Origin of the sequence: Aurantibacter sp. (genome assembly GCF_039941195.1) — a bacterium.
GTDB lineage: Bacteria > Bacteroidota > Bacteroidia > Flavobacteriales > Flavobacteriaceae > Aurantibacter_A.
The window spans coordinates 1-57671 of the sequence record NZ_JBDVFA010000025.1; the positions used below are offsets into that span (position 1 = coordinate 1).

A 57671-nucleotide genomic window follows, 5' to 3' on the forward strand; every position below is an offset into this window, starting at 1 on the left:
TTTTTATAATCATTCTTAATTTCATATGAGCTCATTAAATAAGTGTACATTTCGTATCTTGTACAGATAAGAAAGTATAACAAAAAATATAAATTGATTTTATGGCTTTTGACATAGATATGATAAAGAAGGTTTACGCTTCCATGGCGGAACGTGTAGACAAAGCAAGAGAGATTGTAGGTAAGCCGCTTACACTATCAGAAAAGATTTTGTATTCTCATTTATGGGATGGTAACCCAACCGAAGCATTTACTAGAGGAAAGGATTATGTTGATTTTGCTCCGGATCGTATTGCTTGTCAAGATGCTACGGCTCAAATGGCTTTATTACAGTTTATGCAAGCAGGTAAGCCGAAAGTAGCGGTTCCAACTACGGTACACTGTGATCACTTAATTCAAGCCAAAAGTGGCGCTAAAGCCGATTTAAAAATGGCAAATAACACCAGTGCTGAGGTTTTTGACTTTTTAGAATCCGTGTCTAATAAATATGGAATAGGGTTTTGGAAACCGGGTGCAGGCATTATTCACCAAGTAGTTTTAGAGAATTATGCTTTTCCTGGTGGAATGATGATTGGTACCGATTCACATACCGTGAATGCAGGTGGATTAGGAATGGTAGCTATTGGAGTTGGTGGTGCAGATGCTGTTGATGTAATGGCGGGAATGGCTTGGGAATTGAAATTTCCGAAATTAATTGGTGTTCGTTTAACCGGAACGATTTCAGGTTGGACTGCTCCCAAAGATGTTATATTAAAAGTTGCCGAAATTCTTACTGCTAAAGGTGGTACAGGGGCAATTGTTGAATATTTTGGCTCTGGAGCTAAATCGCTATCATGCACAGGTAAAGGTACCATTTGTAACATGGGTGCAGAAATAGGAGCGACAACTTCTACATTTGGCTACGATGATTCTATGGGCCGCTATTTAAGAGCTACGGATAGAGCAGATGTTGCGGATGCTGCTGATCAGGTTAAAGAATATTTAACAGCAGATACAGAAGTTTATGCTAATCCAGAAGATTATTTTGATCAAGTTATTGATATTGATTTGTCAAAGCTAAGCCCATTATTAAATGGACCGTTTACACCAGATTTATCAACACCTGCAGGTGCAGAGATGACTACGAAGGCTACGGAAAATGAATGGCCATTGCAGGTGGAGTGGGGTTTAATAGGTTCGTGTACAAATTCATCATATGAAGATTTGTCTCGTGCTTCTTCAATCGCCCAACAAGCACTTGATAAGGGAATTAAAATGAAATCAGAATTAGGAATTAATCCTGGTTCAGAACAAGTTCGTTTTACTGCTGAACGTGATGGTATTTTAGGTGTTTTTGAAAAATTAGACGCTAAAATATTTACCAATGCATGTGGCCCTTGTATTGGCCAATGGGCTCGCTACAATGATCCAAAAAATGCACCTAAGAATAGTATTGTTCATTCATTTAACAGAAACTTTGCGAAAAGAGCTGATGGAAATCCGAATACGCATGCCTTTGTAGCTTCGCCTGAATTAACTGCTGCTATTGCAGTGGCTGGACGTTTAGATTTTAACCCAGTTACGGATACATTGATTAATGAGAATGGAGAAGAGGTTAAGTTTGATGAACCAACAGGATGGGAATTGCCACCTAAAGGTTTTGAAGTAGAGGATGCAGGATTCTTAGCACCAGATGAAGATGGTTCAGATGTAGAAGTAATAGTTTCTGAAAGTTCAGAACGTTTACAATTATTAGAGCCTTTTACGCCTATTGCGGATTCCGAGTTAAAAGGTGTTAAGTTGCTCATTAAAGCATTTGGTAAATGTACTACGGATCACATTTCTATGGCTGGACCATGGTTACGTTTTAGAGGACATTTAGATAACATTTCGAACAACTGTTTGATTGGTGCTGTAAATGCATACAACCACAAAACCAATTTTGTAAAAAATCAAATTGATGGTGAGTATGGTGGTGTTCCGGATACGCAACGTGCGTACAAGGCAGCGGGAATTAAAACAATAGTCGTTGGTGATCATAACTATGGTGAAGGTTCATCTCGTGAACATGCAGCCATGGAACCAAGGCATCTAGGAGTTGCAGCAGTATTAGTTAAATCTTTTGCTCGTATTCATGAAACAAACTTAAAAAAGCAAGGTATGCTAGGTTTGACCTTTGAAAATGAATCGGATTATGATTTAATTCAAGAAGATGATACTTTCGATTTTATTGATATCGCAGATTTTGCCCCAGGTAAACCTTTAACAATTGAGGTAACACATGCCGACGGTAACACGGATACAATTATTGCGAATCATACGTATAACGAAGCGCAAATAGCATGGTACCGAGAAGGTTCTGCTTTAAATGTTATAAAACGTGAAAATGCAGCTTAATGCTCATAAATAATAAAAAAACTCCTGATTTTAATCAGGAGTTTTTTAGTTTTGAGGAAATCCTCCAAATTTAATGATAAAGAAAAAGACTGTATTAAACGTTCTATTGATTGGGCTTATATTGTCCTTTTTTGTTACTCCATTAGGAGATTTTAGCAAAGAACTTTTAAACAAATGGTTTGCCACTTCCCCAACTATAATAAGTGTAGAAAATCGAGGAAAAATTAGCTCCTACAATTGGAAGTTAAAAGATGCCAATTGGAATATATTTGATTTCAATAAATCTGCTGGTAAAGTAGTATTTATTAATTTTTGGACTACGTGGCATTTACCCTCAAGGGCTCAATTGGATGATATTCAAATGCTCTATAATCGCTATAAGAGTCAAGTTGATTTTTATATTATCACTGATGAAGAGCAATCTGTACCAGCTGAATTTATAGCTAAAGAGGGATATACGTTCCCAATTACGCATCAAATAATAGGTGAACCTAGTCCTATTAAATTATTAAAGCCTTCAGGCAGTTATTTACTCGACAGAGAAGGCAATATAGTTATTCATCAAACCGCCATCGCAGACTGGGACAATAGTAAAGTCTTCGATTTAATTAATTCCCTTTTAGCAAAGTAGTGTTCTGTTCTAAGTGGTACGAACAAGCTTTTAGCTCTAGTGCCGTTTATATTTTTGCGCACGAGAACCCCGAAGCGTCGGGGGAACTCTAGGGCCTACATAATTGTTTTGTTTAATATTAACGGATAAAAAAAGACCACCTTTTCAAGTGATCTTTTGTGCGCACGAGAAGACTCGAACTTCCACGGCCTAGTGGCCACCAGCCCCTCAAGCTGGCGCGTCTACCAATTCCGCCACGTGCGCTTTGTTTGATAGTGACGGCAAATATAATATCCTTTTTGATTTATACTTTAGAAATTGAAATATTCTTTGGCATTATTATAGCAGATGTCTTGTACAATTTTACCAATCCATTCCATGTCATTCGGCAATTCACCACTTTCTATTTCCTTGCCGAAGAGGTTGCATAAAATTCTTCTAAAATATTCATGTCTCGGAAATGATAAAAAGCTTCTAGAATCTGTAAGCATACCAACAAAAGTGCTCAATATTCCCATATTAGAAAGTACATTCATTTGGTCAATCATACCGTCCTTCTGATCAAGAAACCACCAGCCAGAACCCCATTGAACTTTACCTTTTACACTACCATCATTATAATTACCTATCATGGTAGCCATAACTTCATTATCAGTAGGGTTTAGGTTGTAAATGATTGTTTTTGTCAATTTGTCTTTAGAATCCAAACGGTCGAAGAAAGAAGAAAGTCCTTCTGCTTGTTTAAAATCTCCCATAGAATCCCATCCAGTATCAGGGCCTAGAATTTTATGCATGCGACTATTGTTATTCCGTAATGCACCTAAATGAAATTGTTGCACCCAACCATGTTCATGATATAGTTCAGAAAGAAATTGTAACAATGCCATTTGAAATTTCTTAGCTTCTTCAAAACTAACAGCCTTTCCTTCTCTTTTCTTTTTGAAAATAGTAGCTACTTCAGTTTCGGTATAATCTACTTTAAACAATTGATTTAATCCATGATCACATAAACGACATCCATTTTTGTGAAAGTATTCGATACGGTTCTTCAAAGCACTACATAAATCGGTATATGTTGAAATAGTAATGTTTGCAACCTGCCCAAGGCTATCTAAATATGCATTATATCCATCATTCTGAATTATAATAGATTTATCAGGTCTAAATGCAGTCGTTACTTTTGTTTTAAAATCACTGTTTAATAAACTTTGATGGTATTCTAAATTATCAGTAGGATCTTCAGTAGTACAAAGCAATTCTACATTCATCATAGAAATAAGTCCTCGAGCTGAAAAGTTGGGAGAATTTAGTTTTGTATGTGTTTCTTCAAAAATTTCTTTTGAATTTTTTGGAGTCAATAAATCATTAATTCCAAAATAACGCGAAAGTTCTAGATGTGTCCAATGATATAATGGATTTCGCATTGTGTATGGAACAGCATAAGCCCATTTTTCAAATTTTTCTACATCCCTAGCGTTGCCGGTTATATATTTTTCATTTATACCTAAGGTTCGCATTGCTCTCCATTTGTAATGATCCCCATCAATCCATGCTTTTGTAATATTTTCAAAAGTGTGATTGTTAGCCAATAATTCTGGCGATAGATGATTGTGATAATCAATTATGGGCATTTTTTTTGCGAAATCGTGGTAAAGTTCTTCTGAGTATTTGTTGTCTAAAATAAAATTGGAATGTATCAAATTGGTTGTGTTTAAAGGTTTTTTTAAAAGTAACTCTAAATGCAAATGAATATTACAATTGAGCTATCAATTGTAATCGAAAGTGTCTAGCTTTGGTCTTGTCTTTATTAGTGGTATTTAAATAAACTAAAATAATGTGGGTACAAGTTAAAAATATTTTTTACATTCGTTAACGTTAACGAAGATTTTTTTTGATTAACTTATTATACACTTTAACTTAATAAAATATCAATTAACTCATTAAAATAGAAGTACTTATGATTAAAAATGCAGCAATAAAGTTGATTTTTGCACTGCTAATAGGATTTTCCAGTTCTGCTCAAGACAATTGGGAAATGTTATTCAATGGAAAAGACTTGAAAAACTTTGAACAACTCAATGGTAATGCGCCATATAAAATAGAGAATAAAGAACTAATTGGAACCTCAAAAATGGGTACTCCAAATAGTTTCATGGCGACCAAAAAAAAATATTCAGACTTTATTTTAGAGTTTGAAGTATTTGTAGAGAATGGCCTTAATTCAGGTGTTCAATTTAGAAGTATTAGTTCACCAGATATTAAGAAGGGTCGTGTACACGGATATCAATGTGAAATTGAAACAAGTTCAAGAAAATGGGCAGGTGGAATTTATGATGAAGCTAGAAATGGATGGCTATATCCGCTTTCTAGAAATCCAAAAGGACAGCAAGCATTTGTTCCGGGGCAATGGAATCATTATCGCATAGAGGCTATTGGCAATGAAATACGCACATGGGTAAATGATGTACAGTGTGCTAATTTGGTGGACGACACAACTGCAGAAGGGATTATTGCTTTTCAAGTACATGGTATTGGTGACCACAAGGAACTAGAAGGTAAAATTGTAAAATGGAAGAACATTAAAATTAAAACTACTGATCTTGAAAAATCAAGAAAAAGTGTTGATTCTGATGTGCCTGAATTTAGTTACATAGACAACCAGTTAACCGAAAATGAAAAAAGAAAAGGATGGCGTTTTCTTTGGGATGGAAAAACAACAAATGGTTGGAGAGGTGCTAAACTAGATAAGTTTCCAGAAAAGGGCTGGGTAATGAAAGATGGTATTCTTACAGTGCTTTCTTCAGGAGGAGCCGAGTCTAGAAATGGCGGTGATATTGTTACTACAGATTCGTATAGCGATTTTGAATTGAGTGTAGATTTTAAAATGACAACAGGAGCAAACAGTGGTATTAAGTATTTTGTCGATTCTGAATTGAATAAAGGAGAAGGTTCTGCAATAGGATTAGAATTTCAAGTACTTGATGATAAAGTGCATCCTGATGCAAAAAAAGGACACAATGGTAATAGAACTGTAGGTTCTCTTTATGATCTAATCAGAGCGGAGAACAATGATAGTTCTAGAGGTAAGAATTTTAAAGGTATTGGTAATTGGAACAACGCGAGAGTTGTTGTAAAAGGTGGACATGTAGAACATTGGTTAAATCAAACTAAAGTGGTAGAATTTGATCGTTTTAGTCAAATGTTTAAAGCTTTGGTAGAAAAAAGTAAATACGAAAAATGGGAGAATTTTGGTCGTATTCCAGAAGGCTTGATATTAATTCAAGATCACGGGGACGAGGTTTCTTTCAAGAATATAAAAATTAGAGAATTTTAATAAGATACATTGAAAATGGACAAGGCAAGAAGAAATTTTATTAAAAAAACTACATTGGCATCAGGTGGTATTATACTTGGTGCTAATGCAATGAGCGCTAAAAGTTATAATAAGATTATTGGCGCAAATGATCGTGTGAGAGTGGGGGTAGCTGGATTCTCAAATAGAGCAAAAGGGGCTCTAATTCCCGCGTTTAATGGTCATAGTAAAGCACAAAATTTTGAAATTATTGGGGTGTCTGATATTTGGAATAGAAGGCGTGATGAAGGAGCTGCGTTTATTAAAGAATTAACGGGCGACAAAATTAAGCAATGGAAGAATAATGAGGAAATGTATGATAAGGACAAGATAGATGCTGTTCTTATTTCAACTGCAGATTTTCAACATGCTTTGCATACAGTACAAGCAGCTAATGCAAAAAAAGATGTTTATTGTGAAAAACCTTTTGCAGAAACTATGGATGATGCTAGGGTAGGAATGAAAGCTGTGAAAGATTCAGGTATAGTTTTCCAAATTGGATCACAGCGTAGAAGTGGAGCCAATTATCATCGTGCAAACGATTATATAAAATCGGGTGACTTTGGTGATATTGTAATGGTTGAAATGACATGGAATGTAAATCAGCCAGGTAGATGGCGTTTGCCACAATTGACCAAGGAAATTAGAGAATCGGATGTGGATTGGAAACGTTATCAAATGAACCGTCCTGAAGCTGCATGGGATCCACGAAAATATTTAGAATACCGTTTGTTTTGGCCATATTCTTCTGGAATACCTGGTCAATGGATGTCGCATCAAATTGATACAGTACACTGGTTTTCTGGTTTTAACCATCCAAGAAGTGTTGCGGCTAATGGAGGTATATATTTATGGAAAGATGGAAGAAAGAACTTTGATACCATGTCAGCTGTTTTCGATTATGGTCCTGATGATGATATGAGTTCAGGTTTCCAGGTCACATATTCCTCGCGTTTTACAAATTCTGCTGGAGGTACTAAAGAAATTTACTATTCTAATGCAGGTGAGTTGAATTTAGATACAAATAAGGTAAGTGATAATGGTGGGCTTTCAGAGCGACATGCTAAGGCCATGAATATGGAACCTAATAAACTGAAAGGATTTAATCTTGCCGATGATGCTCCAAAAGTAGTTACTTCTGCTAATACTGGTGCCGATAATATGACATCATTACACATGTTAAACTGGATGGAATGTGTTCGTAGTAGAAAAACTACGAATGGACCAATAGAAGCAGGTTATAATCATTCGATTGCTAATATTATGACAACAGCGGCATTGCGTACAGGCTTAAAGGCAACTTTTGATGAGGCTACGCAAAATGTTTTAGCAGGAGGAAAAGTATTTAAATATTAAAATAGAGAGAATGTTGAGATTATTAAAGAGTAATTTATTGAGTTGTGCAATGGTGTCTGTGTTGCTAGTTTCCTCTTGTAAAGAGAAAAAAGAAAGTGAAAATACAGCAACAGAAGAATCTGAGACTATGCAAGAATCATCAAAAGTGAGTTTTATTAAAGATGATGCTAAGAAAAAGGTAGATGTAAAAATAGATGGCGATTTGTTTACGAGTTATGTATACGACGGACAAACACCAAAACCTATATTGTATCCAGTTATTACAAAAAGTGGTAAAACGGTAACTAGAGGGTTTCCGTATGCTCCAAGACCTAATGAGCGTGTAGATCACCCGCATCATGCAGGATTATGGTTTAATTATGGCGATGTTAATGGCTTGGATTTTTGGAATAATTCTTATGCAATTCCAGAAGAAGAAAAAGGGAAATATGGAAGTATTATACATCAAGAAATTTTGGATAGTAATGATGATTCTGGTGTTTTAAAAATTAGAGCTATATGGCGTTCACCTAAAAATGTAGATTTATTGGAAGAAATTACTGAATTTAAATTTTCGGAGGATGGAGATACCAGAATTATAGATCGTTCATCTACGTTAAAGGCGCTTGAAGATGTTTCTTTTGATGATAATAAAGAAGGTATGATTGCAATTCGTGTTACGCGCGAATTAGAATTGCCAACAGATAAACCTGCGGTTTACACTGATGCAGAAGGCAATTTAACTGAAGTTAAAGCCTTAAACAATGAAGGTGTAAACGGAAATTATTTTGCTAGTGAAGGACTCACCGGTAATGATGTATGGGGCACTCGAAATAAATGGGTGAAGCTAGAAAGCAATATTGAAGGCGATAATGTGTCGGTAACTATCATTGATAACAAGAAAAATGTTGGATATCCAACCTATTGGCATGCGCGTGATTATGGCCTTTTTGCAGCTAATCCATTAGGACAAGAGGTTTTCTCTGAAGGTAAAGAAGTATTAAAATTCAAATTAGCAAAAGGCGAGTCAACCACGTTTAATTATCGTATTTTAGTACATAGTGGTGCTGTGCTTTCAAAGGAAAGTATTGATAGTTCATTTGCAGATTTTAACAATTAAAAAAATCAAATAATATCTTATGAAGTCTATATTAACGATAGTTTGTGCATTGGTTTTAACAGGTGCAATTTACGCTCAAGAAAGTGAACCTAAAGAAGATGAACTTTATGATGGTACCGATTTAAGTCAGTGGGTAATACCGGATAATAATGTTTTTTGGTCTAGTAAAGATGGAAGTCTTTGGGCTAAAAGTGATGCAAAGAAAACAGGTTCTATATTGTGGTCTAAAAACAGTTATAAAGATTTTATAATTCAGTTAGATTTTAAATTCGGTGAAGGAACTGTTGATTCTGGCATTTTTATGCGTGGTGATGATCAAAAAAATGCTCAGATTCAAATAGGGGAGTCGGGGTCTTTAAAAAGGGATATGACGGGTTCTCCTTATGTTCCAAAACTAAGTTATCCTGTAGAGGCAGAAGGCGTAAAGGAATTGTTGAAAATGGATGATTGGAATACTATGAAAGCAATGGCCGTGGGTAACACGTATACTGCGTGGTTAAATGGAGTTAAAGTAATGACGTATACTTTAAAAGATGCAAATTTAGAAGGTCCAATTGGCTTACAATTACATCCGAATAGAGATATGAGTATTCAATTTAAAAATATTACTGCAGTAACTATTAAATAAACTTTTAAAGCAAAATAGTACACTTAAGTGTAAAGTGTACTATTTTTGCATTAACTGATAGAAAATTAACCCTATAAGGGTATGGGAATAAAAGGAATAGCCAAACTTGCAAATGTTTCAATAGGTACTGTTGATAGAGTTTTGCATAACAGACCTGGTGTATCTAAAGAAACCGAAGAGAAAGTTCTTAAGATAATCAAGGAGACTGGCTATACCAGAAACACCTACGCTAGTAGATTAAAACTAGCCTCCTTACGGAAGCTTAAGATTGCTGTGCTTATTCCTGAAGCCAAGCATAATTGGAATTATTGGAAACTCCCCAAAAAAGGTATTACAAAGGCTATAAATGAATTGAGTGAATTAGGTGTTGTAGTCGATAATTTCTTATTTATTGACTCAACAACTTTTAAGAATTTGGCAGATAAGATTCTGCTTGATGATTATGATGCAATAGTTACAGTACCTTTTTTTAAAAAGGAAAGTAATGAATTATTGCAAAAAGCCAATGTAAAGGAAATTCCCTTAGTTTTTATCGATACCAAATTGGAATTAGAAGGCCCTGCTAATTTTATTCGTCAAGATTCTCATAAAGCAGGAATGGTGGCTGGGCGATTATTACATGGTCTAGTAGGTGATGATGGGCAGTATTTTGTAGTGAATATGCTTAATGATCGCGGAATTCATGCCAATAACAAGCAGAGAGAATCAGGTTTTCGTGATTACTTTAAAAAACGTAAAATTGAGGTGCCAATAAAAACCATTAATTATTCGGTGAATGATGAGTTTACGGTAACTTCGGAGATGAGGGAATGGTTTAATTATGATGGTAGTAAAGGAGTATTCGTTACGAATTCTAAATCGCATTTACTACCTGAAATCTTCGATAAATATAATGTTACCAAAACTTCAATAGTCGGATTCGATGTAAACAAGTCGAATTTAAAGTTTTTGAAAAAGGAGAAGATTAATTTCTTAATTCATCAGCAACCCAGATATCAGGGTTATGCAGCCATAAAAGGATTATTTAACTTTTTAGCAAAGGGAGAAACCGCCGAATTAAATATAGATATTCCTATAGAGATAGTGGTGAAGGAGAATGTTCCAGAAAACTAGATTATAAGATTGGTATTGCCCTCCTAATTAAAATTGCTATAAATTTCCATTTTGGTACTAGTTCGTATCCTCTGTTTTATTCATTACCTAACGATGTACATAAAACAAATTCATCTTTCTTACTTCACCATAGTATCACTTTTCGTGCATAGTATTTATTACTTAAGAAAAACCCTCTAAAGAATAAATTCTCTAGAGGGTTTAAAAAAACTAACTCAAACAAATGATTGTTTATTGAGGGTAACCAGGGTTTTGTGGGTAACCACCAATAGTTCTGTCAATTTGGTCTAAAGGTATAGGCCTAAGTACATGGTAATCTTGAATGTTTCCAGCGGCATCAGGATTATGAAGTCTTACACGTTCTACCAATTTTCCAGTTCGGGTAAGATCCCACCAACGGGCATGCTCCCCGTACACTTCCCGAGCACGTTCATCTAATAAAAAGTCCAAAGTAACATCAGCGCCTGTTATTTGCATGGCAGCTTCCTGCCCTGGCACCGCTGCTCTGGTACGAACTACATTTATATCATCAGCTGCACCACCGGGGTTCGACTGCTTTAATTTGGCTTCGGCACGCAATAAATAAGCATCAGCCAAACGCATTAATACCACATCACGTTGCCCTTCTTCATGTTGTACGCCTGGTCTTGTCGGATCTATCCATTTGTTTACCGAAGGGTATAATCGTTCAGTATAATCTTCCGTGGTATAAACCATATATGGTGCCGCTGCTTTTGCGGCCTCTGTCCACGGCGCTTCACGAAAAGGTCCAGGTATATACAATGCTGTATCTCCAATAGCCAAATTTCCACGTTCATCGCTCACCTCATTATTTGCATACCATACATGTTTAAAGCCTTTATCATATCTCGTGTCTATATCGCGATCCCAAAGGCTTAACATAAATGGTGTAGGTCGGAATCGTTTCCAAGGTCTCCCGTTCTCAGTATCACGGGACATTCCCCTTAGCTTGTCATATTCCATTAAAAAGTACAAATGCCCACGGTGACCTTCTGTATCGATTTCGGTGTCTGCTAATTCTTTATTTACCACACGATTCCATACAATTTCACTATTCTGTTGGTTGTTGATATCCCACAAGTCTCCCCAATCGGCTAACAATTCAAATCCGTAATTGTTAATGACATTGGTGAATAAGGTCTCAGCTCTTGAAGCATCATCAGCTCCCGCGTAGGAAGTATAACTTCTTCTCAATAGAGCTTTACCTAATAAAAATTCGGCTGCTGCTTTTGTAGCTCTACCATAATCATCTTGTTCATTGGGTAAATTAGCAATTGCAAATTCCAAATCAGGAATAATCGCCTGAATATATACTTCAGAGGCTGCTGTTCTATTTGCTTCTACTTCTACACCTTCTGTCTCCTCTAGCGTAAGGTGGCAATCACCAAAAGTTCTTACAATGTCGAAGTAATAAAAAGCTCTTAACCAACGTACTTCTGCTATCCATCTTGTTTTTGTAGCTTCATCCATTTCTACATCTCCAGAACGGTTAATTACTGCATTGGCCTGATTAATTCCTTTGTACCAGTCTCTCCATGAATCTCTTAAATAGGATGCTTCGGCATTTAGGCCTCCGTCGTACCAATTAAAAATTTTATGACTTCCGTCAGATCCATTTGTGAAGATATCTGTGCCAAAGGTTGTCATTGTAAATCCTCGCTCCGGTCCATAAAAGAAACGAAGGTAAGAATAGGTTGCTTCAACTCCGTCTTGCAGTCCTGATTCAGTAAGATAATATGTGCCCGCAACATTGCTAACCAATTCTTCTTCTAAATAATCATCGCAGGATTCAAAGAATAATGCAAATCCTGAAACCAGCATTAAGAGAACCCCTTTTTTTATAGTTATATTAAATTTCATAGTTGTATTTTTTTAAAAGGTAACATTTAATCCTACAGAAAACATTTTATTGCTAGGTACTGTAGAACTTGAAACTCCATTTCCATCGAAATTACCATCCCCATTAGTATTGTCTGCTTCAGAGACTTCTGGGTCAAAAGTGTCATAATCCGAAATAAACCATAGGTTCTGACCAGCAAGATAAAGGCGAAGATTAGATAATTTTAGTTTTTCGCATAACTTAGAAGGAAAATCATAACCAAGAGTAACGTTTCTAAGTTTTAAATAGCTTCCGTCAAAATAAGAAAGAGTTGAACTGTTTCTAGGGCTTTCCTGATTTTGATTCGGTCTTGGAGAAGCATTCGTAGGATTGTCAACTGTCCAATAATCAACATCAAGATTGTTATAACGACCAAAGAGGCTATTATTACTATCATGAAAACGAGAACGAATGGTTTGCCCTTGTTTAAAATAGAAGAAGAAACTCAAATCAATTCCTTTATAAGAGAAGCTGTTTGTTATACCACCAAAATAATCGGCAATATCAGATCCAATAATAACTCTATCATCTGGAGTTATTACACCATCACCATTTACATCAGCTAATTTAATCTCACCTGGTACTTTATCTTCCATCGCTAGGGCTTCGGCTGCCTCATCTGCCTGCCAAATTCCTATTTTCTTATAGTCGTAAAAGGTTCCCAACGGTTGACCGATAAACCAATTGTTTCCTACGTCATCGGCAATATTACCATTTTCATCTCTTTGGTCAACATCAATGATTTGCTCAGTAGGGAGGGTGAAATTCACGCTCATATCCCAGTTAAAACCTTCTGGGTTTTGCAATATACTGGTGTTTAATGCAAGTTCAAATCCTGTAGTTTCGGTTTCACCAACATTTATCAAAGCATCTTCATAACCAGAGGTATACGGAACACCACGATTTAACAATAAATCTTCAGTCTTAGTTTTATAATAGTCCAATGAACCATTAATACGATTGTTAAAAAGTGCATAATCGACACCAAAGTTTATAGTCTTAGAAATCTCCCAACCTAGGGCTGGGTTTGGGATGTCACTTAAGCTAAAGCCTAGAGCACTACTATCGCCCCATCCGTAAACAGAATTACCAAGTGTACCTTGTACAGAGTAAGGATCAATCGCAGTATTACCTACTTCACCATAAGAAGCTCTTAATTTAAGGTCATTTACTACAGAGCTTTCTACTAAGAAATCTTCTTGAGACATTCTCCATCCAATTGAAGCTCCTGGGAAATATGTCCATTTGGATCCAGGTGCTAAACGAGAAGAACCATCTGCACGAAGTGAAGCCTGTAATAGGTATTTACCATCGATATCGTAGTTTACTCTACCCATAAAGGATGCTAATTTCCATTCTTCTAAAGAAGAACGTGTTAAGGAGTTGGTTTCTGCCGTTTCTAAGTTGTAAAACAGTTGTTCTTCATATGGAAGGTTCTGTACATCGGCACGAAATTTCTCCTCTCTTGATCCCTGAATACTTTGAAGTAAAGTAACCCCTAAGTTATGTCTGTCATTGAATAGGCTCTTATTGAAATTAAGGATATTCTCTAATGTATATCCAAAGCTCTGGTCATTGTATACTTGTGCATCAGGTGGTCCATTACGGTGAGTGTTGGTTTCGCTACCTCTAAATAAACCACGTCTATAATAACGAATATCTGGGCCAAAGTTAGTTGTCCATTTTAAGCCATCCGCAATATTAATATTTAAATAAAAAGGTGCAAATATCCGCGTTACCTTGCGTTCATCAATGTATGCATTTTCTACCAATTCACTTAAAGGGTTGGTGCGAATACCATCATTGGTAGGTTGTAGTTTTAATTCACCATTTTCATCATAAGGTTGGCCTAATGGCACTGCGGCAAGAGCCTCACTCATTACCGCATTCGAACCCCAGTTTTGTACACTGTGCGATGTGGTAAAAGACATACCCACTTTAAAAGTCTCGCTTATTTTATGGTCAAGATTGATTCTAGCAGTCACTCTTTCAAAATCTTGACTACTGATAATACCCTGTTCATTAAAATAACCTAATGAAGTATTGAAATTAGTTTTTTCAGAACCACCACTTACACTTACTTGGTGGTCTGTTTGCCAACCAGCATCGAGAACAAGATCTAGGTAGTCCACAGAGCGCCCTAGAGCTATTGATTCGAGTTCAACTGGGTCTTCAAAAACTACATCATCGGCAGGTATAGTGCCGTTCCAAGCCGATCTATTTGCTTCTCTTTTCATGTTAGCATATTCTACGCCATTCATCATGTCAACCGTTCTGGTAACAGATGTCACGCCATATCGGCTACTATATCTTACTTTTGTATCTCCGCCAACACGTCCTCTTTTGGTAGTAATCAATACTACACCGTTTGCACCTCTTGATCCATAAATTGCAGTGGCTGCCGCATCTTTAAGGATATTCATTGATTCAATATCTTGCGGGTTTATGTCAGCAATTGTTTCATTACCACTAATCTGTGGAATACCATCAATTACATATAAAGGGTCATTTGTGGCAGTAATTGATCGTCTACCACGAATTCTTATCGTTGAGTTTTGACCTGGACGACCACCATCGGACTGAATATCAACACCTGCTATTTGCCCTTTGACAGCATCAACACTACTAGGGGTAGCAATTTTTTCAATTGTTTCAGCACCTACTGTTGAAATTGCGGCAGTTACTTCTCCTTTACGCTGAGTTCCATAACCAACAACTACAACTTCGTCCAGTTGACTTGCATCAACTTCTAAGCCTACATTTACTACTGACTTTCCATTAACTGAAACTTGGGCAGTTTGATAACCAACATAACTAATTAGTAAGACTGCATCAGCATCTGCACTAATCGAATAGTTTCCGTCAAAATCGGTTACTGCACCGGTAGTTGTACCCTTTACTACAACACTTGCACCAGGTAATGGAGCGTTATTTTCATCCGTTACAATACCTGTAATTGTCGATTGTAATTCTTCCATTAAAGAACTACTTTTTGTTATTCCTACATCTGCATTGGCTGAGTTAATACCTATTATACAGCATATGAATAAAAGTGAAAAACATCTTGCCATAAGCAATTGCTTTTTCAGAAATAATTTTTTCATATTTAATAATTGTTAAGTGAGTTGTTTTAAAAAATGTTAGTTGATTTCATCAGTTGACAACGAAAGCAACTTCTTTAAAATAAATAGATACTTCTGACCTAATTTATTTTTTCATTAAGGATCTTTTTCTGCGCTTTTCATTTTAGTTGTTTGAGGGTTAATAAATATTTTTAAATAATGTTATGATCTCATTTTCAGTTAAATCGATGTTTTTTATCTAAAAAAATGAAAATTTAATCACTCGTTAACGTACACGAAAGCGTCGTTAACGTTACCGAATATAGCAAATCGTATAGTCATAAAAAAATGTTAATGTGAAAAAAAGCAAAAAAATAACAGAAAGTGATAAAAAAGTGAAGGAAAAAATTACTGATTTATAATTTCAATCGCATTATTTAAAATATTAATAAAAGCTAAATATTTCTAATTTTTATTTAAGACATACTAAAAGGTAGAAATTTTCTTAATTAATGTTTAATAGTTAAAGCCATTAAAATTGTCCTTATTAAATTTTTCTACCATCTAAAAGATTGATAATTCGTTCACCATATTGCGCGTTTTTCTCAGAGTGGGTAACTTGAATTATGGTAACGCCCTCATCATTTAATTCTTTAAAGAGTTCCATTATTTCTACCCCTTGTTGGGAATTTAAATTTCCAGTTGGCTCATCTGCCAATATTAGTTTTGGTTTTGAGATTAATGCTCGCGCTACACCAACCAACTGTTGTTGTCCACCACTTAACTGACTCGGAAATAAATCTTTTTTGCCTACGATATTAAAACGGTCAAGCATATCGGCAACCATCGCCTTGCGCTCCGATCCAGAATGCTTTTTATAGAGTAGGGGCATTTCTAAATTTTCATACACGGTTAATTCATCTATTAAGTGATAGGCTTGAAAAACAAACCCTATATATTGCTTGTATAAATTTGCACGGTGCTTTTCTTTTAATTTGTGAACCGGTTCATCTAAAAAATTATATTCACCTTCATCAAATCCATCTAACATACCTATTACATTAAGCAAAGTTGATTTTCCAGAGCCTGAAGGGCCCATTATTGAAATAAATTCACCTTCTTCAACTTGTAGATTTATATCCTTTAAAAGAAATACACGTTGACCACCTTGTTGTACCCATTTAAAAATGTTATTTAATTGTAAAAGCATAGTTTTTTATTTATTAATTTTTTGTTGACAGTTGACAGTTGACAGTTGACAGTTGTTTGTTCTTGGTTTATAATTTTTCCTAAATCCTAAATACCATCATTCATTCGTAAACTTTTAGATGGATTTTTATGTGCCACTTTAAAAGTTTGAAAACTAACCGTGATTAATGCTATACCCATTAAAAGTAAACTTGCTATTCCGAACATCCACCATTTAATAGTAATATGAAAAGCAAAAGTCTGAATCCAATTATTCATTACAAACCATGAAACCGGAATTGCAATTAGTAATGCAAGCCCGACTAACTTTATAAAGTCTTTTGATAGTAATTTAAATAAACTAGGAACATTCGCTCCTAATATTTTACGAACTGCAATTTCTTTAATACGTTGATTAGCCGTAAACAAGGCAAGTCCGAAAAGACCTAGGCAAGAAATAACTATGGCTAAAAAAGCAAAAATGGAAGATAGTAATTGTATCTTTTGTTCTTCTTGATATCCATTTTCTATAGCCTCATCCAAAAAATGATAGGAGAATGGTAGTTCGCTAAATTGTTCATGCACTTCCTGCATTTTTGCAATAGTGCTTTGTGTATTACCGGGAATGGTTTTAGCATAGAGTAGCCATGTTTCTGAAGGTCTACAACGTATTATCATAGGGGAAATAGGATTATGTAATGAGTTGAAATGAAAATCTTTTACAACACCCACAATTTTTCCTCCTTCATCACCCCAAAAACTCATGAATTTTCCAATGGGATTTTTAACTCCCATTAATTTTGCTGCCGATTCGTTAACGATATAATTTAAGGTGTCATTTGCGAATTGTTTCGAGAAACTCCTTCCTGCTACAACATCAAGTTTTAGCATTTCTAAAAGTCCAAAATCAAAATTAATAATCGAAAAAGATTTTACTCCATCATTAGCTGCGCGACCTTCCCAAGTGGGATCTTGCGTGCTTCCGCCCATATCGATGAAATTACTCCCAGCAAGACTTACACTTTCAATTCCCGAAAAATTTTCAAGTTCAGACTTTACGGCTTTTAACTGTTGTATGGTTTTACCATCCAAGGACATATATATAATGTTCTCCTTATCTAATCCTAAATTTTTGTTCTGTATGTAGTCCAACTGAAAATAAACTACAATTGTTCCCGTAATCATCGCCATGCATAAAAAGAACTGAAAAATTACCAAGCCTTTTCGTAATACTGTTTCATTAGTATTCCCTTTAATTTTTTGATGAAGGGCAGTTTTACCGTTAAGGTTGGCCATGGAGTAGGCTGGATAAATTCCAGATAAAAGTACAGTTGCTGTAGCAATGCCAATTACGATGGCATAAAACTGTAGATTGAAAAAACCGATGGCGAGTGATTTTTCAGTTATCGAATTAAATAATGGCATTGATAAATAAGCAAGCGCAACAGAAATGAGCACAGCAACAAAAACTAAAACTATGGACTCTACAAAAAATTGGCTGAGCAATGAAAGTCTACCGGCACCTAAAACTTTTTTGATACCCACTTCTTTAGAACGTTTTATTGCCCAAGCGGTGGTCAAGTTTATAAAGTTGAAACAGGCGATAAGCAATGTGAAAATTGCAATGATTCCAAACAAGATTACATTATCTATTCGGCCACCGACTACAACGCCATTTTCAAATTTGGAATATAAATAGCGGTCTTTTAATGCTTGTAAAGATAAAATTCGGTTTGCATCTCCACCAACTTCTTTAGGTATGTTTTTTAACTTCTGACTTAGCCCTTTTATATTCGAATTTTCTCGACTTAAAATATAGGTATTTACCCATGTATTGCCCCAGCTTTTGTTGTTCATGGGTAAGAAATTAGCAAGTGGTACAACGGCATCATATTGTAAAGTAGATTGTTCGGGTAGCTTCTTAAATATACCTGATACCATATATGGTTCCATAGTTTCATCTAACATCAGATTAACCGTTTTACCAATTGCACTTTCGTTTGGAAAAAAGAGCTTTGCCTTTTCTTCTGATAGCACTACATTCTTACTATTTTTTAAACAATCTTCTGGGTTTCCTTCAAGTAGTGGAAAAGAGAATAATTCAAAAAAATAAGCATCAGCAGCAAGTACTTTTGTGCTAATTGTGTTTTCGTCAACAGTTGATACAGCTTCACGTGGACCTGAAGTTCGAACGACATTTTCTATATCAGGAAAATTTTCTGCTAGTGCTTCTCCGACAGGGTAGCCAGTGCCACCCCAGGTGTCACCAATACCGTCATCGGAAACAAAAGTGCTCATTACAAGGCTAATTCTATCTCCATTTGTATGGAAAGAATCTTTGTTAAATTCATCTACAATCCACAAACCAATTAATAAAGTACACCAAAGACCAAGTGAAAGTCCCACAATATTTATTATTGCATAACTCTTTCGGTTTAGCAGGTTTCTAAATGCAATTTTAATATGGTTTTTCAGCATAACACTATTTCTTAATATTTTATTTTCATATTACTCATCTTTAAGGGCATCAACGGGATTGGCTATTGCGGCATTTAAACTTTGCCAACTAACTGTAATCATTGCAATTGTTAATGCAATTATGCCTGCTAATACAAATATCCACCAACTTATTGTAGTTTTATAAGCAAACCCTTCAAGCCATTTGCCCATTGCAAACCAAGATATTGGTACGGCCATAATAAACGCTATACCTACCCATTTAATAAAATCTTTATTTAGAAGGGATAAAATTTGACCAATGGTAGCTCCATTTACTTTTCGAATTCCAATTTCTTTTTTTCGTTGGATACATGTATAAGAAGTTAATCCGAAGAGCCCCATTGCTGCAATGAGTATTGCAAGAATTGTAAATATTTGAAAAGCTTTACCAAAAGTTTTGTCCTCTTTATACTGTTGTTCAAATTTCTTATCAAGGAAGGTATAATTAAAGGTGCTTTTAGGAAAAATACCATTCCACTTTACTTGAATCTGATTAATTGCACTTGTAAAACCTGTTTCTGAAACGGCGGAGGCATCCAGTTTTACTAAAAGGTTATTTACTTGTTTTTGATGTCGTATTAAAATAGGTAGCACTTTATCTTTTAACCCAAAATGGTGATAGTCTTTTATGACTCCTGTGATTGTCCATTCGTTATTACCCCAAAATTCTAATGTTTTACCGGTTATTTCCTCAGCTGATGCTAAATTCATTTCCTTAATAAAAGTTTCATTGACCACAACTTGGCGACTACTGCCATTAGTTGATGGTAAAAAAGTTTGTCCGGCTACAAAAGAAATATCCACCAAATCAAAATAATCAGGTTGTACATGGTAGGTGTAAAATATTTTATTTTCGTTTGTAATTCCATTCGGAAGAACAATTCCTCTAGTAGAAGAAAGGTTATCAAAACTATCACCAGGATACGTTTGTGCTATCGACATTTTTTCTACGAAAGGCAATTCTTTTAACTCTGACGATAACACTTTGAAATCGTTGATTAAAAGCGAATCAGATTTATCAGTTACTACCTCGCCTTTTAAAGCGATAATTTGATTTAAATCAGCCCCAATAGGTTGGTCTTTTAAGAAATTAATCTGCTTGGTAACTATGAAAGTGCCGATAAGCAGAATTATGGTTGCTAAAAATTGAGTGATAATCAAGCCTTTTCTAATTGCAACACCATTTGTAGAAGTCTTTACTTCACCTTTAAGCGCTTTGGATGGGGAATACCCACTTAATAGTAATGCTGGATAAAGCCCAGCGAGCAGCATTCCTAAAAGAATAAAGCCTAAAATAGGTGCAATTTCCGATAAATTTACAAGGCTTAGTACAAGTGCTTTCTCAGTAATAGTATTGTAAATTGGCAGGAGTATCAAAGTGAAGATGATAGCAATAATTATGGCAATACCATTGAGTAAAATTGATTCTATTAATGATTGAACTATCAGTTGTGAACGATGTGCCCCAACGACTTTCCTAATTCCAGTTTCTTTTGCTCTTTCTAAAGATTTTGTGGTCGATAAGTTAATATAGTTTAGCCATGAAAGAATTAAAATAATGAAAGCGATAGCCGATAAAAATTTTATTCGGGTTACACTTCCGTTTGCCGTTACTTCGTAAGGCTTATCGGAATACAAATGTATATCTTCTAATGCCTCAATATTATGCCTTTCTTCCTCATCCCCATCAGCATTGTTGTTTACTACTTTTTCTCTCAAAAGTTCTATATCAGTATTCTTATCGACCTTAATATAGGTGTAGTAATTGTTCATATTGAAGTTGAGGGCTATTTGGTTTTCTCCAAAAACACCCCATGTCTTCTCGGTTTCATAAGAAATAAGATAGTTGTTTCTAAAATGCGTATTCTGAGGAATATCTTCCATTACGCCGGTAACGGTCAACACAGCTTCTTGACCATCCCAAAAAACGGATAGTGTTTTTTGCATCGGGTTTTCATTCCCAAATAACTTTTTAGCTAGACTTTCTGAGAGGACAATTTTATCTGGACCTACTAATGCAGTTTTTTTATTACCATCTAGTAAGGGATAATTAAAGATTTCGAAATAAGAAGCATCAGCCATAGAACCTGTGGGCTGTTCGAAAATCTTGTCTCCCAATACGAAGGTTGCCTTTTCAAGATAAAAAAGGCGAACATACTCCAGTATCTCAGGAAATTCTCTTTTTAGTGTAGGACCAGAAAGGTTATAAGTTTGTGCATCTCCGGCAATAAAAGTGTCACCCTCCAAATAATCCATATAAACACGATGTACATTTTCAGAACCTTCGAATTTGTCGTAGCTATTTTCGTAGTTTACATACAGCATTATTAATATGAACGAAGCGACACCAATCGCGAGTCCAAAAATATTGATAAACGAATACAGCTTATTCTTGAGTAAATACCGAGTCGCAATTTTTAAGAATAGGCTATACATATTGTATTTTTAATAGAGTTCTGACACTAAAATGTGCCTGATAAATTTTAGTAAGTAAGCATTTCAATTTATTTGAAACGATATTCATGCCAAGAATGTAAGAATATGAAAATCATTGTGTTAGTCTAATTTCTTGTAGAGTAAACACTTAGGGATGTAAAAAATATTGACAGATAGTGTACAATAATTTTACATAATTTTTAATTATTTCTAAGTCTTAAATCATTCATTTCGTAATGCTTCAGCAGGATTTATTAATGCTGATTTTAAAGATTGTGAAATAATTGAAATTGCCGCAACAAATAAAACAATGAGTAAGGGCACAAGAAACATCCAAATATTTAGATCAATCTTAAAAGCATAGTTGTCTAGCCAATTAATGGTAATTAAGTAAATAATGGGGAGTGCAATAAGGCCAGATATAAGTACTAAGCTGAGTAATTTTTGAGGGATTATTGAAAGTGCTTGTATCACCGATGCACCCATAACTTTTCGCACACTTATCTCCTTTGTTTTTTGCATTGCCATATGTGACCCTAGACCGAATAGACCTAAAGCAGCAATAAATATTGCAAGAATTGAGAATATTAAACAGATTGCACCGAATTTGGAATCCGCTTGGTATTGTCGATTAAAATAATCGTCGATAAAAAATGAATTGTAAATATCATCTGGGAAAAATTCTTTGAACGTACTTTCAATTTGATTTGAAGTTTCTCGAATGTTATCACCAGCAAGATTTACTGTAATATACGATGCACCGAAGCCTTTAAAATTCATAAAAACAATGGGGTCGTATGCTTTTTGTAAAGATTGTTGATGATGGTCTTCAACTACACCTATTATTTCGGCTGTACGATCTATTGGCCCAAATTTATAAATCATCTTTTGGTCTATTGCATGTTCAGGATTCGCAAAACCTAATGATTTAGCTGCGGAACGATTGATAAGTACGCGGTGTCCATTGGCTATGGGACCTGTACGAGAATACATTGTTGTCGCATCTTCTTTAACAAAATCTCTACCCGCCAAAAGATTAATAGCATAAGTTTTAATGAAATCTTGATCTATGGTAACAAAATTGGCATTTACACCTTGTTCTATTTGTTCATGCGCTTGTCGTATAGTATTCCCCTGAATAATGGCACTGCCAGGAACTTCATCAGATAATGTAGCATTGTTAACTTTAGGATTTTGAATTAGCTCGCGTTTAAAAGTTTCGATTTTATATTGAGTTGTAGAATCTTTATATGTTGGCGCAGCAAGTACTAAGTTTTGACTGGAATTGAATCCGAGGTCTTGATTTTGCATAAAAGAAAATTGATTGTACACAATGTACGTGCCTGAGATAAGTGCAATTGATATAGCAAATTGCGCAATTACCAACCCTTTTTGTAAAGCATTTCCTTTTGTGGTTTTGTGAAATTTTCCTCTTAAGACTTCAATAGGTTCAAAACCTGATAAAACAAAAGCGGGGTAGAGGCCAGCTAAAATTCCACCGATAAGAAAAATTCCAAACAAGGCCAACCAGACTTGCCATTTAGCCCACATTCCAAAATTTAAAACTTCAATTCCGATTAAAGAATTAAAAGAAGAGATTAAAACGTTTATTAAAACAAATGATACAATTATTGCGAAGAAATTAATTATCAACGACTCATATAGAAACTGATTTATAAGAGTTGATCTATCGGCACCAACCACTTTTTTAAGTCCTACTTCTTTAGCACGCTCCATTGATTTCGCCGTCGATAAATTAATGAAATTTATCATTGCTATGGCGATGATAAATCCCGCAACAAGTAATAAAAAGTATAAGGTGCCGTTACTTCCGTTTGGTGATATTTCTTTTGATAAATTTGATTTTAAATGAATGTCTTTTACGGGTTGTAATGCCATTCTAGCTTCAAAACCATGTTCATTCATTATATCACCCAAATATTTTTTTACGAAGGATGGGAATTTCGCATTAACCGTATTCGGATCCATGCCCGGTTTTAATTTTACATAATTGTAAAATTCAGGCCATACCCAACTATTTGCAAAATCACCTTCTTGGCCGAAAATATTGAAAGAAATAATCATTCCCATTGGTAAATGAGTGTTTTCGGGTCTTTCTTCAAAAACACCCGAAACTTGTAGTGCATAATTGTCGTTAATTTCTAAAAGCTTACCAATTGGATCTTCATTACCGAAAAAACGCTGAGCTATTTTCTTGGTCAGAATTATTGAATTAGGTTCATTAAGTGCAGTTAAAGCATCACCTTGTATTAATGAAATATCAAAAAGGTCGATAATTTCATTATTAGCAAAATAGATATAATCATCTTCTGCTGAAGTTTTTATTTCTTCGCCTAATGGGTTGGTATATGAAAAATTCACAGTTCCACCTAACGGAATAGGTTTATCCATTAGGCGCGCATAACTATCGACCTCTGGAAAATCTGCAACCATGGCAGCACCCACTGTAGGATGGTTTGTAGCGGAGGTTATAAAACCATTATCTCCTAAATTTGTAGTTAAGGTTACTCGGTATAAATCATCTACATCAGTAATAAAATCATCATAACTTTTTTCAAAGGCAATGTATTGAATCAACAAAATAAAAGCTGTTATACCTATTGAAAGTCCAAATACATTAATTGCCGTAAAAAGCTTGTTCTTTAAAAAGAAACGTAAGGCGATTTTTAAGTGGTTTCTGAACATATCTTTTGGTTTTTGTTGTTCTTATCTATTAAAATACATTTGCATTTTTGCTTCTCTATTCTCTTCTTAAACTTTTAACGGGGTTTTGTATAGCTGCCCTATAACTTTGCCAGCTTACGGTTAATAGTGTTATTAAAATGACTAATCCACCAGAAAAAAGAAACATCCAAGGGCTTATAGTAATCTTATAAGCAAAACCTTCTAACCATTCATTAACGGCAAAATATGCAAGTGGTACAGCTACAATAAATGATACTACTAACCATTTAATAAAGTCGCGATTAAGCAATGTTAAAATTTCGGTTCTACTAGCCCCATTAACTTTACGGATTCCTATCTCTTTATACCTACTCTGAGTAATCATAAGGGCTAGGCCTAATACACCCATGGTACAAACAAAAATGGATATAAAGGCAAATAATAAAATTAATCTTTTCTGAAGGAGCTCTGTTTTATAGACATTTTTATAAATTGAATTCACTTCAACATAATCTATCGGGTACTCCGGAAATAGATCACTCCAAATAGTATTCAAACTTAAAAGCGCTTCGCTTTTAGAGGTAGCGCTATAAGAAATGACAATACTGTTCAACCAACTATTTTCTCTTTTAAAAAGCACAAGCGGTTCTACTTTATTTTGTAATCCTGACAAATGAAAATCTTTTACTACTCCAATGATTTTACCTTCAGGAAGCGCTACGCCTGGCACAGGAGAGAGCAAAGAAAATTGCTTGTTAATAATTGCTTGCGGATTCTGAAAACCCAATTGATGTAAAGCACTTTCATTGATAAGGTATTCTCCATTACCCGGTTCATCAATATTCGAGTGCGTAAAATTATTACCTCCTAGAAAGGAAAGTCCAAATACTTCTGCAAAAGAGTAGTCTGCAGCAAAGACTCCAATAGCATTGGTGCCAGGTTCAGTTTCAGGTGCATCTTGAAGTACATATGAAAACATGTCATGGGTTTCACTCCCAGGTGTATCCATCATAGCGGAGACAGATGAGATGCTACTTTCTTTTAAGAGCTCTGATTTAAAAAGGCTAAAATCTTTTTGAATTTCGGAATGCACCAATGGCAAGCAAACAATATTTTCTTTTGCCCCCATAGCTTCATCCATGGCAAAATTCGTCTGTTCAGAAATAACAACAACCATAACAAGTAAAACAATAACGAGACTAAATTGGGTAATTAGTAAGGCCTTTTGCACTTGGGTTTTACTTTCTTTTTGTAATCTTTTTTGGAGTGATGCTTTCTCAAAACGGTTTTTAAGTACTGGTTGCAAACCCGCAACAATCATTAATACGGCTACGGTTACAATAGTCACAACAATAAAAAACTCATTATTTTCAAAAAGGTTAAGTTGATAAATTTCATAAATCAACGTATTTACAGGATACATTAACAATAATGTTACAGTTATAGAAAACAATACAATTAAGGTGCTTTCTATTAAAAAATAAGAACTAATAAAACGTTTGGATGAACCCAGAATTTGGTTTAGCGCTAAAAATGTAGATAGATACCCTGCCATTCCTAAATTTAAACTTGCAAAATTGCTTAATGCTATTAATAAAAGTATGAGTGCAGCAATTACTAAAACCCAAATATTGGTCATAGTACTATTTGGTTCTATTTCACGAAACAAGTCAGACTGCAAATGAATATCTTCTATATTCATCAAGTACGCTTTCACCTCAGATTTACTTGTTGCATTTTTAGCTGTAAATGTATCGGTCAGGGCAAGAGATAATTTACTTTCAACTAATTCAGGATTGGCATTTTCTTTTAGAAGTAAGTACTGGTACGCCCAACCTTTAATTCTATCTTTTCCTGACATAAATAGAATATCAGGATGAAGGTGACTTTCCTGTTTAGAATCTTGCATTACACCTGTTATCTGAAAATCTTCTTTGGTGCTGTTAAAATGCCCTTGGGGCAATGAGATTATTTTCCCAATGGGATCGGTATTGCCGAAAATATTATTTGCTAGCGATTTGGAAACAACAACAGAATTTGCATTTTGAAAAACAGTTTTTGCATTCCCTTGTAGCAACGGTATATCAAAAAGTTTAAAAAAAGTAGCATCAACCCAAAAGCCTTGATGTATGTTATAAAATAGCTCTTCATGTTTTATCAATTCTCCTCGAATGGGTGCCAAACGTACAAAATTTTCAATCTCAGGAATTGACGCTGTAAGTACTGGTAAATCTTGTGCAGCAAAAAAACGTGCAAAATGATTGTTCTCTAAAAATGCTAGACTAGTAGCCGTTAAGCGATAACTATTTTCTGCTTTTGAAAAATGTTTATCATAACTCAATTCATTTTTTATAAATAGCGAGATAAATAAAATACCACATAAGCCCAGCGATAGCCCAACTATTTTTATACCGTTTAAAACGGGTCTTTTTTTGATGTTTCTTAAAGCGTATTTTAAGAGCATAGTATTGTTATTCTGTTCTCAAACTATTTACCGGATTCGCATTTGCTGCTTTAATTGCTTGGAAACTTACAGTAAGTATTGTTATGGCCATTGCTCCAATTACTGCTAAGGCAAAAATCCACCATTCGAGTAATACGTGATAAGGGTAGTCTTGTAACCAACCATTCATTACATAATATGAAATTGGTATTGCTATAAAACAAGATATAATTACCAGTTTTAAAAAGTCTTTTGATAGCATATTCCAAACATTAAAAACCGAGGCGCCTAATACTTTTCGAACACCAATTTCTTTAGTACGTTGTTCTGCTACAAAAGAGGTTAAACCGAATAATCCTAAACAGCTAATAAGAATAGCTAAGGCTGTAAAAACACCCGATAAAGTTCCTATTCGTTCTTCGGCTGCAAACTTGTCCCCATACTCATCATCAATAAAATCGTACTCAAATGGTAAGTCTGGAAAATGTTGTTTAAATACGTTTTCAATAGTTGAAATATTTTGGGTTGCGCTTTGCTTGGGGTTTAAACGAAGGTTGTAATAACTAGATCCGTTTTTTGCATAAACGTATACGCCTTGTTTTACAGGTTGGTAAGGCGACTGCGTTATCATATCCTGCACAACGCCAATTATTTTTAAAGGTGGATTTGGATCTTCTTCGTCATCATCTCTTAAAAATTTACCAACCGGATTTTTTATACCCATGTATTTTACTGCAGTTTCATTGAGTAATACGGCATTCGAATCTGATGCAAATTCTCTGGAGAAATCTCTTCCTTGTACAATTGTCATATTCAATGATTTCGCATATTCATGCGTGACTTCTGTCCACGCAAGATCTTCTTGAAATCCTTCTGGTTTTCCATCCCAAATAAAGCCACTTCTGTTCGACCAAATTTGTGTGGTTGGACTGCTGGAGGCAGACATTTCTATGATAGCATTTGACTTTAAAAATTCATCACGCATTAAATCATACTTTCCAGCAAAATCGTTACTTAAGGTAGGTATCTGGACTAAACCTTCTTTATCATAACCAACAGGTCTATTCTTAGCATGATTAATTTGCTGCATTACAATTACCGTACCGATGATAAAAGCTACTGAAACCGTGAATTGAACAACCACTAAAATTTTACGTGGCAAGCCTGCATATTTTCCAGCTTTAAAAGTTCCCTTTAAAACATCAACAGGTTTAAACGAGGATAGATAAAGTGCAGGGTAGCTACCAGCAGCTAATGCGGTTAAAAGAATAAATACAAATGAAATCAACCAAAAAAGACTATTATCCCATGGAAAACTTATTACTTTCTTAGATAAATCATTGAAGCCATCCATGGAAATTAAAACGATGATAACGGCAATAAAAAAAGCAAAGAATACCACTAAAAAAGATTCAATTAAAAACTGGTAGATTAATTGATTTCTTTGTGACCCAATGGATTTACGAATACCAACTTCTTTAGAACGTTTTTCGGAACGCGCAGTACTCAAGTTCATAAAATTTATGCAGGCCAACAGCAAAACAAAAGCGCCAATAATTCCGAAAAGCCATACATATTTTATTCGACCACCAGTCTGCTTGCCGTTTTCAAAGTTGTTGCGTAAATACCAATCATTCATTGGTAATAGAAAAATTTGAGGGTTGAATTCTGCATTATCTGCATCAGCCTCTTTTTTTACATTTAAAATTGTTTGTGTAATGCCTTCCATGGTAGTATTGTCTTCGATTTGGACTAACATCTGAAACGAATTATTTCCCCATTGGTCAACAGCATTTTTCATCCATTCTTGGGTAGCCAATAATTTATCCCAAGGCATTATAAATTCTAAATCGTGAAAAGAATTATTGGCAGGAATATCTTCATAAACTGCAGTTACGGCAACATCATATTGATTATTTACTTCTACTGATTTGCCAATTGGATCTTCATTTCCAAAGAGAGCATTTGCAACAGATTGTGAAAGCATTACGGAATTGATATCTCGTAAACCATCTTTTTCACCTTTTATAATTTTAAGATCCAGCATTTCTGGTGCTGGGCGTTGCATATAATTACCAACTTTAGAAATGCTTTTTTCTTTATACCCCAAATACCTAGAAATGTTCCAAGAAGACATTACCAAATGTTTGAAATTATCTTGATAACCTTCTCGGAGAACCATTTCTAATGGTCTTGGTATCGCCGGGTTCGTATTAACTTCTCCGTTAAAAGTTTGCGATTGAAAAACCTGAGCAATTTGATTATGATTGCTGAAGTAACTATTGTGTGTTAATTCATCTTCAATCCAAAGACCAATTATTAAGGTTACAGCCATTCCCAAAGCAAGTCCTCCAATGTTTATAACGGAATAACCTTTGTTTTTCCAGAGATTTCGCCAGGCAATTTTTAAATAGTTTTTAAACATGATTGTTCGTTTTCTGATTGATGATGATAATGACTAATTTCATGCCAAGGTGTTAAATAGCTGTTTGATAGTGAGTTATTGAGTAGAGTGTTTTTTATAGTGTAAAATATTTTGACAGCACATGTACAATATATTTACAAAGACTATTTTCTTTGCATACTGTTACAGTAATATAATTGTCAGATAGTTAAAGTTAATAAAAGGTTTATTATTCTTTTCTAAGACTTTTTAGAGGTTGTATTAAAGCCGCTCCAACAGACTGGTAACTTATGGTGATTAAGGCAATAATTAAGGCAATAGAACCTGCTAATAAGAATATGTGCCAACCTATAGTAATATGATAAGCAAAGTCTTCCAACCATCGAGTCATTAAATACCACCCAATAGGAATTGCGATTACAATAGAAACAAGAATGAGCTTCATAAAGTCTAGTGTAAGCAGCTGATAGATACTTTTAAAAGGAGCACCCAAAACCAAGCGAATACTTATTTCTTTTTTTCGCTGTTCAACCATAAATGCTGAAAGCGCAAAAAGACCTAAGCAAGCTACAAAAATGGCAAAGAGCGCAAAGCTGTTAAAGAGCTGCCCCATCCGTTGCACATCATCATGCATTTGTGTAAACTCTTGATCTAAGAAGCTATGATTCAAAGACTGATTTGGAATATTTTTATCCCAAATAGCGGCAATGGCTGATAAAGCCTCATTAACATTTCCTTTTTCTAGTTTCAGAGACATCGAACCAATATCATTCCCAACAACTAGCGATAAAGATGAAATATCTTCTTTTAAAGACTTAAAATGAAAGTTATTTATAACACCTGTAATTGTAAAATTTTGACCATTGTTACTAATTTCTTTACCAATGGGCTCAGTAAGACCAAGTTCTTCAGCCATTTTAGCATTAATAATAATTGAGGTAGCGGCATCGGTAGCATATTCTTTAGAAAAGTCTCGTCCGTCTTTAAGTGTAATACCTAAGGTTTTAATATAGTCATAATCAACTTTCCAAATTTGTGCAGAAACACCTCTGCTTTCATTTCCTTCATTTGCCATTCTAAATGTATTACCATTTCTACTACCACCATCAACGGGTAAATAATTTGTTGTCGTAACATTTTTCACGTGTGGCAATTGAAGCAACTGTTCTTTAAAGGCGTTTGATTTATTTCCTAAGATTTTTGTTCCTTCCAAAATAACTACCTGTTCTTTATCGTAACCTAATTCTTTTTTAAGAATAAAGTCCATTTGCTGATAAATAATTAGCGTTCCGATAATTAGTATGACCGAAGTCGTAAATTGAAAAATAACTAAGCCACTACGTAGTTTTCCACTTTTTCCTCCAAGACTTAAACTTCCTTTTAAAACATTTACTGGTTTAAATGCAGACAAGTAAAATGCAGGATATAATCCTGCTAAAGCACCAACAACTAATGATGAAATTAACAGTGTAGGTATAAACCAAAGCTCTGTCCATGGCATGGTAATTACTTTTGCAGCAATAGTGTTAAAAGAGGGGAGTAATGACCAAGCCAAAAGTGTACCTAATAAAAATGAAATGATGCTGAAAAGTATGGATTCAGTAAGAAATTGATACACCAGATTACTTTTATAAGCACCAATAGTTTTTCTTAACCCTACTTCTTTTGCTCTGTTTGCAGATTTTGCGGTAGATAGATTAATAAAATTAATTACCGCTAGTAATAGTACAAACCCAGCAATAGAAGCGAATAACCATACAAATCTGATATCTCCATGTTTTAGTCCATCTTGCATTTTTAAATCGGAATGCAAATGAATATCATTTATTGGCTGTAACTTGTATTCAATTGTTTTGAGAATTTCAATAAAATCGGGTGCGCGTCCCCGCTCTAGTTGCGCAGGAATGATATAGTCTTCTAGAATTGATACCATTTTATTTTCTAATTGCAGCACATTAGCATTGGGGTCGAGCAACACATAAGTGAAATAATTGGTATTGGTCCAACTCGCGTTTTTATCCTCAATAGGTAATATAAAGTCGAACTGTAAATGAGAATTTGTTGGTACATCTTTCATAACACCGGTAACTACATAGGGGTTAGCTGTGTCATTATCTAAAATTATAGTTTGCCCAATTGCTTTTTTATTTTGAAAATATTTATCAGCCTTGGTTTTTGATATGACAACACTTTTTGGAGCAGTTAGGGCAGTTTCTGTAGTACCTTCAATCAATTCTATTTCTAGAATATCGAATGCTTCTTGGTCTGCTAAAATAAACCCATCTTCAAAATTATTCTGCACTTCATTTTCCAAGCGAATACCTCTTTTACCAGCACCAAAAATTTCAATGGTATTTATTTTACCTGCCCTAATGATTTCTGGAAAATCGGATTCTAAAGTAGCAGCAAAAGGCAATTGAAAATGTGTGCTTTTTAAGGTTTCACCATTCATCTCACCTTGCATAATTACCCGATAGAGTTGGTGTTTTTTTTCGTAATGTTCATCGTAGCTAACTTCATTTTGTATAAACAAAGTAATTAGAAGACATGCAGCTATACCTAATGAAAAACCTCCAACTTTTATGATAGTGAAAAGTCTATCTTTTTTGATGTTTCGCCAAGCGATTTTAAAATAGTTTTTAAACATGCTTCTTATTTTAGTTGTCCGTTGCTCGTTGTCAGTTATTCGTTTTTCATTTTGTAATTTTTTGCTAATTGCTAATTGCTAATTGCTAATTGCTAATTGCTAATTGCTAATTGCTAATTGCTAATTATTCCGACCGTAGGCTTTTAACAGGATTGGCAATTGCAGCTTTAATACTTTGAAAACTCACAGTTATAATAGCAACTATAATTGCTAATAGTGCTGCTGCTGCAAAAATTTCCCATCCAATATGTATTCGGTATGAAAAATCTTCAAGCCATTTGTTCATAGCATACCAGCCTATAGGAAGTGAAATAAAAATTCCGACAGCAACCAATTTCAGAAAGTCCATAGTAAGGCGATACGAAATTTGACCAACGCTTGCTCCTAAAACTTTGCGTACCCCAATTTCTTTAGTACGCTTTTCGGCATTAAAAGCAGCCAAACCAAATAGGCCTAAGCAAGCAATAAAAATTGATAGAATTGTGAATACCATGAATATACTGCCGAGCCTTCGTTCGGATTCATAGGTGTTATTAAAAGACTCATCCAAAAAGAAATAATTAAATGGTTGTCCTGGTGCTATTTTATTCCATGAAGTTTCAATACCACTAATCGCACTTGCTACATTTGCTTCATTTATTTTAATGGAAAGCATACCAGAAAAGTCACCTATATAAAGACTTAATGCCCCAATATTTTCGCGAAGTGATTCAAAATGAAAGTTCTTAACAACACCAATTACCTTGTAAAAAAATGGGTCTTCAACACCAGCATCGCGCGAAAGTCGAATGCCTAATGCTTCTTCAGGTGTTAACCCTAAAATTTTAATGGCTGATTCATTTAATAAAATAGCCGTTGAATCGGTGGAAATTGTAGAATCAAAATCTCTTCCTGCAATTATTTCAATATCTAGCGTTGACATATAATCGTGATCAACGGCCCATGTTTGCATGTTTAAAGCATCTTCTTGGTTGGGTGAGCCATCTTTAAAAAAGGTTGTATTATTTCGTGAAGAAGGAGTAGGAAGGTAGCTACTTAAGGTCGAACTTTTAACTTGTGAAAGCTTTTCAACTTCCTCTTTAAATGCATGCCTTTTATTATCTAAAGTATACACATCGTCTACTACTAAAATTTGATTTTTTGTAAATCCAACATCTTTACTTTGAATAAATTGCAATTGCTGGAATACGACTAAGGTGCTTACAATTAGAAAGACTGAAATAGCAAATTGAAATATAACTAACGAGTTTCTAACTTTTCCTCCGCCAATACTTGTGGTGCCAGAACCTTTTAAAACTTTGACCGGCATAAATTTTGACATGAAAAAAGCCGGGTAACTACCAGAAAGTAGTCCAAGAAAAAGTGTAGCTAAAACTAATAGAATCCAGAAATAGGGATTACTAAAAGGTAGATTGATTGATCGGCCAGAGAGTTCATTAAAAAACGGCAAAGCAATCAATGCAATTACTATGGCTAAAAGCAGCGATATAAATGAAATGAGTCCGGATTCGGTAAGAAACTGTTTTATTAAATCGCCTTTGTTAGAGCCTAATGTTTTTCGGACTCCAACTTCCTTTGCTCTTTTTAGGGAGTGTGCTGTGGATAAATTCATGAAATTAACACTGGCTAATACAATCAAGAAAATACCAATAAAAGAGAGAATGTATACATTTTCCATACTACTGTTAGCACTTAGTTCAATATCTCTATTAGAATGTAGATGTATATCTAAGAATGGAATTGTACTATAAATAAGATAATTACCAGAAGCTTTAAATGCTTCTTCGGTCATACCCGGATAAATATTCTGCACCCACGGAATTAAATACTTACCTACCATATCTTGAATAATAGGAGTTACATCTTCTATGGAAGCAGTAGGTAATAATTTTATATACGTGTAGTAATTATGGCTTCCCCATTCACCTTCTTGAGCATCTTCATGCCCAGCCATAGCCATAAAAACGGTATGCTCTCTTAAAAATGAATTTTTCGGCAGGTCTTCGATAATTCCTGTTACTGTATAGGTGTCTTCATTATTTAGCAAAAGTGTTTGATTAAGCGCATTATTTATTCCAAAATGTTTTTCTGCCGCTGAACGCGTCATCACTAATGTATTGGGATTTTCTAGTGCGGTTTTAGGGTCACCAAAAAGCAGTTCTATGCCAAACATTTCAAACATACTGGCATCGGCAAATGCAATTCTAGGTTCTTTAGTATTGGCGACTGTATTACTTTTTCGAATTAAAGCACCACCACGATTTCGAATTCGTGTGGTCATTTCAACCTGAGAAATGTCGTTTAGAATTGCTTCTGCCATGGGGGCTGATACTTCAGCAGATGCTGTTTCTTCACCACCAAATTTTATATCAGTGTTTACACGATAAATTCTATCTGCATCTGCAAACATTTTATCGAAACTAAATTCATCATAGATGTATAACGAAATAAGCAAACCTCCTGCCATCCCAACTGCAAGTCCAAAGGTATTTAAGAAGGTAAAGAAGGGCTGTTTTTTTAAACTCCGCCAAGCTATTTTTATATAGTTTTTAAACATGATTCTTTTTTTTTGTTTGATTTGATTGCTGTTTTTATTTTACTCTGTTCGTAGACTCTTTACAGGATTTACTAGGGCTGATTTTAATGATTGAAACCCAACTGTTAGTAACGTAATTACGATAGCAAAACTACCGGCAATTGCAAACACCCACCATTGAATATCGATACGATAGGTAAAATCTTCAAGCCATCGTTCTATAAAGAAATAGGCAATTGGAGTTGCAATTAAAAATGCAATGCATACCAGTTTTATAAAATCTTTAGTGAGTAATTGAACAACAGAATTTATACTAGCACCTAATACTTTTCGTATACCAATTTCCTTTTTCTTTTGTTCAGCTACATAAGAAATAAGACCAAAGAGTCCGAGGCAACTTATTAAAATTGCGAGTAATGTAAAAACCACAGATATTTGACCCAATCTTTTTTCTTCATCATACAATTTTTCAACCTCTTTGTCAACGAACCTGTAATCAAATGGAACGTTATTCACAACGGTATTCCATTTATTTTCTAAACTAGATAGCAGCTGGTCATAATTTTCACTTTCAGTTTTTATAAATAGCCAGTTGGGTTCATTTTCTTTATGCAGAAACAAAGGTTCTATTGCATCTTTTAAAGAAGCATAATGAAAATCGGATACGAGGCCAATAATTTCCATTTCAAAAGTTTCATCTCCAAAACTTTGTACAAGTTTTGAATTTATCGCTTCTTCTCTTTTAATGTTAAAAGCATTAATAGTGGCTTCGTTCACAATAATTTGGTTGGTAGTATCTCCTTCACGGAAATCTCTTCCTTCTAAAAAGGGAATACCCATAGTTTTAAAATAACCATCGCTAACACCATTGCGTTTTACTATTGTATTTTTCTCTCTACTGCCACCTGGTAAGTATAAACCGTTATCCGCTAGTACAACTTCTGATGGAGCATAATTTCCGCTAGATACATTAAGTACACCAGGGACATTTAAAAAAGCAGATTTAATAGATTCAAATTTACTTGAGGCTTCATTGGTGCCAATGCGTAAGGCTAATAAATTATTTTTTTGAAAGCCTAGATTTTTACTCTGGGTATATTGGAATTGTTGCGTAATTACAATAACTGTTGCTACTAAACCTATTGATACCACAAACTGAAAAACCACTAACGCCTTTCTGAAGTTACCATTTCCGGAGTTTAATAAATTAGAACCTTTAAGTGCTTTTACTGGTTTTATTGAGGATAAAATTATGGCAGGATAAATCCCAGCAACAAGACCTGTGAAAATTCCTAAACCACATAAAATGAATCCAATTTTCCAATTTAATAAATCCACATAGCTCAAAGATTCTTGAGTAAGGTTATTTACAAATGGTAGCAAAAAGATAGCAATAGGAATGCTTATTAGCATTGCAAATAATGATAATAAAAGTGATTCCCCTAAGAACTGTCTCATTAGGGCATTTTTACCAGCACCAACTACTTTTCGAACCCCAATTTCTTTTGCGCGCTTACTAGCTCTTGCGGTACTTAGGTTTATGAAATTAATACAAGCAACAAGTTGAATAAAAAAAGCAAGGGTTAATAAAAAGTATAGGTATTTAATATTTGAAACACTATCAATTTGATTTTTGCGCCCGTCTGAATATAAATGTATATCCGTAGCTTTTTTAAGTATTAGTATCTTATTGTCCATACCGGCGTCGCTAAGGTTTTTACTTCCTCTTTTTTGAATAAATTCAGGTAGCTTACTTTGCAAATTGGCCGCGCTACTATTAGTAGAAAGCTTTACGTAACTGTACACAAAATTATTGGTAGCAAAGTCGTCAAATGTTTGTACAAACGTTCCCATACCTGGCGTACTCATACTAACAATGTAATTTGGGTTAAGGTGTGTTTTGTCAGACTTCTCATCAAAAACTCCTTTTACAGTCAGTATTTGTGCATCTTCACCTGTACCCCAAACCACCGTTTTGTCCAATACATCATTATTGCCAAACATTTTATTTGCCAATTGCGATGAAAGTACTAAAGCATTCGGTCCGTTAAGTGCAGTTTTACTATTGCCTTTTAAAAACTTATAATCAAACATTTTAAAAAATGTAGAATCTGCCATGTAACTTCTAGGCTCATAAAAGGCATCTTTACTTTCAGATGCTCGAATTAAATTGCTATAGAAAACATCGGTAAGTACTATTCTGGTAACTTCATCAACTTCGGCAAAATCTTCTTTCATTGCAAAGACAATAGGGGGAGAAGTGGTTGCAGAATTGAAACTTTCTTGACCATCGCGTTCAATTATAGTTTCTACTCTATAAATAGATTCTGGATCAGTAAAATGAACATCATAACCAAACTGTGCAAAAACATAAAGTAGAATAGTAAGGCAACTAACCGTACCTAATGTTAATCCCAACAGATTAATAATGGTTTGCTGCTTATTCTTTGATAAGTTTCTCCAAGCTATTTTGATGTTATTCTTTAACATAATTCTCGTTTTTTGATTGATGAAAACACTACTTGTCCGTGATTAAGGGACGATGATTGATTGATGAATAAACTCCTATAAATTCGAAAATGTATTTTTAAATGGTTGCGCCAATAGCTCTATTTTGATTTTCGGTAACTACTTGTCCATCGAACAAATTGATAACTCTGTGCGCATAATGCGAATCTCTGTCTGAGTGCGTTACCATTACTATGGTGGTGCCTTCTTGATTTAATTCGGTCAAGAGATTCATAACTTCAATTCCGTTTTTAGAATCAAGATTTCCGGTAGGCTCATCCGCAAGAATTAATTTAGGATTTGTAACAACAGCTCTGGCGATTGCAACACGTTGTTGTTGCCCACCAGATAATTGATGCGGAAAATGCTTTTCTCGATGTGCAATTTTCATACGTTCAAGTACTTTCATAACCTTTTCACGTCGTTCACTTTTGCCCATTTTTAAATAGATTAATGGAAGCTCTACATTTTCGAAAACAGTAAGTTCATCGATGAGGTTAAAACTTTGAAAAACGAAGCCTAAGTTTCCTTTTCGTAATTCGGTACGTTGGCGTTCTTTTAGTCCGCCTACTTCATGACCAGCAAATTTGTAGCTGCCTTCGGTAGGATTGTCTAACATACCTATGATGTTTAACAAAGTAGATTTACCACAACCGGATGGCCCCATAATTGCAGCAAATTCACCATCATCAACTTTGAAGTTCACATTGTTTAGTGCCAAGGTTTCTACCTCCTCAGTTCTAAAGCTTTTCTTTAAGTTTTGTATCTGTATCATATCTTGTTTTGTAATTGATTGTTGTTATTAAAGACTTTCGTTTTTTAAGTTAGTGACAGTTTTATTTTAAAACTATTTTTTCGGCTTCACCGAATGAATCATAATTACTTGTAATTACTTTTTCACCCGCTTGTAAACCTTCTAATACTTCGTAATATCTTGAGTTCTGTTTACCAATTCGAATATTTCTTTTTAGTGCCTCATCGCCATCTACAGTTACAACAAATATCCATTGGCCTCCCGTACTCTGAAAAAAGCTTCCTTTAGGGAGTAGTAATGCATCACTAGATTCTCCTAATTGCAATTTTATATTGTAACTCTGTCCAGTTCTAATGGTTTCAGGTTTATCAGCAGTAAAAACTAAATCAACTTTAAATTTTCCATTACGCACTTCGGGGTAAACTTTGCGAACACGAAGTGGAAATTCGGTTCCATTTCTTTCAATTGTTGCTATTAAATCTCGCTGTACGCGATCGATATAATGCTCGTCTATACTCGCTTCAATTTTATAATCAGTAAGTACATTAACTTGACCAATACGTTGGCCTTGTGTTATATTCTGACCAATTTCAGCATCGAGAAAACCTAATTGACCATCGGCTGGTGCGCGAACATTCAAGTGATCTAAACGTTGATAAACCATACCTAGCGTTTTATGCATCCGGTTTAAATCTGCCTCCAAAACAGGTAAAGAAGTTTCTCTTAATTCATCGTCATTTTCTGTCTGTACTTTTACTATTTCGTATTGTTTTTGAGATAGTTCATAGTTTTCTTTTGAGAGTTGGTAAACTTCTTTTGAGATTAGTTCATCATTAAATAGTGCTTGGTTTTGTTCAAAGTTTCTCTTTAATCGCTGCAATTCAGTACTCGCAGTTGCTAACGATTTTCTTCCATTAATTTGTCGGGAATCAAATTCTAATCGGGTAGATCGTAAATTATTTTCCTTTAAAGCCATATTACTTTCACTATTTAATATCTGTTCATAAAGACCAATATTATCGAGTTTTAAAATGATATCTCCTTTTTTAACCATAGCTCCTTCTTCTATCAATTTTTCTTCAACACGGCCTCCTTCATAAGCATCCATATAAATTGTGGCAATTGGAGCAACATTTCCATTAATAGTAATATAATCGTCAAATTTACCTTGTGCTACATCACCAATAGATAGTTTATCCTTTTCAGTTCTAAAAGTAGAAACTGAAGTGGAAAATAATAGCTGGTACCCAACATAGAGTACTAATAATCCTAGCGCAATATAACCGTAGTGTTTTGGGCGTAATCCTTTTTTCTTTTCTAATTGTATGTCCATTTCTTCCTTATCTGTTGATAGTTGTTAGTTTTAATGTGGCTAACTTATTTCTTAATAGTAATTACTCTTTATTCTATTTGAAAAACGGGTAGTCCATTATAAAAATCCAATGTGCTTTTATTAATTTCAGCACGCAATCGAACCTGTAAATTTTCATTTTGGGCACTGGCGAATAAATTTTTTGCTGTAAATAATTCAATGGCATTTATCATTCCTTTTTCATATCGTTTTTGAGCAATGGTAAATGCTAAATTTTGCGCTTCCATTTTTTTTGTACTCTGATCTTTTTCAACTGCTAATGACTCCTGTTCTTGTACTAACTGTTGAATAGTCTGGAAGAGTTCTTGCTCTTGTATGTCTAAATTGTTTTCCGAACGTAGTCGTTCAATTTTTGCTTGTTTAACTCTTGATCTTGCTGACCAACCATTACTTATTGGAACACTTAAATTTAGACCTATATATTTAGAGGTGTTGTCTCTAAATTGCTCTCTAAAAGGAAGTGTATTACCTAAAGTATCTCTAGTAGTTTCAAAATAGCCAGTGCCCGTACCTGCAAAAAATGTTAATGAAGGGTATAAACTTCCACGCACTACTGCCACTTGTTTTTTTGCAGCTTTTGCTCGTAATTCTTGTGCCTTAATTAAGGGAATAAATTCGCGAGCTATAGCATAAACTGAATCTGATTTTTTTTCAACATCGAAAGTTTTATTTTCCGAATTTCCTAATGCCGTTTGAATTGTAATGTTCGAGGCATTTTCTAAATTCATTTCTTGTATCAAGTTTAATTTCGCAGCCTTTAATTGATTTTCGCTTTGTGTTAAATTCAGTTTATCTGTAAGCAATAGCGATTGCGCTTCATAACTATCGGCTCCTGCTTTTAAACCTAATTCAATTTGCTTTTCAACCAAATTAAAATTTGTTTGTGATACGTTTAATTGTTCATTTGAAATCGCTACCAAACCTTCATAGAATTGAATATCATAAAAAGCTTGCATAACACGGAAAGCCAATAAATATTTCTGGTGCAAAGCTTCCTGTTGCGTTGCTTTATAGAGAAATTTAGAAGCCTTTATAGAATTAATTTTTTGAAAACCTTGAAAGAGATCAATGGTAGATTCAAGAGAATAATTATTCGAAAAGAATTCCGAAGTAACTACATCATTAGTAAATGGATCTGTACTTCTACCATAATTAATAGCATAGCTAGAATTTGCATTAACATTAGGTAAAAGGTCACGTATTGATTGTCTATACGTTTCTCTTCCAGCTTGCTCCGTATAATTAAAGTCGTTTAATTGTAGATTGTGCTGTAAAGCATAAGCTACACATTCATCTAAAGTCCATTTTTCTTGAGCAGAAACAAAAGCTCTAGACAATAGTAGGAAAACAATTAATATTGAAAATTTCAGATTCATAATTTATTAGTATGCCATATTGTAAGCTACTCTTGTGCCAAAAACATATAACACTGACAATAAGATAGTTGCGTTTTAAAAGAGTTGTGCCTTAATTGTATTTTGTAAAATAGTTTGACAGTTATTGTAAAATATTTGGACACTTTGTAAATTAAGTTAAATACTAATTGTAGTTTTAAAAATAAAAGAATCGTAATGGATATAGTACTTTGAAAGTCTGTTTTACTGATGATGAATTAAATGGAATATTTATTGAAGCGTTCTTGAATATCAATTTCTTAATATGTTAGATGCTAAAATTTTGGTTGTGGATGATAACAAAAGTGTGTTAAGCGCACTGGAGATACTTTTACAATTTGAATATAAAACAGTGCAAACAATATCGAATCCGAATCAATTACCGTCATTTAAAGGATTGCCCGATTTCGACATAGTATTGCTCGATATGAATTTTTCGGCAGGTGTAAATACTGGAAACGAAGGATTATACTGGTTACGTGAGATTAGAAAAAAAGCACCACAAATTTCAGTGGTAATGATGACCGCTTATGGGGCAGTAGATTTAGCTGTAAAAGCATTAAAAGAAGGGGCGGCAGATTTTGTTTTAAAACCGTGGAATAATGATAAACTACTAGCAACGGTAAAATCTGCATATGAATTACGAAAATCCCGTAAGGAGATAAAGCATCTAAAGCAAAAAGAAGACAACCTTAAGCAAGTAATCAATCAGAATAAAAATGATATAATAGGTAATTCCAAAGCTTTAAACGGGGTGCTTAAATTAGTTGGTAAGGTTGCTAAAACTGATGTTAATGTTTTAGTTACTGGTGAAAATGGAACCGGAAAAGAGTTAATTGCTAGGGAGTTACATGCTTCATCTATGCGTAAAGATGAGGTGTTTATAGCCGTTGATATGGGGTCTATTTCCGAGCATCTTTTTGAAAGTGAATTGTTTGGGCATACAAAAGGATCATTTACTGATGCCAAAGAAGATCGAGCTGGAAAATTTGAAGCGGCCAATGGTGGCACTTTATTTTTAGATGAGATAGGAAACTTATCCTTGCAAACACAAGCGAAATTGTTATCTGCTATTCAGAATAGAATGGTCGTTAGGGTAGGGTCGAACAAATCCATCCCTGTTGATATTCGTTTGATATGTGCGACTAATGAGAATTTAGATAAAATGGTTGCCGATGGTCTTTTTCGCGAAGATTTGTTATACCGGATAAATACCATTTCAGTTGAAGTACCTGCCTTGCGGAACAGAGATCAGGATATTTTGGTTTTGGCTGATTTTTATTTGAAAAAATTTGCTACTAAATATGGTAAGCCAGGACTACGAATAAATCAAGATGCTCAAGAAAAATTGTTGTCATATCCGTGGCCTGGTAATGTGCGTGAACTTTTGCATACAGTAGAGCGAGCCGTTATACTTTCAGAAGGTAACGTATTAAAATCTGAGGATTTTTTGTTGAATATAAAACCCAATAATTCACCAGTAATTGCACTAAAAACCTTAGAGGAAATGGAAATACAAATGATTGCAAATGCATTGGAGAAACACGATGGAAATTACAGTGCGGCAGCAGAACAGCTGGGGATTTCAAGACAAACGCTTTATAATAAAATGAAAAAAATAAAGTAATTCCAAAATTTAAATGACATCAATAAAGTATTTTAATTTGAAAAATAACAATGGTAAGTAGAAGCATTTATTTACAACTTGTAGCCCGCATTGTTTTAATTGCTGCTGCAGCTCTTTGTGTAGGTTTTTTCTTTTTTGGAAAAAAGTACATTCTAGCTTGTTTGTTTTTAGTTTTATTGATAATACTCACATCATCCTTAATTCATTATGTAAATCAGACAAATAGAAAGATTGCTTATTTTTTTGATGCTATAAAAAATGAAGATTTTACCCTGCGTTTTCCTGAAAAATTAAGTGTAAAATCGCTGGAAGAATTGAATCATAGTCTGAATATGTTAAATGAAATGGTTCAAGATATTCATTTAAAAAAGCAAGCGCAAGAACAGTACTATCAGGAAATTATTAAACAAGCAGATATAGGAATTTTAACTGTAAATGATAAGGGACATATACTTTTTGCTAATGCTACAGTTGAAAAATTATTCAATTATACGCCCTTAAATCATATCAAACAATTAGCTCAGGTAGATCAGAATTTATATGCTTTGTTTGAAGAATTAAGGCCTTTTGAAAGTAAGTTAGTCCAGTTGTCTAACGAACGCGAGAAAAAGCAATTAACCCTAAAATCTACTTCAATATCTTTTGAAGATAAGGAGCTATTATTGGTTGTAGTACAGGATATTGACAAAGAATTGGATGAAAAAGAAACCGATTCTTGGGTGAAGTTAATTCGTGTACTTACACATGAAATAATGAATACAATTACACCAATAACTTCTATATCTGAATCTATTTTAAAGTATTACAAAACGGATACGGGGCTTTTAACTAAAGAAACTATAGAGGAGAGTCATATCATAAATACAACTAAAGGTCTTGAAGTAATAAGAGAGCAGGGTAGTGATTTAATGGAATTTGTTCAGTCGTATCGCAGTATTTTAAGTATGCCAAAACCTGATAAAAGCCTTATAAAAGCAGACCGTTTATTAGATAAAGTAAAAGTACTTATGGATCAAGAGAATGGAAATGGAAGTGTAACATTTGATATTATCGTAAACCCTTTGGATCTTGAACTATTTATTGATGAAAAACAGATTTTGCAAATTTTAATCAACCTTACAAAAAATGCTATGCAATCATTGAAAGGTACAAAAGATGGAAAAATAAAAATTATTGCCGCGATGTCGACAAATGGTGAAAAGTACATTCAGGTTTTAGACAATGGTCCTGGTATATCGGCAGATTTAATAGATGAAATTTTTGTCCCGTTTTTCACGACAAAGGAGACAGGTACAGGAATAGGATTAAGTTTGTCCAAACAAATAATGCACTTACACGGGGGCACAATTAAGGCACATTCAATACCTAATAAGCAGACGTCATTTTTATTAGTTTTTTAATACTTTCTTTTATTTTCTTAAAATGATAGATTATGCTCGATATTATTAGCATAAAAACACAGTTTTATTTCCGAATATGGAAAAGAATTCTATATTTGCGTTAACGTTAACGAAATTATAGTTATTTCGATACGGAAGTTTTTCAACCGACTTATAGAAGCACTCGTTTTTATTTCTTTAGAAGCTAATAATATTGCGAAATACTTTTATGCACGAATTTTATATGGTTGAAAAAGGGGCAATTAAAATGATAGTGATTTAATAAAATATAAAGAATGAAGAAAACTGACTTATTTAATATTTCTGGAAAAGTGATTGTAGTTACAGGGGGTGCGGGAGCACTAGGTGGTAATATGGCCTCTTATTTGTTGACTCAAGGAGCAAAAATTGTAATACTAGATTTATTTCCAGAAAGCGTAACTAAAAGAGTTGGTGAATTAAAGGACATTGGTGCAGATGTTTTCGGTATAGCCGGTAGTGTTTTAGATCAGGAGCATTTAGAAAAAGCTAAGAATGAGATTCTTGAAAAATGGGGACAAATAGATGTTTTAATTAATGCGGCAGGTGGAAACATGCCGGGTGCAACAATTGGTGTTGACCAAACTATTTTTGATCTTAAGATGGATGATTTTAAGAAGGTTTCTGAATTGAATCTTAATGGATCAGTCTTACCTTCTATGGTTTTTGGAGAAGTAATGGCTAACCAACGTTCTGGTAGTATTATTAATATTTCTTCAATGACAGCTACACAAGCGGTAACTAGAGTAGTGGGTTATTCTGCCTCAAAAGCAGCTATTGATATTTTCACAAAATGGATGGCTACTGAAATGGCTATTAAATTTGAAGGAAGTGTGCGTGTAAATGCAATTGCTCCTGGTTTCTTTATTGGCAATCAAAACCGTGCATTATTAACAAATGAAGATGGTAGTTATACGGATAGAGGAAATACGATTATAGACAATACACCAATGAAACGTTTTGGTGATGCCGACGAATTGAATGGAGCGATTCACTGGTTAATGAGTGATGCTGCATCTTTTGTAACAGGTACAATTGTACCAATTGATGGTGGATTTAGTGCGTTTAGCGGAGTGTAAATTAATTTAGGAAGATCAAATGAAAATGCAACAAACTTGGAGATGGTACGGTCCGAATGACCCAGTCTCATTAATAGATATAGTACAAGCGGGTGCAACAGGTGTTGTTTCGGCATTACATCAAATACCTAATGGACAAGTATGGTCCGTTGAGGCGATTAAAGAGCGTAAAAACATTATTGAAGCAGCCGGATTAGCGTGGAGTGTTGTTGAAAGTATACCGGTACATGAAAATATAAAAACTCGTTCTGGAGATTTTCAGAAATATATCGAAAATTATAAAACAAGTATTCAAAATTTGGCTAGTTGCGGAATTAATATTGTGTGCTATAATTTTATGCCCGTTTTAGATTGGACAAGAACCTCTTTAGACTTCGAAGTTGAAGATGGTTCAAAAGCTTTACTTTTTGAAGTAATAGCATTTGCAGCTTTTGAGCTTTATTTATTAAAAAGACCTGGTGCAGAAGACCAATATACAGAGGCTCAAAAACAAGAAGCAAAAACATATTTCGAATCACTAACGGAGACTGATAAAGAAGTTTTAATTAACAATATTATAGCTGGCCTGCCTGGAGCTGAAGAAGGCTATACATTAGATCAATTTCAACAAATACTAGATACTTATTCTGAAATTGACGCACAACAACTCCGGGAAAATTTAGTCTCTTTCTTAAAAGAAATAATACCCGTAGCTTCAGAAAATAAGGTGATGATGTGCATTCACCCAGATGATCCACCATATCCAATATTAGGGTTACCGCGAGTTGTAAGCACAGAAGAAGATTACGCTTATCTTTTTGAGCAAGTTCCAAATATCTCAAATGGCATTACATTTTGTACAGGGTCTTTAGGTGTTAGAGGGGATAATAATTTGGTGCAGATAGTTAAAAGGTTTGCAGATCGCGTACACTTCTTGCATTTAAGAAGTACTAAACGAGATGCTCAAGGAAATTTCTATGAAGCCAATCACTTAGAAGGTGATGTAGATATGTTTGGCGTAATTAAAGCAGTTTTAATTGAGCAGAAAAGAAGAGTAGCAGAAGGCAGGTCGGATGCTTCAATTCCAATGCGACCCGATCATGGACATCAAATGCTTGACGATTTAAATAAAAAAACGAATCCGGGTTACTCTGGAATAGGAAGACTGAGAGGTTTGGCTGAGTTAAGGGGATTGGAACACGGTATTTATAATTCTTTATAAATCGCGATAAATTAAGATTTAAAATGGCACAATATTCAAGAATTGAAGTTGCAAGGGTGATGAAGGAAACTGGTATGGTACCTTTGTTTTATCATCCAGATATTGAACTTGGAAAAAAAGTACTCAAAGCATGTTATGATGGTGGAGCGCGTTTATTAGAATTTACGGCGAGAGGAGATTTTGCTTTTGAAGTATTTCGAGAATTAAATAAGTATGCCATAAAAGATTTACCGGGAATGATAATGGGCGTAGGTTCGATTACAGATGCCGGTGCCGCTTCATTTTTTATGCAAATGGGTGCGAACTTTATTGTTACTCCTTCTTTAAGGGAAGATATCGCTAGGGTTTGCAATCGCAGAAAAGTATTATGGTCGCCAGGTTGTGGATCTTTAACCGAAATCAATAATGCAGAAGAATTAGGTTGTGAAATTGTAAAGTTATTTCCAGGTTCAACATATGGGCCAGGTTTTGTGAAAGCAATTAAAGGTCCTCAACCATGGACAAGCGTTATGCCGACAGGTGGCGTTTCTACAGAAGAATCAAATTTAAAAGGTTGGTTTGATGCGGGAGTTACTTGTGTTGGTATGGGGTCGCAATTAATAAGTAAAGATGTACTTGCTTCTGGCGATTTTAAGAAACTGGAAGAAACAGTTAAGAATACACTTTCATTAATCAAAAGTCTTCAAAATATAAAATAGTGATTAAGCAATTAAAACAATATAATTTTAAAAGGCTTTGGTTTATTTTGGTTGTAGTAATCATAACAACAACCATACAATCTTGCGCGACCACGGGTAATAAGAAGGTTCTCTATTTCGCTCACTCTTTACCAACGTCACATCCAGTACATAAGGGAATTATGGCGATGCAAGAATCATTGAATGAAAAATCTGGTGGAAAGTTACAGATAAAGATATTCCCCGATGGGCAGTTGGGTTCAGAACGTGAAGCTTTAGAGCTTTTACAAATAGGAAGTATAGCAATGACTAAGGTAAGTGCCTCTGCATTGTCCAATTTTGCACCAGAATATCAGATAACAGTAATTCCATATTTGTTTCGAGATAGTGAACATTTGTTTCGCAATTTAGAAGGAGAAGTTGGTAAGCAATTGTTAGAAGGTGGAACCGAATATTTATTACGTGGCATATGTTTTTATGATGCCGGTGCACGTAGTTTTTACACCAAGGATAGACCTGTAAATTCACCAGCTGATTTAGATGGATTAAAAGTAAGAGTTCAAAATGATCAAATGTCTGTGAGTATGGCGAATTCTTTAGGTGCTTCGGCCACGCCAATGGCTTTTGGTGAATTGTATACTGCCTTGCAACAAAATGTAGTTGATGGTGCAGAGAATAATATTCCATCTTTTGTAAGCTCAAATCACTTTGAAGTATGCAAGTATTACATATTTGATGAACATACGATGGTGCCTGATGTTGTAATAATTGGCACCAAGTTTTGGGATTTACTATCAGATCAAGAAAAAGAATGGTTAGAAGCTGCGGCAAAGGAAAGTGTTGCGAAACAGAAACAATACTGGGCAGAAACTGTAGAAGAAAACATGAAAATGTTGAAAGAAGCAGGAGTGGAGTTTATCTATCCTGATAAAGCTCCCTTTGTAGAAAAATCAAAACCAGTAATGGAACGTTTGATGGAGGATCCAAAATTAAAAACAATCATAGATAAAATAAATTCCAACTAATGGAGAAGGCCTATCAGTTGTTAAACAAAATAATAGAAAACTTATTGGTGGTCATCTTTGGGCTATTGGTAATAGATGTAGTGTGGCAAGTAGTGTCTCGTTATGTCGTTGGACAGTCGAGTTCATTTACTGAAGAATTTGCTCGTTTTTCACTAATCTGGTTAACAGTATTAGGAGCAGCTTATATCAATGGACAAAGAGAAGGTCACTTATCGATGGATTTTCTATTGTCCAAACTCACTGAAGAGAAGCGGAATAAAAGAAAGAAAATAATTCAAATTTTAATGGCTGTATTCGCTTTTATTATCATGATAGTAGGCGGAGGTAATTTGGTGTACACTACTTTAACCTTAGGTCAGGTATCATCAGCATTACAAGTGCCTTTGGGAATTGTTTATGCTATAGTACCGATTTCTGGGATGATGATTCTATTTTTTTCAATTTATAATATCAAGAAACTAAACTTTTAAATATGAGCATTGAGACTATTAGCATACTTGTTCTTTTTCTAAGTTTTATTGGTTTGTTAGCCTACGGAGTACCCGTAGCGTACGCCATTGGAATATCAACAACCCTAACATTAGTATTGAACATCGCATTTTTACCAGCGACAACTACAGCTGCACAACGGATGACCACAGGCATTGATAATTTTGCACTACTGGCGATTCCATTTTTTATATTGGCAGGAGAACTGATGAATACGGGGGGGATTGCAAAGCGACTCATCGATTTTGCCAAGTCTTTAATTGGTAGTTTACCTGGCGGATTAGCTTTTGTTAATATTATCGCAGCGATGCTTTTTGGAGCAATATCTGGATCAGCAGTAGCAGCTGCATCGGCTATTGGAAGTACACTTACCGAAAAGATGGAAAGTGAAGGTTATCCAAGAGAGTTTAGTGCTGCCGTGAACATAAGCTCTTCAACTACAGGATTGTTAATTCCTCCGAGTAATGTCCTTATAATTTTTGCCTTAGCTAGTGGGGGTACAGCCTCCGTAGCAGCACTTTTTATTGCAGGTTATTTACCGGGACTACTGGTAGGTTTAGCGCTTATGATAATGGTATATATCTATGCTATAAAAAAGGGGTTGCCTAGAGCGAAAAGAGTAAGTTTTAAACAATTGTTTTTAGATTTTAGAAGAGCAATTTTGAGTTTAACACTATTGGTAATAGTAGTTGGAGGGATAGTAATAGGTGTTTTTACAGCCACAGAGGCAGCAGCAATAGCAGTAGTTTATGCGATGCTATTAGGTTTTATCAATAAAGAATTAAAGTTTAGTGATTTTAAACCATTGTTATTACGCAGTGCGCGAACAACAGCAATTGTGATGTTTTTAATTGCGACCTCAATGGCAATGTCTTGGTTGTTTTCTTTTGAAGGCATTCCGCAAATGTTGACTTCTGCCTTGTTAGATAATGTGAGCAACCCAATAGTTATATTTTTAATGATAAATATAATATTGTTGTTGGTAGGAACCTTTATGGATATGACCCCAGCAGTATTAATTTTCACTCCTATCTTTTTACCAGTAGCGATGGCTTTGGGAATGCACCCAGTTCAATTTGGTATGATAATAGTATTGAATTTATGTATTGGTGTTTGTACACCCCCGGTAGGAACCTTGCTCTTTGTGGGTAGTGGTGTGGCGAAAGTACCCGTCACCAAAGTTATTAAACCTTTATTGCCTTTATTAGGAGTTATGGTGTTAGTACTAATGATCATTACATACTTCCCAGAAGTATCGCTTTGGCTTCCGAGAGCATTTGGACTAATTGATTAATTTTTCTTCTCGATTCAACCGCTAAAGAAGCGACCACTCGAAGTATCTTTGATTCACTTTTTTAGTTAGATCGAGTGATTTTACTTTGCGTGTAGCGAAGAAATAAAATTTTAAGTAGATTACTTTCTCGCTAAAACAGATGTTTAATTTTCTTAACTATGTTCATAGGTAGGTTGTAAGGAGGGTACCGTAAAGGTGCATCAAACCAATTTGCTTTTTTAATAATCGCTTTATGATGAGAAAATAAATCAAAAGACATTCGACCATGATAAGCACCAATTCCACTAGCCCCAACTCCACCAAAAGGCAGTTTTTTATTAGTAATTTGTATTACAGTATCGTTTATTGCACCACCACCAAAACTATATGTTTTCAATATTTTCTCTTGAAACTTCTTCCTTTTTGAAAATACATAAGTGGCCAATGGCTTGCCATAAATCATAATATGTTTAGCAATATCAGCCTCTGTTTCATACGCGATTATTGGAAGAATAGGACCAAAAATTTCACCATGCATTAATTTACTATCTAGATTTGGTTCATTCACCAAAGTAGGAGCGAGGTAGTTGTCTTGATTGTTAAATTCACCACCAAATATTATTTCCTGACCTTCTAACATTTCTTTCAGACCATTTAAATGTTTTTGATTTACAGTTCGAGCGTAATCCTGAGATTCTTCAATATTCTTACCATAACATTTTATGATATTTTGTTTTAGGGCTTCAATCAGTTTTTCTTTTACACTTTTATGCACTAAAATATAATCTGTGGCGATACAGGTTTGTCCAGCATTTAAAAACTTACCCCAAACAATGCGTTTAGCAGCTAAATTTAGGGCCGCAGATTCATCAACAATGGTTGGGTTTTTTCCTCCCAATTCTAAAGTAACAGGAGTTAAATGCTTAGCTGCACTCTGATAAACTATTTTGCCAACACGTGTACTACCCGTAAAAAATATATAATCCCATTTTTGATCTAGTAATTTTTGAGAAACGTCAACTCCACCTTCTACTACCGTAACATGTTCAGGTTCAAAAACGGCACTTACTATTTCAGATATTACAGCAGCAGTATGTGTGGTGACTTCTGATGGCTTTAGAACAACTGTATTACCTGCTGCTACGGCGCTGATTAATGGTGCGAATGCCAGTTGAAAAGGATAGTTCCAAGGTGCAATGATAAGTATGCGACCATAGGGTTCTTTGTAAATCCAATCAGAAGATGGCCAATTCATAAGCGTAGCCGATTTGCGTTCAGGGCTTGCCCAATAATCAATTTTTCGAATTAAGGTTTTAAGCTCAGCCAATACAAATTGTGTTTCAGCAGCTAGTGTTTCAAACTTTGGCTTTTTAAAATCTTTGTAAATAGCAGCTGCAATATCATCCTCACGAGATATAATTTCATTCTGCAATCGTTTCAATGAATTTTTACGAAAGGCAACATCCTTGGTTTTCTGCGTATCAAAAAAATTACGTTGTTTTTGTATTATTACCATAGAAATGCAATTGACTTAAAAGATTAATTAAAATTAGTTAATAGTAGCAACTGAAATTAAAAACTAACAATTTTTTCCCTAATGTTTCACCGATAAGATGTATTCTGCAACGGCAATTTTAGCTTCATCTGATAAATAATCTTGCGGAGGCATTTCTGGATAATCATCTCTAAGGTTTTTTGGCTTTGTAATATAGTCAACTATGCCTTGTGGATTATCGTTATGTATTGCTTGTATAATTTCTGTAGGTGGCCCTATAAGTCTAGTTCCAAAAGCATGGCAACCAGCACAAACACCATAATAAGTTAGTTTACCAAGTTCTTCTTTAGAAACAGATCTTGGAGGGACGGGTTCTGGGGTCATCATAGTCGGTATATCTTTTGTGTCATTAATTTGAGAAATTCCATAATCTCCCAAACCAAAAGTTCTATAACGGTTTTTATCTCTAATGGTACTTCCTGTACCGCCACCATACGCAAAAATATCTGGTCCTTTAGAATCTAGTTGCGTTAGCATAATGGTTTTTATTTCCCCGGTAGGGTCGTTGCCATTATAGAACATGGTATTATCAAGAATAGTTACACGGTCTGGATTTCCTTCAGAATTGGGGTCATTTGCTTTAGGGTCTCCAGTCGCTAAATCAACAATGGTGATGCCTGTATTATTATTTCCTGTGATAATATTGTTTTCCACGATAACATCATCCGCAGCCATAATTAATATACCGGTACCGGCAGGAATTCCGGCTACTGTAGATCCAGGAGCTCCGAAATTTTCGTGATTATTATTTACTACAAAATTGTTTCTAAGGATAACATCAAAAGTTGTTTTTATGGGTAAACCCGGTGTTACAAAAGCTAATATTCCACCGGTGTTATTATGTGCGTAATTATTCTCAACCAAACAATGTCTCGAATTTTCAATTTCAATTCCGGCAACATTATCAAAAACTTCATTGTGGCGAACATCAACATTATCGCACATACCTACATAAATTGCAGCATCAGCAATAAGACTTAATACATTATGTTCAATAAGTCCATTTTTGCCGTATTGCGGAAATATACCATAAACACCTGTATCAATTATCCAGTTGTTTCGTATTACAAAATTATTTCCGGCCTGTCCCATTATAGCATTACCTTTATAATTGATAATTTTAAAATTCTCGATAAGAATTCCATTTCCTGAATAGAGAAAAGCATCATTAATTTCCTTTTTACCGTCTAAGGTGGGCCACTCACCATTTACAATAATTCCTTGTAAACTAATATCATCTTTATCAATAAAAACATTTTCGGAATAGTTGCCGGGGTAAACTCTTATTAAATCACCAGGGTTCGCTTTTTTGACAGCGTCTTGAATGGAATTACCATTTTTTACCTCTATAATTACCCCGCTAAAAGTATTAGATTTCGTTACTTGTGTTGTGTCATTTGAAATACCGGCGTTTCTATAGGTCATTCCTGATGGTATTGGAACGGTAGCTTCTGAGGGCGAGGAGAAAAATGATTTCCCTAAGAAAATTCCAATTCCTATTAAGATAATTGCACCGATAAATTTTAATACTATTGATTTCATTTTTTATAATGTTGATTAAACAGAAGGTTGAAGTCCTGATGGTAATTCATCAGGAATTTTTGGAGTAAAAGTTTCGTCTGTAAGTGTTTTTAGAAAGTCCACAAGCCGATCTAATTCATACGCACTTAAATTAGGTTCCCAAATATGCCAATGTATTATTAGATTTTCGTTTTCTGGCACTGCATGTCCGCGACCTTGCGTATAAAATTCGACAGTTTCTCGTAGTGTAGCGAAATTACCTGAATGCATATAGGGGGCAGTTTTTTCTATATTCCGTAAGCTGGGAACTTTAAATGCTCCTCTTAATGTGCTATCGTTAAAGGGAATTTGTGCGCCTGGGTCCAGTGCTAAGTCTTCAGGTTCTGGTGACCCAATTACCGCAAATTGTTGGTTAGTAAAAAGCGGTGGAGTATGGCATTCTGCACATCTTGCAACAAATGATCGAAAGACATTCATACCTTCTATTTCATTGTCGTTTAATGCCTCATGATAGCCATGTGCATAGCGGTCATATTTACTATTTAAAGAAATTAATGAAGATTGAAAAGCTGCAATCGACTTATATATTTCATTAAGTGCTATTACTGAATTTACACCGCGATTAGGAAAAGCTTCTGCAAACATTTGCTGATATGCTTCTATCATATTTAAGTTTTGTAAAAGATTTTCAGGCGTATTATTCATTTCTATTTTAGAGAACAATGGCTCTTGCATTTGTTGTTCCAAACTTGCTGCCCGTCCATCCCAAAATAATTTTCTTAAATAGGCTACATTCCAAAGGGAAGGTGCTGCGCGCTTTAATTTTTGGTTGTTATTTCCTGTACTTGTTTTTTGCCCATCACTAAAACCTTTTTTAGGATTATGACAAGTGGCACAGGACATGGTTCCGTCACCAGATAAAATAGGGTCAAAAAACAGGTATCTACCCAAGTCAATTTGTTGTGGGGAAAATCCATCTCTAATTTCTGGTAAACCTGTTTGTAATCCACCAACACCTTTATTGTTCGGCGAATTATACTGCATATATAAATTTTGAGCTATGCACTCATTTTTTGCATTTTTTTTAAAACCAGGCGGACAGTTAGAATTTAGTTTTGGTAATGGCTCATATGTTTCTGTTTTATTATTCGACACAAATATCACCATCAGAAATACTACGAGGAGTCCCGAAATACTAGATTTTAATATGAGGTTTTTTTTACGCATTAATAATTATGCTTATTTCTTTAGGGTAAAAACGGACTTATTTTATTCTATAAGTTACCATTAAAATTTAATTAAAAATAAATAGTAGTCCAAAAACAAATGTGGTAAATAGGAGTGGAGTACAACCAAATGTTATACAACTAAATGCAATACTTTCATGTGAAAGTTCGGATACTATGGGTCACATACATGGGAAAAGTTAGAAAAGGGACTATGATTTAATTTAACTGAAAGAAGAAACAAAAATTAGTCCAGAGAATTGCTTGATAATTTTAATCCTCAATTTCGAGTAATTCCTGTTCACTAAACACACCGTTTTCTGGCTTTTGATTTCGAAGTTCTTTGATGTCTTCGACTTTAATTCTTTTAGAAGTACTAGGAAAGGCGTTATTCATATAACTAATTATATTCCGAATATCTTTATCCGTAAAATCTCGGTTATTTGCTAAACCTGGCATAGTATTATTTAGTTCGTATAATTTTCCATTTACATGAATAGGACCTGCTAATCCGTGTAAAATAATTAGCGCTAATTTTTTAGACGACTCCGTCACGTACTCAGAGTTTTTTAATGGTGGTGCTAAACCATCAATTCCTTCACCATCAACCCCATGACAAGTGGCGCAGTAATTTCTAAATATTTTATAACCAGCAGTTCTAGCATCTGTTCCTACAGAAGTGTTCGTATAAATTGAATTCTTTTTATTGTCACTAATATTCTTAAGTGTGGTTTCTAGTAAATCGACTATAGCTGAGGAGTCTTTAATTTTATTAGTTTCTGAATACGCTAAAAATTTCTTTTCAGCATTACCTAAGCTGCTAACGATAGCTTCTTGATAAATAGCATCATCCTCATATGTATTTGTTAATTCAAATAAGGCAGCGAAAAAACGCTCTTCATCATACTTAAGCCATTTTCCTATTGTTAGTGCTATATACAAATCTATTTGTGATTCATTTTTTTGACGTAATTCACCAATAGTTTTAATCATGTAATCTACATGTGCATCGGTTGCATAATTTTCAGCCAACACGAGAGCATGACTTACTACATCCGTATCACTATTACTAGAAAATATTTCTTTTAAAGTTTCGAAGTTTAAGGCATCAATTCCTGCCAAGGTATACAAGGCATGTATTTGAGCCACCGAATTTTCTTTGTTCTCTACTAATTTATTTAAAAGAGGAATAGCTTCTTTTTTATTCTTAAAAACTAATAGTTGTTGTGCTCGATCACGTAACCAACCATTATTGCTTTTTAATAAATCGACTAATTCCGAAATTGATAATTTATCAATTGCTTTTACTTTTTTCGCAGGATTTTTTTCGCTTGTAACTTTTAATATACGTCCCATGCCTACAATAGTATCCAATTTCTTAGCGGCCATATGATCATGCAGATAAGGCGTTAAAAATGCCTTGTCTTGAATAATTCCTCTGTGCATATCAACTATATAAATATTACCATCAGGTCCATTGAACATATTAACTGGGCGAAAACCTTCATCAGTAGAAGCAATAAATTCTTTATTTTCAATGGCTGGCTTAGCAGTTGTTTCTATGCTATCGAAAGACAGTTTTAGTCGTTTTATTAAATTGCCTTCAGGGACAGGAACAAATGCATTTTCGCTAAAATCATCTCCAAATAAGCCGCCTCTGTACATGAGTGGACCACAGGCAGAGGTGACATTAATTAAAATACTGTCTTTATCTAATATACCTTTTTGGTAACCTCTATTAACTGAAGTAGGATGCAAAGGGTAAACTCTTTGATTAGGTGTTAGCGAATGATTTACGGCAGCCTTAGGTTTAAAATATTCATTTTGTATTACGGTATTTGGTAAAACATAATCTCCAATTAATTGCGTGGAGTTATTGTTGTAATATAATCGACCAAAGTTATCTTTAGTAATTCCCCATTGACCGCGTAGTGTGGTCGATTCTTTGAGCCATTTTCCATTTTTCCTTTGATATCTATAATTGGATTTAGCACTATAAATCCAATTATCGGTATGCATCATTAGTCCGTTTGGTTGATGTTCTACGTTACCACCTTCAGAGTATAACGAGTCCACTAATACTCTATTTACAGGTTTGTCATCCTTAATATCTACAAACCATAGGTTCGGTGGTACAGCATACAGTAAACCATCATATACATGTGCAATTGCACGAGGTAGCACAAGGCTATCTAGAAATACTTTAGAATGGTCGGCAACACCATCATTATCCAAATCTTCTAAAATAGTTATACTTCCGCTAGGTAAGTGGTCTCCAGTTCCTTCTAGATTAGGCATATAACCTTTTAATTCCACGGCCCACATACGACCCGAATTATCAAAATCCATGGCGACAGGAGCTTCTAGAAAAGGTTCAGATGCTACTACCTCTAAATTGAAACCATCTTCTATTTCATAATTTTCCAAGCTTATATAAGGCTCTTCAAATGATTTTTGATTGCATGAAATTATAAGTAGTGAAAATGCTAAAAAACAAATGGGTAAAAGTCTATATCTTATTGAAGAAATGAAAGAATTTGAAATGGGAAAACTATGAATCATTAAATAAATATTTGCGCAACACATAAGTCTAAACTGTCAATAAGGTATATTATTATGTCAATTTTGGAGTTATTAAAAGCACATAAGTTATTGATATTCATTTATCATCAATTACTCCAACTTTGACATAGCAATTTAAGTCTACCTTTTTTGACGTGAAGTCCGAAATTAGTTTAATTAGGTTTGGTAGTGTATCTTCCAAAAATAGCTTGAAAATTCCTTTTTTACAGGTATTTTTTAGTACAAAAATGTTATAAAAATGCTAAAAGGGATTATCTCTTACGAGACAATCCCTTTTAAATACTTTAAGTTGTCGATTTCGTTATAAAAAATATACCGCAGAAATCTGAAAAACTCTGTTTTTAGAGTTTACATCTTTAATAGCATTAATAAATCCGATATTTAATCTAGCTTGAAAATAAAGGTTTTCATTTAATTCGTAACCAGCGCCCACGTTTAAACCAATATCTAATGTATTAGTCTCAAAATCAGGATTTTGCTGCACAGTTAAATCCTCACCTAAATAGGCTTCGTTTGTATTCTCGGCAAATAAAACACCAATTTGTGGTCCGGCCTCGACATACAATGCATCCCAAACATTATATTTTCCCATAAGGGGAATAGATGCATACCATAAATTTAGATTATCATTTAAATAACCGCCACTACCTTGTTGTGAAATTAATAACTCGGGTTGTAAAAGAATTTCATCATTAAATGGTATTTCTAATACCGCACCAATATGCAAACCGGGTTTAATGGAATAAGAAGAATAGGAGGTGGTCCCTCCAAGTGTAGCCATATTAATTCCAGCTTTACCCCCGAATCGCATACCGGATGCTGTATAATTCCCATCTTGGGCTTGCAAGTATATCGTTGCTAAACTGAAAATAGTAACTGCTAAATAGAATCTTTTTTTCATATAATAAATTGTGTTTCGTTTTTAAGCTCAAAGATAAAAAACAATGCATTGAGACATAGCATATCACTAGCAATTTGAAAGATAGTTATTTAATGAATCGGAAGCATAAAAAAACCTCCAAATAGAATTCTATTTGAAGGTTGTTGTGACCTGGCTGGGGCTCGAACCCAGGACCCTCTCCTTAAAAGGGAGATGCTCTACCAACTGAGCTACCAGGTCATAATGTCAAAAAAAGCTATTGGAGTTTCCTCGTTTAGCGGCTGCAAATATAAGATCAATAATTAATTAATGAAACTTTATTTAAGAAAATTAACTAATAGATTTTCGTTATTGTTGTAAGTGCCTGTTATGACAGTATTTATGGGGAAAAATTTCTAAAAATTATTTGAGCATACTTTACTTTGATATGATACTAAAAAACTTCATTTTTACGCAAAATTGAATTCATGAAAATCGTTCTACTTGGTTATATGGGCAGTGGTAAAAGCACTGTTGGTAGGCAATTGGCTGAAAATCTAAACTATACCTTTGTAGATCTTGACGCCTTTATTGAAGAAAATGAAAAAATGACCATTGCTCAGCTCTTTGAGACAAAAGGAGAGATATATTTTCGAAAAAAGGAATCGGAATATGTTATAAAAGCCTTGGAGACACATGATAAGGTAATATTATCTTTAGGTGGTGGCACACCTTGCTATGGTCTAAATATGGAGCATATATTAGCGTTAACCAAAA

36 protein-coding genes and 2 tRNA genes (1 of these 38 running past the window's edge) are annotated in these 57671 nt (G+C 34.6%); 16 read left to right on the forward strand and 22 right to left on the reverse strand.

Features of this window, described 5'->3' with window-relative positions:
• Positions 1-101 precede the first annotated feature (101 nt).
• Both ABJF52_RS04440 and ABJF52_RS04445 read left to right on the forward strand, forming a co-directional pair.
• Positions 102-2375 (forward strand): aconitate hydratase, encoded by a 2274-nt coding sequence (locus tag ABJF52_RS04440; protein WP_348146867.1) that lies wholly within the window; start codon positions 102-104, stop codon positions 2373-2375.
• Positions 2376-2448: 73 nt separating this feature from the next.
• Positions 2449-3006, forward strand: coding sequence for a TlpA disulfide reductase family protein (locus tag ABJF52_RS04445; protein WP_348146870.1), 558 nt, complete (start codon positions 2449-2451; stop codon positions 3004-3006).
• 159 nt (positions 3007-3165) lie between these two features.
• On the opposite strand, the gene ABJF52_RS04450 is transcribed toward ABJF52_RS04445, so the two are convergent.
• Together ABJF52_RS04450 and uxaC are read right to left on the reverse strand one after the other, a co-directional pair.
• Positions 3166-3249: transfer RNA gene (locus ABJF52_RS04450), tRNA-Leu, on the reverse strand.
• 47 nt (positions 3250-3296) lie between these two features.
• Positions 3297-4685 carry a glucuronate isomerase gene (uxaC, locus tag ABJF52_RS04455; RefSeq protein WP_348146872.1) on the reverse strand — a complete coding sequence of 463 codons (1389 nt, stop codon included), beginning with the start codon at positions 4683-4685 and terminating at the stop codon, positions 3297-3299.
• Positions 4686-4942: 257 nt separating this feature from the next.
• On the opposite strand from uxaC, the gene ABJF52_RS04460 reads away from it, so the two are divergent.
• The 5 genes from ABJF52_RS04460 (at position 4943) to ABJF52_RS04480 (ending at position 10533) form a co-directional block, all read left to right on the forward strand.
• Entirely contained in the window at positions 4943-6319 is a 1377-nt protein-coding gene (locus tag ABJF52_RS04460; protein ID WP_348146874.1) for a DUF1080 domain-containing protein, read from the forward strand.
• Between the two features lie 15 nt (positions 6320-6334).
• Complete coding sequence (locus tag ABJF52_RS04465) at positions 6335-7693, forward strand: Gfo/Idh/MocA family oxidoreductase (protein ID WP_348146877.1); 1359 nt, start codon at positions 6335-6337, stop codon at positions 7691-7693.
• A gap of 10 nt (positions 7694-7703) precedes the next feature.
• On the forward strand, positions 7704-8792 hold the full coding sequence (locus ABJF52_RS04470; RefSeq protein WP_348146880.1) for a PmoA family protein: 1089 nt from the start codon (positions 7704-7706) through the stop codon (positions 8790-8792).
• A gap of 19 nt (positions 8793-8811) precedes the next feature.
• Positions 8812-9420 (forward strand): DUF1080 domain-containing protein, encoded by a 609-nt coding sequence (locus tag ABJF52_RS04475; RefSeq protein ID WP_348146883.1) that lies wholly within the window; start codon positions 8812-8814, stop codon positions 9418-9420.
• Positions 9421-9501: 81 nt separating this feature from the next.
• Positions 9502-10533, forward strand: a complete 1032-nt coding sequence (locus ABJF52_RS04480) for a substrate-binding domain-containing protein (RefSeq protein ID WP_348146886.1) — start codon at positions 9502-9504, stop codon at positions 10531-10533.
• A gap of 231 nt (positions 10534-10764) precedes the next feature.
• Here the strand turns inward: ABJF52_RS04480 and ABJF52_RS04485 are convergent, their stop codons facing one another.
• The 14 genes from ABJF52_RS04485 to ABJF52_RS04550 form a co-directional block, all read right to left on the reverse strand.
• On the reverse strand, positions 10765-12414 hold the full coding sequence (locus ABJF52_RS04485; protein WP_348146889.1) for a RagB/SusD family nutrient uptake outer membrane protein: 1650 nt from the start codon (positions 12412-12414) through the stop codon (positions 10765-10767).
• Positions 12415-12426: 12 nt separating this feature from the next.
• Positions 12427-15537 carry a TonB-dependent receptor gene (locus tag ABJF52_RS04490; RefSeq protein ID WP_348146891.1) on the reverse strand — a complete coding sequence of 1037 codons (3111 nt, stop codon included), beginning with the start codon at positions 15535-15537 and terminating at the stop codon, positions 12427-12429.
• Positions 15538-16042: 505 nt separating this feature from the next.
• Positions 16043-16705 carry an ABC transporter ATP-binding protein gene (locus tag ABJF52_RS04495; protein WP_348146894.1) on the reverse strand — a complete coding sequence of 221 codons (663 nt, stop codon included), beginning with the start codon at positions 16703-16705 and terminating at the stop codon, positions 16043-16045.
• 86 nt (positions 16706-16791) lie between these two features.
• A complete protein-coding gene (locus ABJF52_RS04500) occupies positions 16792-19161 on the reverse strand; it encodes an FtsX-like permease family protein (RefSeq protein ID WP_348146897.1) in 2370 nt (789 codons plus the stop codon).
• A gap of 30 nt (positions 19162-19191) precedes the next feature.
• Positions 19192-21618 (reverse strand): ABC transporter permease, encoded by a 2427-nt coding sequence (locus ABJF52_RS04505; RefSeq protein WP_348146900.1) that lies wholly within the window; start codon positions 21616-21618, stop codon positions 19192-19194.
• Positions 21619-21840: 222 nt separating this feature from the next.
• Positions 21841-24324, reverse strand: a complete 2484-nt coding sequence (locus tag ABJF52_RS04510) for an ABC transporter permease (protein WP_348146903.1) — start codon at positions 24322-24324, stop codon at positions 21841-21843.
• 55 nt (positions 24325-24379) lie between these two features.
• Positions 24380-26767: an ABC transporter permease gene (locus ABJF52_RS04515; protein WP_348146906.1), complete on the reverse strand. Its 2388-nt coding sequence runs from the start codon at positions 26765-26767 to the stop codon at positions 24380-24382.
• A 7-nt stretch (positions 26768-26774) separates the two neighbouring features.
• A complete protein-coding gene (locus ABJF52_RS04520; RefSeq protein WP_348146908.1) occupies positions 26775-29171 on the reverse strand; it encodes an ABC transporter permease in 2397 nt (798 codons plus the stop codon).
• A gap of 208 nt (positions 29172-29379) precedes the next feature.
• Positions 29380-31797, reverse strand: coding sequence for an ABC transporter permease (locus ABJF52_RS04525; RefSeq protein ID WP_348146911.1), 2418 nt, complete (start codon positions 31795-31797; stop codon positions 29380-29382).
• 124 nt (positions 31798-31921) lie between these two features.
• Positions 31922-34354 (reverse strand): FtsX-like permease family protein, encoded by a 2433-nt coding sequence (locus ABJF52_RS04530; RefSeq protein ID WP_348146914.1) that lies wholly within the window; start codon positions 34352-34354, stop codon positions 31922-31924.
• A 39-nt stretch (positions 34355-34393) separates the two neighbouring features.
• Positions 34394-36823 (reverse strand): FtsX-like permease family protein, encoded by a 2430-nt coding sequence (locus ABJF52_RS04535; protein ID WP_348146917.1) that lies wholly within the window; start codon positions 36821-36823, stop codon positions 34394-34396.
• Positions 36824-36920: 97 nt separating this feature from the next.
• On the reverse strand, positions 36921-37616 hold the full coding sequence (locus ABJF52_RS04540; RefSeq protein ID WP_348146920.1) for an ABC transporter ATP-binding protein: 696 nt from the start codon (positions 37614-37616) through the stop codon (positions 36921-36923).
• Between the two features lie 61 nt (positions 37617-37677).
• Positions 37678-38928: an efflux RND transporter periplasmic adaptor subunit gene (locus ABJF52_RS04545; protein WP_348146923.1), complete on the reverse strand. Its 1251-nt coding sequence runs from the start codon at positions 38926-38928 to the stop codon at positions 37678-37680.
• A gap of 68 nt (positions 38929-38996) precedes the next feature.
• Complete coding sequence (locus ABJF52_RS04550) at positions 38997-40343, reverse strand: TolC family protein (RefSeq protein ID WP_348146926.1); 1347 nt, start codon at positions 40341-40343, stop codon at positions 38997-38999.
• 283 nt (positions 40344-40626) lie between these two features.
• Here ABJF52_RS04550 and ABJF52_RS04555 point away from each other — a divergent pair, with 283 nt between their 5' ends.
• The 8 genes from ABJF52_RS04555 (at position 40627) to ABJF52_RS04590 (ending at position 49171) form a co-directional block, all read left to right on the forward strand.
• Positions 40627-41988 (forward strand): sigma-54 dependent transcriptional regulator, encoded by a 1362-nt coding sequence (locus ABJF52_RS04555; protein WP_348146929.1) that lies wholly within the window; start codon positions 40627-40629, stop codon positions 41986-41988.
• A 50-nt stretch (positions 41989-42038) separates the two neighbouring features.
• Positions 42039-43388 carry an ATP-binding protein gene (locus ABJF52_RS04560; protein WP_348146932.1) on the forward strand — a complete coding sequence of 450 codons (1350 nt, stop codon included), beginning with the start codon at positions 42039-42041 and terminating at the stop codon, positions 43386-43388.
• Positions 43389-43663: 275 nt separating this feature from the next.
• Complete coding sequence (locus tag ABJF52_RS04565) at positions 43664-44485, forward strand: SDR family oxidoreductase (protein WP_348146934.1); 822 nt, start codon at positions 43664-43666, stop codon at positions 44483-44485.
• Positions 44486-44510: 25 nt separating this feature from the next.
• Positions 44511-45686, forward strand: a complete 1176-nt coding sequence (uxuA, locus tag ABJF52_RS04570; protein WP_348147035.1) for a mannonate dehydratase — start codon at positions 44511-44513, stop codon at positions 45684-45686.
• A gap of 23 nt (positions 45687-45709) precedes the next feature.
• Positions 45710-46384, forward strand: coding sequence for a bifunctional 4-hydroxy-2-oxoglutarate aldolase/2-dehydro-3-deoxy-phosphogluconate aldolase (locus tag ABJF52_RS04575; protein ID WP_348146937.1), 675 nt, complete (start codon positions 45710-45712; stop codon positions 46382-46384).
• The gene (locus ABJF52_RS04580; RefSeq protein WP_348146940.1) at positions 46384-47388 is read left to right on the forward strand and encodes a TRAP transporter substrate-binding protein; all 1005 of its coding nucleotides are present in this window, start codon (positions 46384-46386) and stop codon (positions 47386-47388) included. Before ABJF52_RS04575 ends, ABJF52_RS04580 begins: the two co-directional genes overlap by 1 nt.
• A complete protein-coding gene (locus ABJF52_RS04585) occupies positions 47388-47858 on the forward strand; it encodes a TRAP transporter small permease (protein ID WP_348146943.1) in 471 nt (156 codons plus the stop codon). Before ABJF52_RS04580 ends, ABJF52_RS04585 begins: the two co-directional genes overlap by 1 nt.
• A 2-nt stretch (positions 47859-47860) precedes the next feature.
• Positions 47861-49171 carry a TRAP transporter large permease gene (locus ABJF52_RS04590; protein ID WP_348146946.1) on the forward strand — a complete coding sequence of 437 codons (1311 nt, stop codon included), beginning with the start codon at positions 47861-47863 and terminating at the stop codon, positions 49169-49171.
• Positions 49172-49301: 130 nt separating this feature from the next.
• Here ABJF52_RS04590 and ABJF52_RS04595 read toward each other — a convergent pair whose 3' ends face one another.
• From ABJF52_RS04595 to ABJF52_RS04620, 6 genes are all read right to left on the reverse strand, one after another.
• Positions 49302-50666, reverse strand: coding sequence for an aldehyde dehydrogenase (locus tag ABJF52_RS04595; RefSeq protein WP_348146949.1), 1365 nt, complete (start codon positions 50664-50666; stop codon positions 49302-49304).
• A 78-nt stretch (positions 50667-50744) separates the two neighbouring features.
• Positions 50745-52247, reverse strand: coding sequence for a parallel beta-helix domain-containing protein (locus ABJF52_RS04600; protein ID WP_348146952.1), 1503 nt, complete (start codon positions 52245-52247; stop codon positions 50745-50747).
• Between the two features lie 15 nt (positions 52248-52262).
• On the reverse strand, positions 52263-53453 hold the full coding sequence (locus ABJF52_RS04605; RefSeq protein ID WP_348146954.1) for a cytochrome c peroxidase: 1191 nt from the start codon (positions 53451-53453) through the stop codon (positions 52263-52265).
• Positions 53454-53725: 272 nt separating this feature from the next.
• Entirely contained in the window at positions 53726-56014 is a 2289-nt protein-coding gene (locus tag ABJF52_RS04610; protein WP_348146957.1) for a c-type cytochrome, read from the reverse strand.
• 322 nt (positions 56015-56336) lie between these two features.
• Positions 56337-56936: a porin family protein gene (locus ABJF52_RS04615; protein ID WP_348146960.1), complete on the reverse strand. Its 600-nt coding sequence runs from the start codon at positions 56934-56936 to the stop codon at positions 56337-56339.
• A gap of 146 nt (positions 56937-57082) precedes the next feature.
• Positions 57083-57155: transfer RNA gene (locus ABJF52_RS04620), tRNA-Lys, on the reverse strand.
• Positions 57156-57382: 227 nt separating this feature from the next.
• Between ABJF52_RS04620 and ABJF52_RS04625 the strand changes: the two genes are divergently transcribed.
• Positions 57383-57671, forward strand: partial view of a shikimate kinase gene (locus ABJF52_RS04625; protein ID WP_348146963.1) — the 5' portion only. Its footprint extends 227 nt past the window's final position; only the first 289 of its 516 coding nucleotides appear in the window; the start codon lies at positions 57383-57385; its stop codon lies off the right edge, out of view.

Coding starts and splice junctions, on each gene's coding strand:
- ABJF52_RS04465 (WP_348146877.1), top strand. CDS start 6,335: ATGGACAAGGCAAGAAGAAATTTTATTAAAAAAACTACATTGGCATCA.
- ABJF52_RS04535 (WP_348146917.1), bottom strand. CDS start 36,823: ATGTTAAAGAATAACATCAAAATAGCTTGGAGAAACTTATCAAAGAAT.
- ABJF52_RS04540 (WP_348146920.1), bottom strand. CDS start 37,616: ATGATACAGATACAAAACTTAAAGAAAAGCTTTAGAACTGAGGAGGTA.
- ABJF52_RS04505 (WP_348146900.1), bottom strand. CDS start 21,618: ATGTATAGCCTATTCTTAAAAATTGCGACTCGGTATTTACTCAAGAAT.
- ABJF52_RS04555 (WP_348146929.1), top strand. CDS start 40,627: ATGTTAGATGCTAAAATTTTGGTTGTGGATGATAACAAAAGTGTGTTA.
- ABJF52_RS04600 (WP_348146952.1), bottom strand. CDS start 52,247: ATGAAATCAATAGTATTAAAATTTATCGGTGCAATTATCTTAATAGGA.
- ABJF52_RS04585 (WP_348146943.1), top strand. CDS start 47,388: ATGGAGAAGGCCTATCAGTTGTTAAACAAAATAATAGAAAACTTATTG.
- ABJF52_RS04560 (WP_348146932.1), top strand. CDS start 42,039: ATGGTAAGTAGAAGCATTTATTTACAACTTGTAGCCCGCATTGTTTTA.
- ABJF52_RS04510 (WP_348146903.1), bottom strand. CDS start 24,324: ATGTTCAGAAACCACTTAAAAATCGCCTTACGTTTCTTTTTAAAGAAC.
- uxuA (WP_348147035.1), top strand. CDS start 44,511: ATGCAACAAACTTGGAGATGGTACGGTCCGAATGACCCAGTCTCATTA.
- ABJF52_RS04595 (WP_348146949.1), bottom strand. CDS start 50,666: ATGGTAATAATACAAAAACAACGTAATTTTTTTGATACGCAGAAAACC.
- ABJF52_RS04500 (WP_348146897.1), bottom strand. CDS start 19,161: ATGCTGAAAAACCATATTAAAATTGCATTTAGAAACCTGCTAAACCGA.
- ABJF52_RS04565 (WP_348146934.1), top strand. CDS start 43,664: ATGAAGAAAACTGACTTATTTAATATTTCTGGAAAAGTGATTGTAGTT.
- ABJF52_RS04545 (WP_348146923.1), bottom strand. CDS start 38,928: ATGGACATACAATTAGAAAAGAAAAAAGGATTACGCCCAAAACACTAC.
- ABJF52_RS04530 (WP_348146914.1), bottom strand. CDS start 34,354: ATGTTTAAAAACTATATAAAAATAGCTTGGCGGAGTTTAAAAAAACAG.
- ABJF52_RS04475 (WP_348146883.1), top strand. CDS start 8,812: ATGAAGTCTATATTAACGATAGTTTGTGCATTGGTTTTAACAGGTGCA.
- ABJF52_RS04490 (WP_348146891.1), bottom strand. CDS start 15,537: ATGAAAAAATTATTTCTGAAAAAGCAATTGCTTATGGCAAGATGTTTT.
- ABJF52_RS04515 (WP_348146906.1), bottom strand. CDS start 26,767: ATGCTCTTAAAATACGCTTTAAGAAACATCAAAAAAAGACCCGTTTTA.
- ABJF52_RS04440 (WP_348146867.1), top strand. CDS start 102: ATGGCTTTTGACATAGATATGATAAAGAAGGTTTACGCTTCCATGGCG.
- ABJF52_RS04470 (WP_348146880.1), top strand. CDS start 7,704: ATGTTGAGATTATTAAAGAGTAATTTATTGAGTTGTGCAATGGTGTCT.
- ABJF52_RS04480 (WP_348146886.1), top strand. CDS start 9,502: ATGGGAATAAAAGGAATAGCCAAACTTGCAAATGTTTCAATAGGTACT.
- ABJF52_RS04520 (WP_348146908.1), bottom strand. CDS start 29,171: ATGTTTAAAAACTATTTAAAAATTGCCTGGCGAAATCTCTGGAAAAAC.
- ABJF52_RS04610 (WP_348146957.1), bottom strand. CDS start 56,014: ATGATTCATAGTTTTCCCATTTCAAATTCTTTCATTTCTTCAATAAGA.
- ABJF52_RS04485 (WP_348146889.1), bottom strand. CDS start 12,414: ATGAAATTTAATATAACTATAAAAAAAGGGGTTCTCTTAATGCTGGTT.
- ABJF52_RS04590 (WP_348146946.1), top strand. CDS start 47,861: ATGAGCATTGAGACTATTAGCATACTTGTTCTTTTTCTAAGTTTTATT.
- ABJF52_RS04460 (WP_348146874.1), top strand. CDS start 4,943: ATGATTAAAAATGCAGCAATAAAGTTGATTTTTGCACTGCTAATAGGA.
- ABJF52_RS04550 (WP_348146926.1), bottom strand. CDS start 40,343: ATGAATCTGAAATTTTCAATATTAATTGTTTTCCTACTATTGTCTAGA.
- ABJF52_RS04445 (WP_348146870.1), top strand. CDS start 2,449: ATGATAAAGAAAAAGACTGTATTAAACGTTCTATTGATTGGGCTTATA.
- ABJF52_RS04575 (WP_348146937.1), top strand. CDS start 45,710: ATGGCACAATATTCAAGAATTGAAGTTGCAAGGGTGATGAAGGAAACT.
- ABJF52_RS04615 (WP_348146960.1), bottom strand. CDS start 56,936: ATGAAAAAAAGATTCTATTTAGCAGTTACTATTTTCAGTTTAGCAACG.
- ABJF52_RS04605 (WP_348146954.1), bottom strand. CDS start 53,453: ATGCGTAAAAAAAACCTCATATTAAAATCTAGTATTTCGGGACTCCTC.
- ABJF52_RS04525 (WP_348146911.1), bottom strand. CDS start 31,797: ATGTTTAAAAACTATTTTAAAATCGCTTGGCGAAACATCAAAAAAGAT.
- ABJF52_RS04495 (WP_348146894.1), bottom strand. CDS start 16,705: ATGCTTTTACAATTAAATAACATTTTTAAATGGGTACAACAAGGTGGT.